Here is a 57671-nt window from a genome sequence, read left to right as displayed (position 1 = left end):
CTGGCATTATTTTGTCGTTAGTGCTTGTCTTGGGATTGATGACAGGCTGCGGCTCTAAAAAGACTACAAGCGACAAGAAGGAGGAGAAAAAACAGTTCAAGATTGCAAAGAAAGATCTGAAGATCGGGGTGATTCATATCTCTGATCCTTCAGAGGGGTCAGGGTATACATATACACATGATCAGGGCATCATAGCGATGCAGAAGAAACTTGGTCTGAAAGACAGCCAGATCGTGAGAAAGACCAATATCACAGACACAGACCCGACCAAGACAGAGACTGCGATCAAAGAGTGCATCGAAGACGGTTGCAATGTGATCTTTGGTACAAGCTGGGGCTATATGGACACGATGGAAGCTATGGCAAAAGAGTATCCTGATGTAGCATTCTCTCACGGAACCGGATATAAGAAGAATGATTCCAACTTTAACAACTATTTCGGAAGAATTTATCAGGCAAGATATTTAAGCGGTATCGCGGCAGGCCTTAAAACAAAGAGCAACAAGATCGGATATGTTGCCGCTATGGGCAAGGACAATGCCGAGGTTACCGGGGGCGTAGATGCATTTGCCATGGGTATTTACTCTGTTAATAAAAAGGCAAAGGTATATGTAAAAGTTACAAACAGCTGGTTTAACCCGAATGAAGAGACAAATGCGGCAAAAGCTCTGATCTCTCAGGGCTGTGACGTGATCGGACAGCACTGTGATACGCCGAACCCACAGCTGGAAGCGGAAAAAGCAGGTGTATGGGGTGTTGGATATAACTCTGATATGACAAAAGATGCTCCGAAAGCTACGCTGACTTCTACTATTTGGAACTGGGGTGCTTACTATACAGAAGCAGTTCAGGAGCTCATCGACGGAACATGGAAGCCGGAAGTTTACTACGGCGGCATGAAAGAGGGATTGGTTGACATTGCTCCGCTTAACAAGAAACTGATCGCTCCAGGTACAGAAAAGAAGATCGAGGAGGCAAAAGAAAAGATGCTTTCCGGCGATTTCAATGTATTTGACGGTGTCATCGAGACCAACGACGGCAAGAAGGTCGGCAAAAAGGGTGAGACTTTAAGCGACGAAGACATCAAAGGAAAAATCAACTGGTACTTCAAAAACATCGTTGTAAAATAAGCAGCACAGCAGAAATTTCCATGAGAGACATGGATGAATGAGAAGGGCATTGTATATTCTGAAACAGAAGGCAGTGCCCTTCTTTCTTGGAACTTAATGAAAGAAGAGAGGCAGAAAACACATGATACGAGGTGATGAAATGGCACAGGAGAAGAAGGATACATATGCCATAGAGTGCAAAGGCATCCGAAAGACTTTTGGGAGTGTTGTGGCAAACAATAACGTAGATCTGGATGTAAAATATGGTGAAATCCTTGCCCTTCTCGGAGAGAACGGTTCGGGAAAGACGACTCTGATGAATATGCTCTCCGGGATCTACCACCCGGATGCCGGAACCATCAGGATCGGAGGACAGGAAGTTTCCATCAATTCTCCGACGGATGCGATCGGCCTGGGGATCGGCATGATCCACCAGCATTTTAAGCTGGTGGATGTGCACAGTGCGATGGATAACATTGTGCTTGGGACAAAAGAAAAGAGAATCCGTCCGAAAGAACTGAAAGCGAAGATCGAAGAGATCAGTTCAAAATTTGGCCTGGAGGTGGATCCGGAAAAGAAGATCTATAATATGTCGGTCAGTGAAAAACAGACTGTGGAAATCCTGAAAGTCTTATACAGGGGAGCGAGCATCCTGATCCTGGATGAGCCGACGGCGGTGCTGACACCCCAGGAGACAGAAAAACTGTTTGCGATCCTTCGGAGAATGAAAGAGCAGGGCTGTGCCATCGTCATCATTACCCATAAATTAAATGAGGTGCTGGCTATCAGCGACCGTGTTGAGATCCTTCGAAAAGGGGAGAGCATCGGGACCGTGGACACAAAAGACAGTGATGAGAAAAAGCTGACAGAGCTGATGGTGGGACGTCCGGTGACACTGGAGATCGACCGTCCCGAAAGGAAGGCCGATGCAGTTCCTGAAATCGTCATTCGCAATCTGAACGTCGAACGTCCGGACGGCACACCGGGTCTTACCAATGTGAATTTTGAACTGATGGAAGGTGAGATCTTAGGAGTGGCGGGAATCGCCGGAAGCGGCCAAAAAGAGCTGTGTGAAGCGATCACGGGGCTCACGGAGATCAAAGAAGGAAGCATCGTTCACAGAGAAGAAGAACTGGTGGGTATGACGTTTAAGGATATCCGAAGCCGCGGCATTCGTATTTCTTTTGTACCGGAAGACCGGCTTGGCATGGGACTGGTGGCGTCTATGGGGATGGTGGACAACGTCCTCCTGAAACACTATCAGGATCAGCAAGGTATTTTTATAGATCGGAAAACTCCGAGAAAGATGGCGGAGAAAATGGTGAAGGAACTGGGCATCCTGACTCCGAGTGTGGATACGCCGGTGCGGATGCTGTCCGGAGGAAACGTACAGAAAGTACTTCTGGGAAGAGAGATTATTGCAGAGCCGAATGTACTCCTTACGGCATACCCGGTCCGCGGACTGGATATCAATTCTTCCTATACTGTATATGACCTGCTCAATGAGCAGAAGAAAAAGGGTGTGGCGGTGCTGCTGGTGGGAGAAGACCTGGATGTGCTCTTATCTATCAGCGACCGTATTTTGGTACTCTGTCACGGAGAAGTCTCCGGCATCGTAGATGCGAGAAAAACGACAAAAGAAGAAGTCGGCCTGCTTATGACAGGAGTAAAAGGAACGAAAGAGGAGAAGGAGGAGAGCACAGATGGAAGCAAGTAAGAAGACAGGAAGGAAACCGCTGCTGCGTACAGTGAAGCGGGCGGAGCTTTCCCGGGAAAAGACCATGATCCTGCGCGCTGCTTCCGTGCTGCTTGCCCTGCTGGCAGGAGGAATCTTCCTCCTGATCATCGGTTTTAACCCATTTACTGTGTATCAGACAATTATAAGCGGAGCCTTCCGGAGTGAGATGGCGGTCCAGGCTACGATCCGCATTATGATACCGCTGCTGATCTCTTCCCTGGGCGTTACCATGGCATTTAAGATGAGATTCTGGAATATCGGGGCAGAGGGGCAGATCATCATGGGAGCAATTTTTGCCACCTATTTTGCACTGTATCAAAATGCGATGCCTCATGTCCTTCTGCTGATCATTATGTTTATATTCAGTGTGATCGGAGGAGGGCTGTTCGGCTTGATACCGGCGTTTTTCAAGGCAAAGTTCAATACCAATGAAACATTGTTTACTCTGATGCTGAATTACATCGCTCTGAATGTGATCGTATATCTGAGGGACGGCCCGTGGAAAGATCCGGCCTCCTCCGGATTTCCCAAGATCGCAAGGTTTGATCTCAACGCACAGCTGGATTCAGTTCTGGGCGTCCAGGCCGGCTGGATCATTGCTTTGTTGCTCACCGCGATCGTCTATATTTATCTGAAATATACGAAGCAGGGGTATGAGATCTCCGTAGTGGGAGACAGTCATGCTACGGCCAAATATGCAGGGATTCCGGTAAAGCGTATGATGCTGCGGACCATGTTTCTCAGTGGTGCTATCTGCGGTATTGCGGGTATGGTGCAGGCAACGGGCTCCGACATGACATTGGCAACCTCTGTGGCAGGAGGAGTCGGATTTACGGCGATCATCGTAGCGTGGCTGGCCCGTCTGAATCCGGCTGCAATCGTGATCGTGTCTTTCCTGTTCAGTATTCTGGAAAAGGGAAGCAGCGTTATGCAGTCCACCTATGGGCTTTCCAGCTATTCGGCTGATGTTCTTCAGGGGATCATCCTGTTTTTTGTTCTCGGATGTGAGTTTTTTGTGCGTTATAAATTTGTCGGAAGAAAAGGAGGTGCCGGGAAATGAGTACGGTATTGAATCTGTTTGTGGCAGCAGTGCTGGCCGGCACGCCTCTGCTGTTTGGCACTGTCGGTGAGATCATGAACGAAAAGGTCGGACATCTGAATCTGGGTGTAGAAGGTATGATGTCGATAGGTGCATGTGCAGGATTTATGGTCGGGTATCAGACGGATAATGTTGTGCTTGCTCTTCTGGCTGCGTTCGCTGCCGGGGTGGCGGCGGCACTGATCTATGCGGTCCTGACGATTACGTTTATGGCGGATCAGAATGTAACGGGGCTTACATTGACTATTTTTGGCGTGGGACTTGCAAATTTTATCGGCGAATATATGCTGAATCATTCTGCCACTCAGTCATTAAAACTTCCGGAACACATTTCTGCACAGATTGCAAATCTGCATATCCCTGTGCTGAGTGATATCCCGGTGTTGGGGAAACTGCTGTTTTCCTACAATATCTTTGTATATATCGGTATTGTGACAGCTGTGATCTGCTGGTACTATCTGCAGAAAACAAAAACCGGGCTCAATGTCCGGGCAGTGGGAGAAAATCCTGGTGCTGCCGATGCAGCCGGAATCAGGGTTATCCGTGCAAAGTATATCAATGTACTGATCGGCGGAGGGATCTGCGGTATCGGAGGAGCCTATTCTGCCATGATCATCTGCGGAGGTGTATGGATCAGCAACTGTGTCAATGGATTGGGGTGGATCTCTGTTGCACTAGTTATCTTTGCATCGTGGAGTCCGGTAAAAGCGATCTATGGATCACTGGCTTTCGGCTGTTTCAGTGTTTTGAAATACTATGTGCCGAAGAGCATCATCAGTATACCGAATGCATTTTATGATATGCTCCCATTCGTGATCACGGCGCTTGTACTTGTAATTTCCTCTGTCAGGCAGTCAAAAGAAAATAATCAGCCGGCATCCTGCGGGACAAACTATTTCCGGGAAGAACGGTAAGTGAATTTCCCTAAAAGCATTGAAAAATGCGATTTCTATGCTACACGTACACTACGTATAAGCAAAAACAAGAATAAAAAGGTTTATAAATATTTTTGAAGAAAGGAAAGGTCAATTATGAAACGAGCAAAGCAAAGTGAGTTGCTGGCGCTTATGCTGGCGATCACAATTTTGCTGACTATGTTTCCTGCTACAGTTTTTGCGGAAGGGGATAAAGCAGCGGATATGATGACCAGGGCATCAAAGCTCTCGGATAACAGTTCATGGGAGGAGTGTGTCGATTGTTCGCAGGATAAACCACATTTAATTTCAACACCTGCTGATTTAGATAAAATCAGAACACATACTCACACTGAAAATGGAAAAACATCAATAACTGGCTACTTTAAACTTGCAAACGATATCGTTTTTAATGACTCCGATTTTGAAGAAAACGGCGCTTTTTATAATGATGGAGCCGGATGGATTGCAATAGGTAAGGAATCAGCCCAGGCTACTTCTTTAGCCCACTATTTTTCTGGCATTTTTGATGGAGATGGACATTCAATTTGCAATATTAGAACCGGAAATCAGACTACTTCCGTAGGGCTATTCGGGAAAATTGGAGCCAATAATACACAGAGAGATGGTGTGGCAAAAAATTTCACACTCAAAAATTGTATTTTTAATGAAAATTATACAGTTGTATCAGGCAAGATGGATGGAAGAACAACAGGAGGCGTTACTGGTGCACTCCATGGAACAATTTCTAATGTAACCATTGATGGCTGTCGGTTTTATGCAGTAAAAGGGCATGTGGGTTCTATTACTGCTTGGCTTAGTGGCGGAATAGTTGAGAACTGCGTGGTGAAAAATACTACTGTTAAAGCAATTAAAACTCCAGATGGCGGCAACAATAATGGTGATAAAGCTGGGTTAATTTGCGGCAACGCAGATACCGATGCACAGATCCTAAATTGCTCAGTTTCTGACAGTAAAATTACTGCTGAAAGCCGTGGGGCAGGTGGTGTTTGCGGAATGCAATATGGAAGTTCCATCAAGAATTGTACAGTGACTAATTGTGAAATTAATGGAACTGAAAATGTAGGCGGTATTAGTGGGGGTAACTATGCCGGTACTTGGGAAAGCTTCATCGAAAATTGCATTGTATCAGATTGTCAAATCAATGCTACATTAAATGCCGGTGGCATTGAGGGTACTGTCTACGGTGGCACTATATCTGTAAACCTCAAAAATAACGCAGTATTAAATACGAATATAGCACTGATTGGAAATACTGCAAACAATAAAACTGCTGGTGGTCTCTGGGCAGGCTCGGGTGCTAATGTTACAGGAAAGATTGAAAACTGCCTGGCATCCAATGTTAAAATAGATACTACAAAAATTGAAACCCCCCCGACCAGCTTAAAACTTGGCAGCGTTTGCGGATCGGGTGTAGCATCAACAGAAATTTCTAATACGTTTGCCGATGTGGAAATAATTTGCAATGAAACTCAAAACGCAACAGTAGGGGGAATTTGCTCAAATCAAAACATTAAAAGTTCAACAAATAGTTTTTATATTCAATACAATGGATTTCCTTCAACGGATTTTTCTGAAGTATCAGATAGCAAATATGCATTGCAAAAACACAATAAAGCAACCGTTGAATATGGAACAGACATTTCATTGTTGAAACTCTTTAATGCGAAAAAGCTTCCAAGTGGCGATATGGTAAAATATCGCAGCAGTAATGAAGATGTTTTATCTGTTAAAGATAATAATTTAGTCGTTAAAGGAACTGGCGATGCAACTATAACTTGCTATATTGTTATCAATAATACTGAAAAAGCCTTTATTAGCGCTAAGGCTACAGTCACACCGTTATCAATCATCTACGGGACACCGAACGAAACTAACAAGGATGGCCTCCCGTACATTGAATATGCCTTGAATGCAGACGGCACAGCGCCAAAAATCAGCGAGCTGCTAGGGTTTTATCCGACAAAAAAAGGTCCAAACGGCACTTATGAAGCAGATACTTCTAGACGACCAATCTACCTAACCCCAGGTATGGGAAAAGATGGAGATGTGGAATATACCTATACAAACGATGTCAGTGGCAATATCATTATGACAGATACATTGCCGATACACCCGACGAAAGATGCAAACGGAAATCCGCACAGTATCCGAGTTGAAATGAAACTGAAAAATCCGAACTACCGGTTCTGCACCGTAGGTACAAATTGGAAGCCGAAAGATACAATAGTACTTTATGTTACCTGTCATGAAGAAGGACTGACCGAAGTAGATATGTATCTGAAAGGGGATAAAGAACCTCTGAAGAGCTTTGAAGACCGTCAAGAGTATGAGTACAGCGGAAAAGGTATCGTTCCGACAGAACGGAATCTGACCACATTATATACACAAGGTAAAAATAGCCAAGACAGCATTACGGAGTTTACCGTTCATTTCCATGCGGTAGATGAGGGAAGCTCCTTTACCGGAACACACTTGTATAATAAAAAGAGCAGTGAACTGACTGCGGAGGAGATCAGAAAAATTGCTCCGACAGAACCGGGGGTATATTCCTTCGTTGTGAACGGATACAACCCGGATACCAAGACATACTGCTACGTTTCCCGCCGATACAGCATCGTGAAAGGTAATCCCACCGGCAGTCCCACCGTTAACACCGTGAACAGCGGTGTGGCTCTGTCGGAAGTTACCCTGTCAGGCACGATGAAAAATGCACTAGGCGCTGAAGTTGAGGGTACGTTCGCTTGGGATAATGCAAGTCAGATTGTGGCATGCGGAACTGCGTACGGATGGACATTTACTCCGAAAGATATAGCTCATTATAACGCGGTAAAAGGTAAGTCAGTGGTATTATCGCACAACTGGGAAAATGAGTGGAAGAATGATAAAAATAGTCATTGGAAGGAATGCACAGGCTGTGGTGAAAAAAATACTGCAGCGGCTCACACATTCCAGTGGGCTATCGATAAGGAAGCTACGGCTACCGGCAAGGGCATCAAGCATGAGGAATGCTCTGTTTGCGGCTATGAGAAAGCGGCTGTTGAAATTCCGGCAACCGGCGGTACTGAAACCTCCGGAGATAACGACAAGCTGTCTAAAGCGGATACAGACTCTCCGCAGACAGGTGATACCAGCAATATCTTCTTATGGGTTGCTCTGCTGATTGTATCCGGCGGCGCAGTACTGGCGCTGAAGCTGAAAAGAAAACGTTAAAACATGTAAGCCGCATATGCGTTAAAACGCAATCCCGACTGAAAGGGCGGAGGCTTTGAAAGTATCAAAACGGAGCAAATAATTGATAGCAAAAATCCGATGAATACGAATTTCTTTCGATTCATCGGATTTTTTTCACGGTGCCTTTGCAATGCCAGATGATTCAGTACAGTTAATACTTCCTAAATTACTTCCTTATCAGGTGTTAGCAAAAAAAGAGCTTCCTTTTTTGTGCGCTTTAAAAAGCCCGGAGCTGTATGGAGTTCATTTTATTTTCCGGTAATGCATGATGACCACCAGAAGAGTGCTTGCCATCAGTCCCCAGAGATATCCGTTGATCCCCACCATTGGGACCACAAATACGATAAAAGAGATCCTGAGCAGGAGGGAGACCGAATTGTTAAACAGCGTGGTTTTGGTCTTCCCAAGACCGTTCAGGATACTGGACAGGGTTCCGGAAAGATAGAGCACCGGACACAAAAAGGAGAGCATCCTCAGGAACATGCCGGCCTCTTTGCTGTGGAATACGATCAGTCCGATAGATGGCCCCAGAGTAAAAAATAAAAAGAAACTTACGATCCCCAGCAGAAAGCAAAAGGAAAGGGAGTATTTGGTGGCCCTGTGTAATGTGCGGTAATCCTGTTCCGCTGTCGCAGCTGATACTTTCGGCAGAAGCATCACAGAGATGGAGTTGGTGATGCTGGACGGAAAGTTGATAAAGGGAATCGCCATTCCTGTCAGGATACCATATACTTCTACCGAATAGTGCTGATTGCAGTAAAACCTGGTCAGCATCATCGGAATTAAAATATTTTCCAGACTCTGCAGCAGTGTAATGGAGAGGGAGTTGCAGGTCAGCGGAAAGCTGAGGGAAAGCAGGCTGCCAAAAAGCTTTCTGGAGGAAGCCGCCGGCAGTCCGCTGCTTTGCTGCTTTGTCTTTAAAAGGTGATAAACGACAGTGTAAAGGCAGGAAGCCATTTCTCCGGCGACCATTCCGAGAACCGCGATCAGCGCAGGTGTCTCAAGCTTTAAAAAGAAGGTGACAGAAACCGCATAAATCCCCAGTATCCGGGACACTTGTTCGATACAAAGTGAGACAGACGGGAGGCCGGGTTTGCCGAGACCGATATGGTAACTGTGGATACATGCTTTTACGCCTACAAATGGCATGGCAAAAACAGCGGCTTTGAGGCAGGGGATGCAGTCTTTCTCGTGGAGAAATTTCATGCAGAGCTCGTCGGCAAAGAAATAAAAGAAACAGGCACAGATCAAAGAGAGCAGGATCGTGACGGCTAAAGTGATCTTTAAGATTTTTCTGCAGTTTTCCGGACGGCCTTTGGCCATCTGAGCGGCGACGATCTGAGACAGGGCAGTCTCGTATCCATGAAAGCAAAGGGCAAAACCCACCAGGTAAATAGGAAAAATTAATTGATAGACTCCCATCTGATGGGCACCAATTAATCCAGCCAGAAATATTCTATTATAGAATCCAATAAATCTGGAAAAAATATTAGCGGCTGTTAAAATTAATGTACCTTGTACAAAAGGGCTGGATTTTTTCATAAGAACTCCCCAATTGATATTGTTCTATTGTATGTCAAGAAATACGCGGTTATGATTGGGATTGTGTTGACATCGGAAGTCCCAGGTGATAACATAGCAGTGTGATATCCGACTATTTTGGTCGGGATTGGAGTGGTGAGATGAAATTATCAACAAAAGGAAGATACGGCCTTCGCGCAATCGTAGATATTGCAGTGTTCGGGGAGAATGAACCTGCGGCAGTCAGTGCGATATCAGAGCGGCAGGATATATCCATCCGATACCTGGAACAGCTTCTTTCCAAGTTAAAGAAGGCGGGGCTTGTAAAAAGCATCCGGGGAGCCCAGGGAGGATATGTTCTGGCGGGAAATGCAGAAGATATTTCAGTGGGAGACGTGCTGAGGGCACTGGAAGGCGATCTGACGCCGGTAGACTGTACAGAACTTACCGATACAGAGGAAACATGCAGCAGCTCTAAGTACTGCGTGACAAAAACTGTGTGGAAGAGGATCAATGACAGCATTGCTAAAACAGTGGATTCTATTTATTTAGATGAGCTGGCGGACGAGGCAAGAGCTGTTCAGCAGGGGAAACCGGCGGAACGAAATTGTGAAAGATAGGAGAAGTTATGGAAAAGATCATATATTTAGACCATGCGGCAACAACACCGGCGAGACCGGAAGTAGTAGAAGCGATGATGCCATATTATACGGAGAAGTTCTGGAATCCGTCCAGCGTCTATTCACCGGCTTCTGAGGCAAAAAAGGCAGTAAACGAAGTAAGGGACAGGGTTGCCGAATCCCTCGGCACACAGAGCCAGGATATTTACTTTACGGCCGGCGGATCTGAGGCGGACAACTGGGCCATTAAGGAGACTGCCGAAGCCTATGCTTCAAAGGGAAAACATATTATCACAAGCAAGATTGAGCACCACGCAGTTCTCCACACCTGTCAGTATCTGGAGAGAAACGGATACGATGTGACTTATCTGGATGTGGATGAGAACGGATATATTAAGCTGGACCAGTTAAAAGCGGCGATCCGCCCGGATACGATTCTGATCACCATCATGTTTGCCAACAATGAGATAGGAACGATCCAGCCGGTGAAGGAGATCGGAGAGATTGCAAAAGAACACGGAGTTCTGTTCCACACAGATGCGGTACAGGCATACGGACAGGTTCCGATCAATGTAGATGAGATGAATATTGATATGCTGAGTGCCAGCGGCCATAAGCTGAACGGACCTAAGGGCATTGGATTTATGTATATCCGCAAAGGACTGAAACTTCGCTCGTTTATCCACGGAGGAGCGCAGGAGCGCAAGCGCCGGGCCGGAACAGAGAATGTGACAGGTATCGTGGGACTCGGAAAGGCTGTCGAGATCGCTTTTGAGACGATGGAGGAGAGAACTGCCAAAGAGCAGGAGGTGAGGGATTACGCGGTCCGCAGGATTCTGGCAGAGATCCCGTATTGCCGGTTAAACGGAGGAAGAGACAAAAGGCTTCCCAACAATATCAACATCAGTTTTCAGTTCATTGAGGGCGAATCCCTTTTGATCATGCTTGATATGGCGGGGATCTGTGCTTCCAGCGGATCAGCCTGCACGTCCGGTTCACTGGACCCGTCACATGTACTGTTAGCCATCGGACTCCCTCACGAGATCGCACATGGATCTCTCAGGATGACTCTGGGGGAGGAAACAACCAAAGAGGATATGGATTTTGTTGTGGAGAAATTGAAAGAGATCGTAGATAAACTGCGAAAAATGTCTCCGCTGTATGAAGATTTTGTAAAGAAACATTAAACGGGTTTATTTGCTCGATTTATATTTAGAAGAAAAACAGGAGGTACTGTTATGTATAGTGAAAAAGTTATGGATCATTTTGAGCATCCGAGAAATGTAGGAGAGATTGAGGGTGCCAGCGGCGTAGGTACTGTCGGAAACGCCAAGTGCGGAGACATCATGCGCATCTATTTTGACATTGATGACGACCAGATTATCCGGGATGTGAAGTTTAAGACATTCGGCTGCGGAGCTGCGGTTGCCACCAGCAGCATGGCAACCGAACTGGTGAAAGGCAAATCCGTGCAGGAAGCACTGGAAGTCACAAACAAGGCGGTAATGGAAGCCCTCGATGGTCTTCCGCCGGTCAAAGTGCACTGTTCTCTTTTGGCAGAAGAAGCGATCCATGCGGCTCTCTGGGATTATGCACAGAAGAATGGCATTCAGATCGAAGGCCTTGAGAAACCAAAATCCGATATCGGAGAAGAGGAAGTGGAAGAAGAGTACTAGGAGGCATCCGTGAAAGAGAAAGTAGTCGTAGGCATGTCAGGAGGGGTGGATTCCTCCGTGGCAGCCTATTTATTGAAAGAACAGGGATATGAAGTGATCGGTGTCACCATGCAGATCTGGCAGGATGAGGAGCAGGCACTTTTAGAAGAAAACGGAGGGTGCTGCGGCCTGTCGGCTGTGGATGATGCCAGGAGAGTGGCCCAGGCGCTCGATATTCCTTATTATGTCATGAATTTTAAACAGGATTTCAAGGAACATGTCATTGATTATTTCGTAGACGAATATCTGGATGGAAGAACTCCGAATCCCTGTATTGCATGCAACCGCTATGTCAAATGGGAATCCCTGTTAAAAAGGTCTCTGGATATCGGCGCCGATTATATCGCAACCGGACATTATGCCAGGATTGAAAAGCTTTCCAACGGAAGATATACGCTGAAGCGCTCGGCGACTCCTGAGAAGGATCAGACCTATGCTCTTTATAATTTGACCCAGAACCAGCTGTCCAAGACGCTGATGCCCGTGGGTGAATATACAAAAGATGAGATCAGGGAAATCGCAGAAAAGATACATCTGCCGGTGGCCCACAAACCGGACAGCCAGGACATCTGTTTTGTAGACGGCAGCTATGGAGACTTTATCGAAGAAACCACGGGACAGAAGATCCGGCCGGGCAATTTTGTGGACATGAACGGGAACATCCTCGGAACCCACAAGGGCATTGTATGTTATACTGTGGGACAGAGGAGGGGATTGGGCCTTTCCCTGAAACAGCCGGGATACGTTGTGCGAATAAATAAAGAGAGAAATGAAGTGGTGATCGGGAGCAATGCGGACCTGATGACAGATACCCTCTATGGAGACCAGGTGAATTTAATGTCGGTATCTTCTGTCAAAGACGGGATGAGATTACAGGCTAAAGTCCGCTATAACCACAGGGGAGCTTCATGCACGGTGAGCATGGCAGGAAAGGACAGGATAAAAGTCCTGTTTGATGAACCTCAGAGGGCAGTGACCCCGGGACAGGCGGTAGTGTTTTATGACGGCGATTATGTGGCTTTAGGAGCTACGATCCTGTAATTCCGATGGGAGCTTAATTTAATATGAGTGTATATTATCTTTTGTCATATTTTTTTATTTACGGAATTCTCGGCTGGTGCAGCGAAGTAGCTTTTGCTGCATTTAAGCAGAGAAAATTTGTGAACCGGGGGTTTTTAAACGGACCAATTTGTCCGGTTTATGGATTCGGCGTTGGATTTGTGGTGTCTTTGCTGATGCCGTATAAGTCCAATGTTTTTTTCATGTACATTGCTTCTGTCGCAGCCGTATCTTCCATTGAGTGGGTCACGGGCTTTGCGCTGGAGAAGATTTTCCACAGCAGATGGTGGGATTATTCGGACCAGCCGTTTAATTTAAACGGATATATCTGTCTTCCGTTTTCACTGATCTGGGGTGCCGCCTGCATGCTCATCGTCTATGTGGTTCATCCTCTGATTACCAAATTTGTGGGATTGATACCCAGTCTCTTCGGCAGCGTCCTGCTCATTGTGCTTTTGGCCGGCATGATAGCCGATCTTTGGGTAACGGCGGCGGGCATCTTCAGGATGAACCAGAGACTCCGCAAAATGAGTGAGATCGCAGAAGAACTGCATAATATCTCAGAGCAGCTGGGTGAAAACATTTATCTTGGTGTCATGTCTGCCGTAGAAAAACAGGAAGAGACGAAAAAGAAGCTGGATGAGGCGGGCCAGGAACTGGTGGAAAAAAGAAATGCCGTATCGGAAGGTCTGAAAGAACGGAAAGATACGATCAGCGGAGAACTGGAGCAGAGAATCGAAGAGCTGAAAAGCCGGTATCAGGAGATTGCGGAGAAGAAAAGTCAGACCAGCAGGAGACTTTTGAATGCGTTTCCTTCATTTAATTCCGGCAGATATAAAGAGGCACTGGATGAACTGAAAAAGCGGATGAAGATAAAATAAAAGAAGATCTGTAACCTCTCAGTGGGATTACAGATCTTCTTTTATAAAACGGTATTTTATGTCAGTTTAAAATTATCGCGGTCTGCGAGAATGCAGCGGATGATATAGGCAATGCCGTCCTTCGTATTGGCACGGGTCTGATAGACACAGATATTTTTGATGGCCTCCGTGGCATTTGCCATGGCAACGGAATGAATCCCCGGAATGGAGAGCATGGAATAGTCATTTTCGCTGTCTCCGATGGCAACGATCTCATCCGGAACCAGTCCCTTTCGCTTGGCATAGTCCATCAGGCCGATCCCTTTCTGGGCTTCTGAGGAGGTGATCTCAATATCCGTAGGTACGGTGGACACTACGGCAAGTCCCGGGATTTTTTCTAATTCTGCCCTGAGCCTTAACAGCGCATCAGGCTCTGTTGACTGGGAAATGAACTTTAAAACCCTGTGTTCGCTGTCGAACAGTCCGGCCTCGCCGTCTACATAGGTAACCTGGCTGATTAAATCTTCAAATTCTTCATCTGTATACACAAAGTCGGGATGATTGATCTGCATGGATGGAATCATGACTTCTTTCGTATATTTTTTTAATTCCTCTCTGGAAAGCAGGGAAATACGGCCCATCTGGGAAAATGGCGTCGGAACCAGGGTGGATTCGTGAAATACCCCGAGGATCTGTTTTACCGTCTCTGTCGGAATGGAGTGTTCAAACAGCAGGTTTCCTTCTTTATCATAACCGCAGGAGCCGTTGCTGCAGATCATGTCGCATTCAAGGCCTGCTTTTCCTAAAATATCTATCACATTCTGGTATTCGCGTCCTGTATTGATCATAAATTCGACGCCGCTTTCCTGGAGTGTGCGGATCGCATCGATATTGACCTGAGTGATCTGGCGGTAGCTGTCCAGCAGTGTTCCGTCCATGTCGGATGAAATTAATTTTATCATATAGAACCTCCTTCATATTCGTAATATTATACTATCATAAAAGCCAAAAGAAGGACATAGTTTCATAAATCTTTAAGATTTTCTTGCTTTTTATTTTACATAACGTGTGCTATAATACTAAAAGTTGTGTTGGAACAGATTCCAGCATTTGTATGTGTTCTTATAACAAAGGAGTCAGTATGCTAAATTTTATTCGGGGATTTTGTATGGCATTAGCCGACAGCGTGCCGGGGGTATCCGGCGGGACTGTGGCTTTTCTGCTCGGTTTCTATGACCATTTTATCTCATCCCTAGACGATTTAATTACAGGAAATAAACAAAAAAAGATAGAGGCTGTGAAGTTCTTGCTGCGCATCGGGATTGGCTGGGTCGTTGGCTTTGGGGCAGCGGTTTCTGTGCTGGCCGGTATTTTCAGTGACAGGATTTATGAGATCAGTTCCCTGTTTTTAGGACTGATTATTTTTGCTATACCGATCATCTGGTCTGAAGAAAAGGACTGTCTGAAAGATAAATACGGCAACGCTGTGTTTGCTCTGCTCGGAGTTGTCATGGTGGCAGCGATCACCTATTTTAATCCGGCATCCGGCAAGGGCATGAATGTGAGTGTGGAGCATTTAAAGCTGGGACTGGGAATCTATATTTTCCTCGTGGCCATGATTGCCATTTCGGCCATGGTCCTGCCGGGAATCTCAGGCTCTACCATGCTTTTGATCTTCGGCCTGTATGTGCCGATTATCTCGGCAGTGAAAGAAGCCATGAATTTTAACACGGCTTATTTTCCGGTGATTCTGATTTTTGGCTGCGGCATCCTGTGCGGGATTGCGTCAGTCGTAAAGCTGATCCGTACCTGCCTTGAAAAGTTCCGGTCGCAGATGGTATATTTCATCATCGGAATGATGATCGGATCTCTTTATGCTATTGTCATGGGACCGACCACACTGGAAGTTCCAAAACCTGCACTGACATCAGGAAGTTTCAGTATCCTGTTTTTCATCATCGGCGGGGTAATTATCTTTGGACTGCAGAAACTGAAGGCTATGTCTGACAGACAGGAAGCAGCGGCTGGAGTATCTGAGGCAGAATAGAAAAATCATGTAAGAGAAAGAGATATCAGTATTTTCAGTGCTGATGTCTTTTTTTCACAATTTTATCATAATCCTGTGGTAAACTATACATAGTGAATTGGAATATAACCGCAGGAGGAACCTTGATGAATGATCTTAAAATATTAGTAGTTGACGATGAGAGCAGGATGCGCAAACTGGTAAAGGATTTCTTAAACCGGGCAGGATATCAGGTGCTGGAGGCAGGAGACGGGGAAGAGGCAGTGGATGTGTTTTTTTCCACTAAAGGGATCGATCTGCTCGTTTTAGACGTGATGATGCCCCGGATGGACGGATGGGAAGTTGTAAGGGAGATACGGAAAGTTTCCGAAGTACCGATCATCATGCTGACGGCCAAAGATCAGGAAAACGATGAGCTTCAGGGCTTTGACTTGGGAGTGGATGAGTATATATCGAAGCCGTTCAGTCCGAAGATTTTAGTCGCCAGGATTGAAGCTATTTTAAGGAGGACCAGACAGCAGGACGGAGAAGTGCTGAAAGCCGGCGGGATTGTTCTGGATGAAGCGGCCCATATGGTTACCATCAATGATAAGAGCATTGATCTGAGTTTTAAAGAATTTGAACTTCTATCCTACTTTATGAAAAATGAAGGACGGGCACTCACAAGGGAAAACATATTGAATCAGGTGTGGAATTATGATTATTTCGGAGATGCCAGGACCATTGATACCCATGTAAAAAAACTCAGAAATAAAATGGGAAGCAAAGGAGCATATATCCGCACGATATGGGGTATGGGCTACAAGTTCGAGGTGCAGGAGTAAGTGAAAGAAAAGATACTGAAGAATCAATCCATCAAAGTAAAAATGACGCTGGTGCTGATCGTGATTATGGCATCCACCATTCTTCTGTCTATCTGTATTAACATCCTGATGATCGAACCATACTATGTGTTTAAGGAAAAAAAGAATATCACACAGGTTTATGACTCTATCAACCAGCTGCTCAATACAAAAGGCGCCGATAATAATTCCTATAAGATATCAAAGATCGTCAGAGAGTCTAATTACCGGATGCTGATTGTTAACAACGAAAACGGACAGGTTATATATTCGTCTGAGGGGAAACAGGGGCTCATGTACAATGACATGATCAGCACGCTGGAGGATATGAGAAAGATCAAAAGGCAGATCAGTGAAAAAGGTTATGCCGTAGTGAGCGGGTCCGACAAGGAATCCACCGGGACCAGCATCAATCTTCTCGGATATTTTGACAACGGCTATGCCGTGGTGATCAACACTCCGATGGAAAGCATACAGACCAGTGCGGTGCTGTCCGGGAGATTTACTGCCTACGTGGGAGCTGTTTTGATCGTGGCCGGGGGAATCGCCATGTATATTTACAGCAAGCAGTTTACAAAGCCCATTGAAGAAATGGCTGCGGCTGCAAACCGGATGAGCAATCTGGATTTTGACGTGAAGGTCATAGACTGCGGTGAAGATGAACTGGGGCATCTTGGTGAGAGTTTAAATGAACTCTCCTCAAAGCTTGAGTACACGATCTCGGAGCTCAAAACAGCCAATAATGAGCTGCGCCAGGACATCGAGCAAAAGGTTCAGATTGACGAGATGAGAACGGAGTTTTTATCTCATGTCTCCCATGAGCTGAAAACACCGATTGCCCTGATCCAGGGATATGCGGAAGGTCTGAAAGACAATGTCTCAGCGGATGAGGAGAGCCGTGAATTTTACTGTGATGTGATCGCGGACGAAGCTAAGAAGATGAACCGGATGGTACAGAAACTTCTGACGTTAAACCAGATCGAGTTTGGCAATCACCAGGTCAGCATGGAGCGGTTCAATATTCAGGAGCTGATCCAGAACATGCTCTCTGCAAACACAATCTTTTTCCAGAAAGAAAATATTACGGTTGAATTTCATGAACCGCCCACCTATGTATGGGCCGATGAGTTTATGATGGAGGAAGTATTTGGAAACTATCTGAGCAATGCCAGAAACCATGTTTTAAAAAACGGCAGGATTGCTATTTCCTTTAAACGGATAGAGAATGATCTCAGGGTGACCGTGTTTAACTCCGGAAGCCATATACCGGAAGAAGATCTGGATAAGCTCTGGGTGAAATTTTATAAAGTGGATAAGGCAAGAACGAGAGAATATGGAGGCAGCGGCATCGGACTGTCCATTGTAGCCGCAACCATGAAAGCCCACGGCAAACAATATGGAGTGGCTAACGTGGAGGGAGGCGTTGAATTTTACTTCGATGTGGATTGTGCAAATGCCTGAAAATGTGATAAAATAGTGGATATTTCACATGGAAGCAAAGGAGCGGCATATGTTAAAGGATTATGTTAGCAGGATACAGGATGCGGATCTGGTTTTGGTGGGCATTGGACCGGAACTTAGCGCATATGAGTTAATGGATTTTGAAACAGAGATACAAAATGAGCATTACCAGAAGCTTTTAAGGATGGATGAAGAAGACAGGGATGCCGCATGGATGAGCCAGGTGTATGAAAGGCACCATTTGCTGAATCTCTCCCAGGTTCCTTATTTTAAGAATTTGGAGGAGGTATTAGATCAAAAGGATTATTTTGTAATCACGAGCAATAATGACGGCCTCATTTTCCATTCTGCTCTGGATAAAAACCGTCTGGTTGCCCCGTGCGGAAACGGAGACTTTTTTCAGTGTAAAGAGCCGTGCAGTGAACAGCTGTATCCGGCTAAACCGGGCCTTGAAGATTTGATCCGCCACTATGAGACTACTGGAGAGATTGAGCACCTGGAGTGTCCAAAATGCGGTGAGCCATTGATCTATAATATACGTACCGAGGATACGAAGAGTACGTATATTGAGGGAGCTTATCTGAACAGCTGGGCAGCGTATACAAAATGGCTTCAGACTACACTGAACAAGAAGCTTTTCATTCTGGAACTGGGAGAAGGCTTTGGAGTGCCGAGCCTGTTTCGGTGGCCGTTTGAGAAGATGGCTTTTTATAATGAGAAAGCCTATATGGTAAGGGTCAACCGCACTTTATATCAGGTAGGTGAGGAACTGAAGGGAAAAGCAGATGCAGTAAAGATGGACAGCAAAGATTTTCTTGAAATTGAGAGGTAGGATATGGTAGCGATTATTGACTATGATGCAGGAAATATTAGAAGCGTTGAAAAAGCAATCCAGTTTCTGGGTGAAGATGCGGTGATCACGAGAGATAAGAAACAGATCTTAGGAAGCACCCACGTCATCCTTCCGGGAGTCGGTGCTTTCGGAGATGCCATGGAAAAGCTTCATCAGTATGGACTGGCGGACACGATCCATCAGGTTGCAGAGCAAGGAATTCCTTTTCTGGGGATCTGTCTGGGTCAGCAGATCATGTTTGAAAAGAGTGAAGAAGCGCCGGGTGTTGAGGGCTTGGGCCTTTTAAAAGGTGAGATCGTAAAGATCCCCAAAAAGGATGGGTTAAAAATTCCTCATATGGGATGGAATAACCTGAAGATAAAAGCGGGAGCAAGGCTGTTTGAAGGTGTGCCGGAAGATCCTTATGTATACTTTGTTCATTCGTATTATCTGAAAGCTTCGGAACCGGATATTGTTGCGGCGACCACAGAGTATTCGGAGGTGATCCATGCTTCTGTGGAAAAAGGCAACCTATTTGCGTGTCAGTTCCATCCGGAGAAAAGCAGCACGGTAGGTCTTCAGATTTTAAAGAATTTTATTTCACTGTAGGAGGAAAGGGACATGCATACAAAACGAATCATTCCATGTTTGGACGTACATAACGGCCGTGTAGTAAAAGGGGTCAATTTTGTAAATCTGATCGATGCGGGAGATCCGGTTGCCATTGGTGCGGCCTATGACAAGGCTGGAGCTGATGAGCTGGTATTTCTGGATATTACGGCGTCCTCCGATGCGAGAAATATTATGATCGATATGGTGAGAAAAGTAGCAGAGACAGTTTTTATTCCGTTTACAGTGGGCGGAGGAATCCGAACGGTAGATGATTTCAGGGCAATTCTCAGAGAAGGGGCCGATAAGATTTCCATCAATTCTTCTGCCATCAACACCCCGGACCTGATCAGCGACGCGGCTGATAAATTCGGCAGCCAGTGCGTGGTCGTGGCAATTGATGCAAAACGCCGGGAAGACGGCACCGGATGGAATGTTTATAAAAACGGAGGAAGGATTGATGTAGGACTGGATGCCGTTTCCTGGGCGGCTGAAGCAGAGCACCGCGGCGCCGGAGAAATCCTTCTGACCAGTATGGACTGTGACGGCACGAAGGCAGGATATGACAATGAGCTGACCAGTGCAATTGCAGAGACTGTAGATATTCCTGTGATCGCGTCGGGAGGTGCCGGAACAAAGGAACATTTCTACGACACCCTGACAGAAGGAAAAGCAGATGCGGCTCTGGCGGCATCCCTGTTTCATTTCAAAGAGCTGGAAATCATGGAGTTAAAAGATTATCTGGCTGACAGAGGTCTCAGCATGCGCAGGTGATTTTATTGACATGATGTGGGAGGAATAGATATGAAAAAGATATTTTGTTTGACAGCAGTTCTTATCCTGAGCATCGGTGTGTTCCAGGGATGTTCTGTCAGGAAGCAGAAAAGCCAGATCAAAGTGACAAGCAGGCAGGACGATATCAGCCAGGTCAGCAAAGCGCAGAAGATTGAAATCATATCCTGCAAGGACCGGAAAACGATTGCTGTGCTGAAGAATAAAGATGGTATCCAAAAATTGATCGATAAGCTTAGGATTGATGACTGGAAGACCGTAAAAACCATACCGGATGAAGAGAAGGCCGTATACCGGTGTGACCTGTATCAGGCAGGAACAAAGAAACTCAATGGGGATTCAGAGAGCAGCATGAAGAAGATGGTATCTCTGACCTTTTACAAAGACAGTACCTATGCATCCGCGGAAATCCTGAACCTTCGGCTGAATTTTAAGATACCGTCAGGTGCGGAGAGCATCCTGAAGAACTTTTAATGTGTAAAAAAGCCCGCGTTTGACAACTTTGTTCTATGGAAATTATGTGCGATCGGCATATATTTCAGCATTGATATACCATTCTCCTTCAACCGAACAGGACAGATTGTGGTCAGTATAATTGAGTTTCCAGCTGCCGACAAGTTTTCCAAAATAATTATATTCTTCAGGCAGTTCTGCACTCTTACTTTTGCTTGTCAATGCTTCAATAAATTTATTCATTTCTGATTCGCCTAATAACCGGCTGCGGCTGTGCTCCATGGCTTTTTTCAAGGTCTGCAGAAAGTTAATTCTGCAAATTGTTGTCCAATTACTACATATTATAGCATATAAACAGGGAGTAACCCAGCGGCTTTTGCGTGCTAATATTCTTTTCTGGTAAAGATGCTGCAGGAGATACAGTATGATACAAAGATAATAACCAGAATCAGAGGAATGAGCAGGTATTTGCCGCTTCCTGTGAAAAAGCTGGTGACGGACTGAAGTTGCAGATCCATGGTCATCAGTGCTTTACCTAATAAAACTATAAAAATAGAAATTCCTGCAAATATGCCGAATATTACAAACCGTCCCTTTTCCGTTCCGAATCGGTAGGCAATGGGATACATCAGAGACATCAAAACGGATGCTATGAAGATACCTCCTAAGGCTGTGAGAAAGACCTCTTTGCCGGGCACAGATATATCCTTTATGGCAATGACTACGAATGACAATACAGTTCCTAAAATTGTACCAAAGGCCAAAAGGCATGTGGAAACGATATATTTGCTCCGCACACTGTCTTTTGGACTCACGGGAAGCGTTAATGAATAGGCATCCCAGTGATAATAGTCATCGTAGCTTATGAGCGTAAAGCACAGGATGGAAAACATACATGGCAGAGACACGGCAAGGAAAGAGTAACTTTCGTTGATCAGCGAAAGGCCTGAAAACATTGCCGTGATCAGCAGCAGATTCTTCAAGTATGACTGCAGAAGCAGCACATCTTTTTTTATTAACCCTAACATAATTTTTCCCCCTTAATATATAAAAGCATTAAATCTTCGATTGTAATTTTCTCAATGACCGCATCGCGGTATGTCCTGCGGATACTGTGCCGGTCATTTACCAGCACCTCATAATTATAGCGGTTTCTGCGGTAGCGGATGACATCGGATGGTTCCAGGCGCTCAAACTTTTTCTGGTCACATTTTAAAATTCCGTAACTGTCAAGCACTTTGTCGCGTGTTTCAAAGAAAATCATTTGTCCGTTGTCGATAAAGGCCAGGTAGTCCGCGATATGTTCCAGATCACTTGTGATGTGGGTGGAAAGCAGAATACTGCACTCCTCATCTAAAATAAAATCCTGAAAAATATCTAAAATCTCATTTCTCACAACAGGGTCCAGGCCGCTGGTCGGCTCATCCAGGATCAGAAGTTTCGGATGGTGGGAGAGAGCTGTCAGTATCTCCAGTTTTTTCTGCATACCTTTTGACAGCTCCTTGATTTTTTTGGAGGGATCAATGCCGAACCGCTGCAGGTAATCGTAAAACAGAGCCGTATCCCAGTTGTCATAGATTCCTTTCATGACAGTGTCAATGGCCTGAACCTTTAAAAGTTCCATAAAGAAGCTGCCGTCCAGGACAACGCCGATGTTCATTTTGATCTCTTTCATAGAAGTTTTGGCATCTTTGCCGAAGATCAGGACTTCGCCTTCTTCCGGATGGACTAAGCCCAGCATTCCTTTGATCAGCGTTGTCTTTCCAGCTCCGTTTTCACCGATCAGCCCTACGATGGAGCCCTTTGGTACTGAAAGATCCACACGATCCAGCCGGAAGGCGGGATATGTTTTTGTCATTTGCCTGATTTCTATATTATTTTCCATGATCTATACCCTCCTCATAAAGGCAGGAAAGAATATCTTCCAATTCTTCCTGCTCAATTTCATAAGATACTGCCATATGTACGGCGTTTACAAGATGCTCCTCGATCTTTCTCAAAACTTCCTCCTTCAGAAGTTCTGTGCTCTTTGCTTTTACAAAACACCCCTTTCCGGGGATGGTTTCTATGAAACCTTCTTTTTCCAGTTCTTCATAAGCACGTTTTGTTGTGATGACACTGATCCTCAGATCCTTGGCAAGAGAACGGATGGATGGAAGAAGTTCACCCCCGGACAGCTCTCCGGAGAGGATCTTTTCTTTGAAGCTTTCCGCTATCTGTTCATAAATCGGAAGATCACTCTGGTTGCTGATAATAATATTCACATGAATTCCTCCTGACTGTATATATACAGTATATACGCCATATATACAGTTGTCAATGGTAAAACAAGGAAAATTTAGATGAGTTGTATTTAGGGATTGGATATGTTTTAATTAGTTAGAAGAAACAGACAGAGGAGGTATCAGAATGAGTAAGATAAAAGAAGCGGCCGCAAGACATGAGAGTGGTTATAACTGTGCACAGGCAGTTGCATGCTGTTATTGCGAGGAGATGGGCATTGACGAACAGACCGTGTTTGAACTGACAGAAGGCTTTGGACTCGGCATGGGAGGAATGGAAGGGACCTGCGGTGCGGTTTCGGGTGCAGTCGCTGTGCTGGGAAGGATGAACAGCACCGGGAACCTTGCGAAACCAGACTCAAAAGGATCTACATATCAGCTGACAAGAGAGCTCATCAGGCGTTTCCAGATGAAGAATCAAAGTACGGTATGCAGGGAGTTAAAAGGAATGACTACCGGCACGATGCTCAGAAGCTGCCGGGGATGTGTGGAGGACTCAGTCCGGATTCTCGACGATATTCTGGAGAAGCTGTAAGATATAGCAGGATGAAAAATGGCAGGGAAGGTGATTTTTTGTTGTTGAAACAATTAAAGTATTATACAGAGGTAATCACATGTCAAAGCTTTACTGATGCGGCGGAAAAATGCGGGATATCCCAGTCCGCCATGTCGCAGCAGATACGCGCTTTAGAAGAAAATCTTGACACAGAGCTGATTAGGAGAGGGAACCGGAAATTTTTTATGACACCTGCCGGGGAATATTTTTATCGGCGCGGCCTTGTGCTGCTGGATGAGGCGGGGCGTCTGAAAAAAGAGACCGCCCAAATCGGAAGACAAATCAATCAGTGTCTCCGGGTCGGATATTTAAAATATCTGCATGCAACGGAACTCTGCCGGGCAGCAGCCATATTATCTGAGAAGTATCCCGCGATGGAGCTGGAGACCGCCGCAGGGTATACAGAAGAGCTGATTGACATGCTATGTTTCGGAGGAACTGATGTCATTCTTTGCAGCCAAAGGCCGGGTGATTTACAAGACGTTGAATATATTCCTCTGACCAAAGGCAGATTTTTTATTGAGATATCGGAGAGAAGTCCTCTGTGTGCCCTGGATTATGTGAATGTTGAAGAGTTACGCAGAATCCCCTGTATTATTGCCGCACCTGATGACCAGAGAGAACGGCAGAGAGATGACTGTGTAAATATGCTGGGATTACAGGATAACATTATATTTGCCGATACTCCGGAAGAAGCCAGGTTTTTAGCAGCCTGGGATAAAGGATTTCTGCTCACGGAAGAAACAGGGGAAAGGCCTGGACAGGATGATATCCCACTCCGAAGCATTCCGCTTTGCGCAAATGGAAAGCAATTAAAAAGAAATTACATTGCCTGCTGGAGGAAAGACCGGGAAGACGAATATATCAGGGAGTTTGCAGAAATACTTCAGAAAGAATATGAAAAACAGAATATATAAAATAGAAACAGCAGCCTGCAAATCACAGACTGCTGTTTTTTCTCTTTTGTATAAAATTATAATATCATAATATGTCGAAAGATTCAAGGAAAATGTCACATATTTTTAATCGCTGCCGACAGCATCAGTTTTATCCTGTTGATCTGGTTGACTTCGCTGGCACCGGGATCGTAGTCGATGGCAACGATGTTGGATTCAGGGAAAGCCTGGCGCAGCTCCTTGATCACGCCTTTTCCTACCACATGATTCGGCAGGCATGCAAACGGCTGTGTGCAGACGATGTTCGGCGCACCGCTGTGGATCAGTTCTACCATCTCTCCGGTGAGGAACCAGCCCTCGCCGGTCTGATTGCCGATGGAGACGAACGGTTTGGCGTAGGCAGCCAGATCCTTAATGTATGCCGGTTCATCAAATCGTTTGCTCTTTGCCAGTTCTTTTCTTAACGTTTTCCGGTACTGTTCCACGATCCAGATTCCGGAATTACATATGAGCGCCGTCTTCTTTGATTTTCCAAGGTAACGGTATTTAAAATTGCTGTTGTAAAATCCGTACATGAAGAAGTCCAAAAGGTCAGGGACAACAGCCTCTGCGCCTTCACGCTCCAGGAGTTCTACCAGATGATTGTTGGCATCCGGCAGGAATTTTACGAGGATTTCACCTACAATACCGACTCTCGGCTTCTTTTCATTCGTCAGAGGAATCTTATCAAAGTCGCGAATGATACCTTTGATGTTCTTCTTGAAGGTAGAAAGATTTCCTTTCATGACATCTCGCTTGCACTTGGCTTCCCAGCGTTTGTGCAGACGGTTTACAGAGCCTTTTTCCTTTTCATACGGGCGGGTGCGGTAGACCACTCTCATGAACAGGTCACCGTAGACTATGGCCTGGACCGCACGGTTTAAAAGACCCGGAGTAAGCTTAAATCCACTGTTTTTTTCGATGCCCTGGGTACTGATTCCGATGACAGGAATGTGTCCGTAGCCTGCTTTCTCAAGAGCCCTGCGGATAAAGCTGATGTAGCTCGTTGCACGGCAGCCTCCTCCGGTCTGGCTGATCGCAAGGGCGATCTTGTCTGTATCATATTTGCCTGACAGCAGTGCATTCATCAGCTGTCCGATGACAATAAGAGAAGGATAGCAGGCATCGTTGTTGACATATTTAAGTCCTGTGTTGACATCCTTCATTCCCTGCTGTCTGAGTACTTTGACTTTGTAGCCGCAGGATTTTAAGGCAGGCTCCACCATGGAAAAATGGATCGGAGACATCTGCGGGATCAGAATCGTGTATTCCTTTGCCATCTCTTTCGTAAACTCAATTCTCTTCATGGCAGCAGATACCGGTTTCGGCTCAATATTATGTTTTTTTCTGACACGGACGGCACTGATCAGAGAACGAATCCTGATCCGGGCTGCCCCCAGGTTATTGACCTCGTCAATCTTTAATACTGTGTAGATCCTTCCGGAACGGGTGAGGATATCGTTGACTGTATCTGTTGTGACCGCATCCAGGCCGCATCCGAAGGAATTCAGCTGAATCACTTCCAGCTGCTTGTTGGATTTGGCGTAGTTGGCAGCTGCATACAGTCTGGAATGGTACATCCACTGGTCCGATACGTTCAGCGGCCGGTCCACCTTGGAGAGGTGGGAGATGGAATCCTCTGTCAGCACGGCAATTCCGTAAGAATTGATCAGTTCCGGAATTCCATGGTTGATCTCGGGGTCGATGTGGTACGGACGTCCGCAGAGTACAATTCCGGTACGTCCTGTCTCTGCCAGATAAGCGAGGACTTCCTCACCCTGGTTCTGAATGTCTTTTCTCACGCTGTCGAGTTCCTCAAAGGCCGCACGCACAGCGTCGTTGATCTCCGGCGCGTCAATATCGTATTTTTCACCCAGCTCTTCAAAAAGCCTTGGCTTTAAGGCTTCTTCATTGTCCAGGGCCAGGAATGGATTCATAAAGCTGATATTTTCTGTCCGCAGTTCTTCCATGTTATTTTTAATATTTTCCGCATAGGAAGTGACGATCGGACAGTTATAGTGGTTATTGGCCTCTTCGGTCTCATTCCGTTCATAAGGGATGCACGGGTAGAAAATATCCTTAATGCCCTGCTTAATGAGCCACATCACGTGCCCGTGGGCAAGCTTTGCCGGATAGCACTCGGATTCACTCGGAATGGATTCGATGCCCAGCTCATAAATCTCCCTGGAAGACTCAGGGGACAGAACCACAGAAAATCCAAGCTTTGTGAAGAAAGTGTGCCAGAACGGATAGTTTTCATAAATATTTAAAACCCTGGGGATGCCGATGACACCGCGTTTTGCTTCTCCGGCAGGAATGGATTCGTAGCCGAAGGTGCGTTTTAATTTATACTCATACAAGTTCGGAATATTGTCCTTATTAGCCTTGCCGCCTATGCCGCGCTCACAGCGGTTTCCAGTGATATAGCGGCCGCCGTTGGAGAACTTGTTGATGGTTAAAAGACAGTTGTTGGTACAGCCTTTGCACCGTGTCATAGAAGTATCCACAGAAAGAGCGAAGATCTCTTCCATCGGCAGCATCTGTGTCTTCGTGTGTTCTGTCTTAAAGCGTTCTTTCGCGATCAGAGCGGCTCCGAAGGCACCCATGATGCCGGCGATATCCGGACGGATGGCACTGCAGCCGGAGATCCGTTCAAAACTTCTTAATACAGCGTCGTTGTAAAAGGTTCCGCCCTGAACAACGATGTGTTTTCCGAGTGACTTTGGATCTGTCAGTTTAATAACCTTTAAAAGAGCATTTTTGATGACAGAGTAAGCAAGACCCGCAGAAATATCACCAACGCTGGCCCCTTCCTTCTGGGCCTGCTTTACCTTGGAATTCATAAACACGGTGCATCTGGAACCTAAGTCGATCGGTGTCCTGGCTGTCAGAGCGACTTTTGCAAAGTCCTGTACAGAATAGTTTAACGACTTGGCAAAGGTTTCAATAAAAGAACCGCAGCCGGAAGAACAGGCTTCATTCAGAAGAACGTTGTCCACGACTCCGTTCTTGATTTTGATGCATTTCATATCCTGTCCGCCGATATCCAGAATACAGTCCACGCTCGGATCAAAGAATGCAGCCGCGTAATAATGTGCGATGGTCTCCACCTCTCCGTAATCCAGATTGAGGGCAGCTTTGATCAGGTGTTCCCCGTAGCCCGTGGAGCATGAAGATACGATGTGTGCCGTGTCCGGCATCTGTGCATGAATTTCCTTCAGCGCATCGATAGTCGCATTCAGGGGATTTCCGTTATTATTTGTATAATAGCTGTACAGCAGGTCGCCTTTGTCGCTGACCAGAGCTACTTTGGTAGTAGTAGAACCGGCATCGATCCCAAGATAGCAGCTGCCTTCATATGTAGAAAGATCTCCGCGCTTTACGACGTGGCGGTTGTGCTCCTTAAGGAACATCTGGTATTCCTGGTCATCCTTGAACAAAGGTTCCAGGCGGTCTACCTCATGGCCCAGCTCGATTTTTCTTTTAAAATGATCCAGCAGATCCGTGAAATTGGTTGTCACTTCTTCCCTGGCATTCAGAGCGGCACCCACAGCGGCAAACAGATGGGAATGATTCGGGGCGATGATCGCCTCTCCTTCAAGGCCGAGTGTGCGGATAAAGGCTTCTTTTAATTCGGAGAGGAAGTGGAGCGGACCTCCCAGAAATGCAACGTTGCCGCGGATAGGTTTTCCGCAGGCCAGGCCGCTGATGGTCTGGTTTACCACTGCCTGAAAGATAGAAGCCGCAAGATTTTCTTTTGTTGCCCCCTCATTGATCAGAGGCTGAATATCTGATTTCGCGAATACACCGCACCGGGCTGCGATGGGGTAGATCGTATCGTAGTTCTTTGCATATTCATTGAGGCCTGACGCATCTGTCTGAAGCAGTGAGGCCATCTGGTCAATAAAAGAGCCGGTGCCTCCCGCACAGACGCCGTTCATCCTCTGGTCAATGCCGTTGGTAAAATAAATGATCTTAGCATCTTCGCCGCCGAGCTCAATGGCGACATCGGTCCTTGGGGCATAGTCCTGGAGAGCTGTGGAGACGCAGACAACTTCCTGGCAGAACGGGATTTCCAGATAAGAGGAAATAGAAAGCCCGCCGGAGCCTGTGACTGTTGGGGCAAAAGTGACGTCTCCGATCTGATCCTTTGCCTTTCTTAAAAGTGATGCCAGTGTTTCCTGTATATTTGCATAATGTCTCTCATAGTCTGAGAACAATATATTGTGCTGCTCATCGATCACCGCTACTTTGACGGTGGTAGAGCCGATATCAATTCCTAATCGTTTCATCTAACTGTAACCTACTTTCCTTTTCGATAGTAGTCTTATTATAAAATAAAGATTTTGAAATAACAAGATTCAAGTGTAGTCTTCTTACCTATTAAATAGGCGAAGAAAATGGAAATGAGAAAAAAATTCACTAAAATTAATCGGAAACAAATAAAAAACAAGGCATAGTCTATAATAAAAAGGCAAAGGAAAGTATAAGATATGGCAGAACGGGGAAACTGTAATGGAACAGTTTATGTAATTAAGGAAAAAGATACCTTATATCAAATCGCAAAACAATATAATGTGAGTGTAAGGGAGATCATGAGGAAAAACCCCTATGTGAACATTTATAATCTGCAGATTGGTGATGAATTATGTATTCCGTCAGCGGGACCGGTGATTTCGGGTGCTTTTGAGCCATATGTAGTGAAAAAAGGAGACACTCTTATGAATATTATGAAAAATAAGAATGTTTCCTTTGAAAAATTAGCAAAATCAAACAAAAGCGTCAGAGAGCTGACCCTTCCTGTCGGGACAGTGCTCTTAATTGACAAAGGGAAATAATATCTCTATAATGAAACGTGAACTCGTGGAAAACAGGCGGATGATCTCATCTGCCTGTGACCGCAGCGGAGTGGAAGGAGACTCAAATGATACAGATTTTTCGGACAATGGACGGCCGGATCAATGAAATATCTGAGCCCATAGAGGGCTGCTGGATTTCCGTGGTAGACCCAACGGCCACTGAGCTGGTGGAACTCTCCCAGAAGTACCAGATCGATCTGGATCATTTAAAAGCACCGCTGGATGAAGAAGAGCGCTCACGTATCGAAGTTGAGGACAACTATACGCTGATCATCGTGGACGTGCCGATCACAGAGGAGAGAAAAGAGAAGAACTATTTCGTGACGATTCCATGCGGGATCATATTGACGGAACTGTGCCTGATCACCATCTGTCTGATGGACACGCCGGTGCTCTCTAATTTTAAAGAGGGAAGGGTACGGAATTTCTGGACATATAAGAAGACCAGATTTATCCTGCAGATCCTGTTTCGGAATGCATCCCTTTATCTTCAGTACCTGCGGATCATCGATAAAAAAAGTGACGAAGTCGAAAAACAGCTCCATATATCTACGAAGAACCAGGAGCTCATCGAGCTTTTGGAACTGGAAAAGTCACTGGTTTATTTCTCAACATCACTGAGGGGAAATGAACTGGTATTAGAGCGCCTGTTAAAGATTGAAAAGATCAAACAGTATCCGGAAGATGAGGAACTGCTTGATGACGTTATCATTGAGAACAAGCAGGCGATCGAGATGTCGGATATTTACAGTAATATTTTAAGCGGTACGATGGACGCCTATGCGTCTGTTATCTCCAATAACCTGAACATCGTTATGAAGGTTCTGGCGGTTATCACGATCGTCATGTCCATACCGACCATGATCGCAAGCTTTTGGGGAATGAACGTGCCTGTGCCGTTTGCGGACAGCCCATTCGGATTTTTCGGACTGGTAGGGGTGTCTTTGGTGCTGACAGTGATCGGAAGTATTGTATTAGGAAAGAAAAAAACATTTTAGGAAAGGTTTCTTATGAATTGGTTAAATAAGCTGGAGAGGAAGTTTGGACGGTTTTCTATTCCGGGACTTCCAAAGTATATTATTCTTTTATATGTCGTAGGGATCATGGTACAGTTTGCCGCGCCGGAGCTGTACAGTCAGTTTACACTGAATCCATACCTTATACTGCACGGACAAGTCTGGAGGATTTTTACGTTCCTTCTGATCGCACCGTCTACCAATTTGTTCTTTATGATTTTTGTACTGCTGTTTTATTATTCTATCGCTTCATTGCTGGAACAGGTCTGGGGGAGTTTCCGATTTACCATGTACTATATGATCGGTGTGCTTGGGACCATTTCAGGAGCGTTTCTTACATACCTGATCCTTGTCTTATCAGGGGGAGAGTTTAATGCCATGTTTGTGCAGATGGACACCTTCTATCTGAATTTATCTCTGTTTTTGGCCTATGCCATGATGTTCCCGGACATGCAGGTATTGTTTTACATGATCATTCCAATGAAGGTAAAGTGGCTGGCATATCTTGACGCCGCATACCTGTTTTATACATTTTTTATTGCAACAGACTTTACAGTTACGGGAATTTCGATTAAAGTATCAATAGTAGTCGCTTTGCTGAATTTTGTTCTGTTCTTTTTCTCAACGAAAAAGATGAAGGCAAAGGGTGCCATGTTTGGCCAGAAGGTGCGGCAGAGAAAGCGGAAAGCGAGTTTCGGGGAATCTGCCGGACACGCGGAGCCGAAAAAGAACGGCGCCAGGCATGAATGCGCTGTCTGCCACCGGACAGAATTGGATGATCCCACATTGGAATTCCGCTACTGCTCTAAGTGTGAAGGCAATTATGAATACTGCCAGGATCATTTGTTTACACACGTCCATGTGAAAAAAGACAAATAAGGAAATAATTAATTTTTATAGATTAATTTATTATACATTGTTATGAAAAGGAGATTAACTATGCTGACGAAAAAAACAAAAATTGTTTGCACAATGGGTCCTGCGACGGATGACGACGCGGTGCTCAAACAGCTGATGCTGGAAGGAATGGATATTGCGAGACTAAATTTCTCACATGGTGACCATGAAGAACAGCTTGGAAGGATTAAGAGGATTAAAAGATTCCGTGAAGAACTGAATATTCCGATTGCGATTTTATTGGATACAAAGGGACCGGAAATCCGTACCGGACTTTTGGATACAGACGGAGACGTAGAATTAAAAGAGGGACAGGAGTTTGTCCTGACCACAAGAGATATCAAAGGAAATGATTCTATCGTAGGGATTACATACGAAGAACTTCCTCAGGACGTAGCAGAAGGCAACACGATCCTGATCGACGACGGTCTGATCGAACTGAGAGTCAAAGAGATCAAAGACGGGACAGATATCGTATGTGATATTATCAACGGCGGATTCTTAGGAAGCCGCAAAGGTGTCAACGTGCCGAATGTGCGTGTAAATCTTCCTTCTATCACAGAAAAAGATAAGAGCGACATTGAATTCGGACTGGAAAACGGCATTGATTTTATCGCTGCCTCTTTCATCCGCAACGCTGACGCAGTCAATGAAATCAAAGAAATTGTAAAAGCTCACAACCTGGAAGTGGGTGTCATCTCCAAGATCGAAAATGTAGAAGGTGTAGAAAATATCGAGTCCATTATCCAGGCTTCCGACGGGATCATGGTAGCCCGAGGTGATTTAGGTGTGGAGATTCCTGCAGAGGAAGTTCCTTTCATGCAGAAAGCCATCATCAAAAAATGCAACAACGCATTTAAACCGGTTATCACGGCTACACAGATGCTGGATTCCATGATCCGCAACCCGCGTCCTACGAGAGCAGAAGTAACAGACGTTGCCAATGCTATCTATGACGGCACTGATGCGATCATGCTTTCCGGAGAGACCGCAAAAGGGAAATACCCTGTGGAAGCAGTCAGGATGATGAATCAGATCGCTATTTCTACGGAGCTTCATCTGGATACGAAGATCAAGGATTTCCGCTCTATCTATGTGAACCGGGGAATCTCAGCGGCAGTTGCCTATTCTGCAGTACAGACTGCGCATAACATCAATGCAAAATGTATTCTGGCTTCCAGCATGTCCGGATTTACGGCAAGGATCGTATCCAAGTTCAAACCGGATGCACAGATCATCGGATTATCTCCGGATGAGGCGGTTGTGCGTAAAATGCAGCTTTACTGGGGTGTGCGTCCATTCAAATCTCACAAAGCATCATCAACGAGGGAACTTTTGGATGAGGCTACGGAAATCGTAACGAGTGCAGATCTGGCACAGGAGAATGATATTCTCGTTCTGACCGGAGGCGGTCCGGCAGACCACCGCGGAAAAGGTGTGACCAACATGCTGAAAGTTGTAAAGATCGGCGAATAAAAAGGATCAGGGGGTGTGAAAACATCCCCTTTTTGGTAAGGTGAATATATGAAGGCTGCTGAAAAGTTTTACATATCGGAAATTTTAACGATAACGAAAGAAAAGTTAATAAAGCGGATTGTAAAAGGAAAGAGCATTCCTTCGCTGTATTGTATTACGCTTCCGCTTGGAAACGTAGGAGTGCTGGAGATTTACGAATACCGGGAACTGCTGAAAGATTATTATCGGCAAAGGGATGTCACGGTTGTGGGATGTGCCGTGTCAAAACAGGATGCCTTCGTGGTACTCAGAAGGATTGTGGAAGACATCAGACAGCAGGATTCTATGTTTCGGATACCGGAATTTTTTGAAGAGGAGTGAGACGATGGCAGTTTTATGGATTATTATAAAAATCATAGGAATCCTTCTGCTCTGTATCCTCGTGTTCCTGTTTCTGATCTTGTTCGCACCGGCAGGCTATCGCGCCCGGGGAGTTTACAATGACTGCGGGAAATGGGCCAAAGGCCGGGTATCATGGCTTTTCTTCTTTCTCCGCATGAAGGTGTCATGGAAAGAGGGAGAAGAACCGGCAGTTTCTTTTAGAATTCTGGGATTTCCCGTCTATCACTCGAATGAAGAAAGATGGTCGCTGCTCAACAGGAAGGCGGCTGAAGATGTGGTAGAAATCAGGGAATCTGGGAAGGATATAAGAGACCGGACAGAAGTGCCCCGGGAAGAAACCGGACAATCGGCTGATCCTGATCCGGAGACAGGTTTTTCAGGAGATATTCTGGATTATACCGGAGACGGCGAAGAGTTTGAATCTGTCACAGAGGAACCGCCCGGAAAGCAGCCGTTCAGAAAAAGGGTGAAAAGTTTCTTCCAAAGATGCTATAATACAGGTAAGCGTCTGTATCGGAGATTAAGAGGCGCCTTAAAACAGGCAGAATCTTTCAAAGAACTGCTGGGAGATGAGGAATTGATCCACGTCGTCAAACGCTTATTTGGATATGGGAAAAAAGGGATCAGGCATTTTCTGCCGAAGAAATTTTCGGGAGACGTGGCCTTCGGCTTTGATGATCCCTCTATGACAGGACAGACACTTGCTGCTGTCAGTGTTTTTATGCCGCTGTTTAACGACAGACTGTCTGTGGAGCCGGACTTTACGGAAGCCAGATTTGAGGCTGCACTGACAGTTTCAGGCCGGATATACGCGTTTCATTTTCTGAAGATCTTATGGGATGTTTACCGGGATAAGGAGCTTTGGAGACAGAAGGAACGTATTATGAGAACAATAGGAGGTTAGTTTTATGAACAAAGAAAAGTTTAATGAGACCGTGGACTCGTTATTTCAGGGAATCGAAGGATTTATGACTTCAAAGACAGTGGTCGGAGATCCTATTTATGTGAAGGACACGATCATTCTGCCTCTGGTAGACGTATCTTTTGGCATGGGAGCCGGGGATTACCGCGGAGACAGGAAAGCCAGGGGATACGGAGGTATCGGGGGCAAGATGACGCCAAGCGCGGTTCTCGTGATCAGAGACGGGCAGACGAAGCTTGTAAACGTCAAGAATCAGGAGACCATCACGAAGCTTTTGGATATGGTGCCGGATGTGATCGATAAATTTGCGAAAAAAGAAGAGACACTGGAAGATATAGTGGAAGACTTGGAAAACGAACGATAACCTCCCTGCTTTAAAATACCTTGTATGAACAGAAATCTGTAATACAGGGTATTTTTTATTCAATACTTTGTGTTGTTCTGCATATACTAGCTAATAAGCTTAAATTAGGTGTGTATGTATGAAACGTGTTTGCGGAGTTGCTTTTTTCTTTTTCGGCCTCGGGCTGTTTATCGGAATGTTCATCCAAAGAGATTTTACACAGTTTGCCATGACAGGAGTCAGCATCACGCTGTCCTATTTTCTGTTTTTTCAGTAAATTTTTCGGCAAAGAGAGCCGGGGAGAAGATAATGAAAAAAAGAGCCGGATATTCCAGCTCCCTAGGTTTATAATAATCGGGAAAGATTACGCTCTTTCGACTTTACCTGATCTCAGACAAGAAGTACAAACGTACATTTTTTTAGCTGCACCGTTTACCTTCACTCTTACAGATTTGATATTTGATTTCCACATCTTATTTGATCTTCTATGTGAATGACTGACTGCATTACCAAAATGAGCGCCTTTTCCGCAGATAGCACATTTTGCCATGTTAGCACCTCCTTAACTCGATCTTATCCCTCTCTGGGACTGACAACTATTTTATTCTACCAGATTGATTTCTAAAAATCAAGAAGAAATTCTCTTTTCTTTTTCATAGGTAAATAGTATAATCTAAGTAGCGTTCCGGGTAAAATGAGCTGTGTGGGCGCACAAGAATACGAAGTATGGAGGTAAAGCGATGAAAGGACATATGAACACGAAGAACGGCGAAATTTCTATCGAAAATCAAGTGATTGCCAAGTATGCCGGGATTTGTGCCCTTGGTTGTTTTGGTATTGTCGGCATGGCAATGGTCAATATGAAAGACGGAATCGTAAAGCTGCTGACTAGAGATAATATAAGAAAAGGTGTTTTTGTTTCTGTGAAGAACAACAAAATTTCCATAGATTTTCACATTATTGTTTCTTATGGTGTATCCATTTCTGCGGTGGCGGACAACCTGATGTCTTCTGTGAAGTACCAGGTAGAAGAGTTCACCAGTCTGGAAGTAGAACGGATCAATGTATACGTTGAGGGTGTGAAAGATATAGGATAATTACGGAGGCAGGATAAATGAAGCAGATTGACGCGGCTTTGCTCAAAAAGATGTTTATCGGCGGAGCGAAGAGACTGGAAGCTCAAAAAGAGCATATTAACGAATTGAATGTATTCCCGGTGCCGGACGGCGATACGGGAACCAATATGACGATGACGATCATGTCGGCGGCAAAAGAAGTCGGTGCGATTGAAGATCCTACTATCGAGGAGCTGGCAAAGGCTATCTCGGGTGGATCATTAAGAGGAGCCAGAGGAAACTCAGGGGTGATTCTGTCCCAGCTGTTTCGGGGCTTTACAAAACAGATCAAATATTTGGACAGACTGACAACCAGAGATGTGGCGGCGGGATTTAAGAAGGCTGTGGATACTGCCTACAAGGCGGTTATGAAGCCGAAAGAGGGAACGATCCTCACCGTTGCCAAGGCGGCTGCAGACAGCGCATTGAGATCGGCAAAGAAGACAGACGATTTTGAAGAGTTTGCCCGGAATGTCATGCAGGAAGCCAATACAGCACTTCAGATGACACCGGAGATGCTGCCTGTTTTAAAAGAAGCCGGGGTCGTGGATTCCGGCGGACAGGGACTCTTGGAAGTTCTTCAGGGAGCCTATGATGTTCTGCTCGGAAAGGAAGTAGATCTGAAAGTTGAAGCAGTTTCCAAACCGGTGCAAAAACCGATGGGAGCCGTATCCGGAGAGACAGCGGATATTACGTTCGGATATTGTACAGAGTTTATTGTCATGCTGGAAAGAGAATTTGGTTCGGCGCAGGAACAGGAGTTTAAAGATTATCTGACCGGTATGGGAGACTCCATTGTAGTTGTGGCGGATGAAGACATCGTGAAAGTGCATGTCCACACGAATCATCCGGGCAAGGCTATTGAAAAGGGACTTTCTTACGGTGCACTGACCAGCATGAAGATCGACAACATGCGGGAAGAGCATGAGGAGCGTCTGAATCTAACCCGTCAGGCAGAGGAAAAGAAAACGGCTCCTAGAAAGGATATGGGATTCGTTGCGGTTTCGATCGGACGCGGCCTCAACGACATTTTCAGGGAATTGGGTGCAGATTATCTGATAGAAGGCGGACAGACCATGAATCCGAGCACGGAAGATATGCTCAATGCAATCGGACAGGTCAATGCGGATCATGTGTTCATCCTGCCGAATAATAAAAATATTATATTGGCTGCCCAGCAGGCGAAAGCCCTGGTGGAAGATAAAGAGATCATTATCATTCCAACCAAGACTGTACCGCAGGGTATTTCTGCTTTGATTGCATTTGAGGCGGAGAGCAGTGTGGAAGAGAATGAGGCTGCCATGACCGAGATGATGAACGGCGTAAAAACCGGAGAAGTCACCTATGCAGTCCGTGATACGACCATTGACGGCAAGACGATCAAAGTCGATGACATTATGGGAATTGACGACAACGGCATTCAGGAAGTTGGGAATGATGTAGAGGTGGTGACGCTGGGACTCCTTCGCAGTATGGTGGACAAGGAAAGCGAACTGATCTGTATATATTACGGGAATGAGACGCCGGAGGAGAAGGCTGTGCAGCTTTCTAAAAAGGCAGAGGAACTGTATCCGGACTGTGAAGTCCAGATGGAATATGGAGGACAGCCAATTTATTATTTCCTGCTGTCTGTAGAATAAGAAAAGAATGGACAATCAAAAGGGAGCAGATGCTGTTCCCTTTTCCTTTTTCATAGGGAGGTCCACATTTATAAAGGAGTAGTTGATTTATGAACGGGGATACAAATATCCAATGCCTGAAGGGGATCGGTGAAAAAACATATAACGGATTTAAAAAGCTGGGAGTCGAGAATGTGGACAGCCTGATCACCATGTATCCCAGATATTATCTGACTTATGAAGATCCTGTCCTGCTCTCTGAACTGACGGCAGGGGAGAGAGCCGCGGTTCAGGTGAGGATTACATCAGATGTGAATATCCGATACGTAAGAGGATTAAAGATTGTCTCCTGTCTCGGAAGGGACAGTTCAGGCACTATGACATTTACCTGGTTTAATATGCCATACTTAAAAAAACAGATCCACCGGGGAGAGGATTATATCTTCGTGGGTACACCGGTATTTAAAAACGGACGCCTGATGATGGAGCACCCGGAGATTTTTAAAGAGGAGGATTACAGCGCAAAACAGCAGACCTTACAGCCGGTCTATCCGCTGACTTCGGGAATTACGAATAAAACAGTCAGCAAGGCTGTCATGCAGACCGAGGAGTATATAAAGGAGATCCGGGAGTATCTGCCGGAGCAGATCCTTCAAAAATACCGTCCAATGGATTACAGCGAGGCCATCTGGAATGTTCATTTTCCAAAAGATAAGCAGACACTGGTAGAAGCAAAAAAAAGACTGATCTTTGATGAGTTTTTTATCTTTATGGCAGGGATGAACCTGATGAAACAGGAGCACCGGGAGGAAAAAAACCGTTATCTGATCCCGGTATGCGGCGAGGCGGACAGGCTTATCAAGTCACTTCCTTATGAACTGACCGGAGCACAGAAAAGGGCTCTTTTGGAGATGCAGAAGGATTTAATGGGAGAGAAGGTCATGAACCGCCTCGTGCAGGGGGACGTGGGATCAGGGAAGACGATCCTTGCGGTGATCCTTCTTTTGATGTGCGCGAAGGCCGGGTATCAGGGCGTTCTGATGGCTCCTACGGAAGTACTTGCAAGCCAGCACTACGAGACTTTCCAGGAACTTCTTGGACCGTTCGGCGTGTCTGCGGCACTGCTCACAGGCTCTGCAAAGGCAAAAGAAAAGAGAGAAATCTATCAGGGGATTAAAAACCATGAGTATGATATTGTCATCGGGACCCATGCCCTGATTCAGGATGCTGTGGAGTATGACCGGCTGGCCCTGGTCATCACGGATGAACAGCACAGGTTCGGGGTCCGGCAGAGAGAGATCCTCTCGAAGAAGGGGAAGGAGCCCCATGTCCTTGTCATGAGTGCCACGCCTATCCCGAGGACCCTGGCGATCATCATGTACGGCGATCTGGATGTGTCCATCATCGATGAGCTGCCGAAAAATCGTCTCCCTATTAAAAATTGTGTAGTCAATCAGAGTTACCGTCCGAACGCATATCGGTTTATGGAAAAGCAGGTGGCAGAGGGGCGGCAGGTCTATATCATCTGTCCGATGGTGGAGGAGAGCGAGGCCATGGAGGGTGAAAATGTGATCCAGTATGCCAATATGCTGAGAGAACAGTTTCCTCCCGGTGTACAGATCGGGGTGCTTCATGGTAAAATGAAACCAAAGGAAAAGCAGAAGATCATGGATGAATTTTCGGAGCAGAAAATCCACATCCTGGTGTCCACCACGGTCGTCGAGGTCGGTGTCAATGTGCCCAATGCCACGATCATGATGGTGGAAAACGCCGAACGATTCGGCCTCGCCCAGCTGCATCAGCTGAGAGGCAGGGTGGGGAGGGGAGAACACCAGTCCTATTGTATTTTCATGAGTGGAGCAAAAAAGAAAGAGACTATGGAGCGGTTGGAAGTGTTAAATAAGTCCAATGACGGATTTTACATTGCCAATCAGGATTTGAAACTCAGAGGTCCGGGAGACTTTTTCGGGGTCCGGCAGAGCGGGATGATGGATTTTGTCCTGGCCGATATTTATACCAACGCAGATCTTTTAAAACAGGCAAGCGATGCGGTACATCAGCTGTGTGAGGAAGGATTTGATTTCTCCACATTAAAAAACAGCCGACTGGAAAAACAGATTTCGCTTGCCAACAGGATATAAAGGAGGTTCGCTATGATTCGTGTACGTTTGCGGTTTACAGGAAGAGTCCAGGGAGTAGGATTCCGGTATTTTGCACAGATGAATGCTGCACAGTTTCATGTGACAGGCTGGGTGAAAAATATGTATGACGGTTCTGTCACCGCAGAAGCCCAGGGGACAAAAAAACAGATTGAAGATTTTATGGAAGCCATGAAACACGGACACAGATTTATGCGGATCGACCATGTAACAGTTGAAGAATGTCCGCTCAGTGAGGGAGAAAAGGACTTCAAAGTAAAGTATTAAACTTCCAAAGAAAAAAATGTTATTCCATGTAAAAACTCTCAGTGTATCTTTTGTATTATTAAACATACTATCTTCGTAACAAAAAACAACAAAAGAAACGGAGGTCTTTCAAAATGGAAGAACGTACTTCAGCAAACAGCAAAGGAAACAACAGAGTGGAAGTTCCAGAGGCTAGGGAAGCACTGGACAGATTCAAATTCGAGGTTGCTAATGAAATCGGTGTAGACTTAAAAGAAGGATACAACGGACATTTAACAACTGCTCAGGCAGGTTCTGTTGGAGGAGAAATGGTTCGTAAAATGATCCGCAGACAGGAAGAGGAAATGTCTGGCCGTTAGTTAACGGATTCAAACGAATCAGTTTTTACTCGTAATTTTGATGAGAGAACGAAAGAAAAAAGAGGAGCAATCAGAGCGTCAGTTCTGACTGCTCCTTTTGCATGGTGCAGGAATTTCTTTGTTATTTAGTTGACAAATTATCTGAATATAATACAATAGTAGGGAGAAAAAACGAAGGAAGATAAAAAAATGCGAGTGATTTCAGGAAAAGCCAGAAGTTTAAGGCTTAAAACAGTGGAAGGCATGGATACGAGACCGACACAGGACCGCATTAAGGAAACATTGTTTAATATGATCCAGCATGAACTTGCAGGAAAAGATTTTCTGGACTTGTTTGCGGGCAGCGGAGCCATTGGGATAGAGGCTCTGAGCAGGGGCTGTAAGCATGCTGTTTTTGTGGAAAACAATAAAAAGGCGGCTTCCTGCATTCAGGACAACCTGGTACATACGAAGCTTGCAGATGAAGCGCAGATCCTCGTGACAGATGTCATAAGTGCATTGAGGAAGCTTGGATCAGAGGGCCGGAAATTTGACTATATTTTTATGGACCCTCCTTATGACAGAGGAATGGAGAATGCAGTGCTTAACGAACTGGAGCATTCGGATCTCTTGAAGGAGAACGCCCTGGTCATTGCCGAATCCAGCTTACAGACAGAGATTCAAGATGAGATGTTTGAGTATCTCAAGGTTCTAAAGATAAAGGAATATAAAACTAATAAGCATACTTTTTTGCAAAAAGTGCAGGAGGGCTGAGAAATGAGCATCGCAGTGTATCCGGGAAGCTTTGACCCGGTAACTTATGGGCATTTGGATATTATTAAACGTTCTATCAGAGTTTTTGATAAACTGGTCATAGGGATTTTGCTGAACAGTGAAAAAAATCCGTTATTTTCGATGGAAGAAAGAGTGGAATTTCTCATGGAAGCCACAAAGGATATGGAGAATGTTGAGGTGAAATCTTTTTCCGGTCTGCTGGTGGACTTTGCAAGGGAAAACAACGCGGATATTACGGTCCGCGGGCTCCGCGCCGTCACAGATTTCGAGTATGAACTGCAGATCGCCCAGATCAATAATAAGCTGGACTCTAATCTGGATACGATGTTTTTTACTACAAGTACGGAATATGCATACTTGAGCTCTACAATCGTGAGGGAGATCGCATCCTATCATGGAGATGTCAGTGAACTGGTGCCTCCGTATGTGGAACAGAAGCTGAAGCAAAAATTTAGAGAAAGAATAGAGGGAGAAGCATGAGTGAGAAATATTTGCATGAAATGATCGATGATATTGAAATTTTGATCGATGAGGCCAAGCCGGCAAGGTTTAATCCGGGCAAAGTTGTCATTGACAGGGATGTGCTGATCACGGTCATCGAGGAGCTGAGAAAACAGATTCCGGGTGAGGTGGAGCGCAGCCGCAAGGTCATGATGAACAAAGATGCCATCTTGGAAGATGCCAGGATCAAGGCCCAGAATATCGTAGACCAGGCGGCCAGAGAAGCCGGAGAGCTGATTGATGAAAATGAGATCGTAGAGATGGCAAAAATGCGTGCGAAAGAGATTGAAGAGGCTGCTTTAAACCACGCAAATGATGTCATTCATAATGCCAATGAAGAGGCTGATCAGGTGAGATACGGCGCATTGCAGTACACGTGCGATATTATGGAAGATGTCCAGGACTACATAACAAAAGTAAAAGAGGGTCAGCAGAGCCTTTTTGAACAGCTTTTATCTACCTTAGACAGCGATATAGAGTCGATCAGCACCAACTATGAGGAAATCCGGCAGCAGCTTGACGGGGCTTCCCGGACGAAGGCGAGAACCGCCGAAGATTTCGTGTCACAGGAAGAGGAGTAGCATTCCGCTGCTTATGCAGGCAAAGAGCATCTTAAAAATTAGATAGCTTTTCATAGACAGCTGTGATTTTTGGCAGACGCTCTTGACCTGTGCCAGGCTGCACAGGCCGCCGAAAGAGCTGACGGCAAGGATTGCGGCTGCTTTTTGTCTGAAGCCCAGGGTCAGAAAACTTATATGAGAGATCCCTGTTGTGATCTCGAGCATTCCGATTACCGGTGCCGTGACATAGGAGGGGAGCATGCCGCTTTGGAGAAGAGAAGATACGATGGAGAATACCATGATAAAAATACCGATGGTAAAAATCGTCTTCAAACTGTCAAAAATAATCTCGTCAAAGGATTTGATCGCCGCAGTCCTCGGGTGTTTCTGATGCACGTGTAAAAATCCTGTACCTCTGAATTTCCAGAGGATGAAGATAAAGTACAGGAGATTGGGCGTATAAAGGCAGAAAAAATAAAGGGGTACATTAAGGGTCCCTTTTAAGATCAGGGTCAGCGTAAAGCCGATCGAAAACATCGGGCTTACATTGTTGCAGAGCACAAGAAGGGATTCCCCTTCTTTTTTTGTGTAGGAACCAGAAAGCACCAGATCGTTGATGATCTTGCCGCCCAGAGGATAGCCGCACAAGAAGCCAATCAGAATCGTATAGGCCAGGTCTTTGTTCAGCCATGGAAATATTTTAAACAGAGGATAAAACAAATAGGAAATATAGTGGACTGTCTGGTATTTCATCATAAGGTTTGTCAGAAGAAAAAATGGCAGGAGCGTGGGTACGATGGTTCCGGACCAGAGCAGCAGGCCGTTTTTGGCACCTGCTACGCACTGTTCCGGAAATAAAAATAGAAGGAACGCAGTTAAAATCAAACAAAACTGATAAAAGTATTTACCCATAGAAAAACCCCCTGTCCTCTTAAGCCTATGAGACGGACGGTTATATTATGATTTGTTCTTCTTTTACCTGAGTCTTAAATTTTGCCCGAAGCATCATCTGGTAGAGGGCATCCGCTTTTCTCTCTGTTTGAAGCATCTGTTCCTGGACCTTCGTAAGCGGATCGTCAAGCGGTCTTAAATGCCGGACCATCGGCCAGGTTTTTTTCTTTTTGATTTCCCGGATCAGAGAGGAAGCCTCTTTTTTAAAGCCAAGGATCTGAAAATACAGGGGCTGTTCTGAGCGGGTATAGCTGTCCTTTATTTCCTGCTTCATGCCGAGGAGGATGTGCAGGAGACCTCTGCTTATACGGCTCCAGGTCAGGCTTTTGTTTTTGACGGCTTCGATCTGGCAGGAAAAGGGCTGGCCCGGAACGGTCATACTGATCAGACGGTCACTCAGATCCTTTGAGACGTCCCAATAGTCCTCAAAGGAATCTTCCATGCAGAGTTTATAGGACAGCAGATCGGAAAAATCATCGAGCAGGATGGGAAACCGGCGCCGGTAATCCTCACAGAGGATCGGGTGCAGATTTTCCGGCATGCTTTCCAGACACTTGTTAAGGCCGTCAAAAACAGCCAGCTGTGACCGGATGGCGGAGGCAGAGCTGATGCTGCCAGTCAGGTCAAGACTCCGGTGGCTGCTCTGTTTCCTTGGGATACAGAATGGACGGATGCTGCTGTTTCTGCGTTTCAGCGCCATGATATATTCGAGCCCCAGAAGGTTGTTTGGCTCTCTGAGGATATCGGCGTCACTCTTGGAACAGCCAAGTGAGAGAATCGCTTTTTCCCTCGCTTTGGGATAGGAAATGCCGGTCTTTAAAAATTTTTTGATCTGCTCCGTGAGATCCTCCTCTCTGTCTGCAAGAAGGCTTCCGAGGGAGATCAGAAGGCTCAGAGATCCGCATTCACTCCCGAAAGAGAGAATGTCTACCACACCAAGGCCTTCCAGGAGGGCGACACTGCCGTCTGCAAAATACGGGGCGCTGCCGGAGGAAAACCAGAGCGGCAGCTCCAGCGCCAGGTCGGCTCCGTTCATGAGTGCCATTCTGGCCCTTGTTTTTTTTTCGATGACGGCCGGGGCGCCGCGCTGTACATAATTTCCGCTCATCAGTGCAATGATATAATCAGCGCCTAAGATGCGCTTTGTCTCTTCGATATGATAAAGATGTCCGTTATGAAACGGGTTATACTCACAGATAATTGCCGCAGTTTTCATTGCTGCTCTCCTTTCTTTTGTGAAATCATTATAACAAAGAACTCAAAAAAGGTAAAATTGCACAAAAAAGAGGAAATAAAAGGCTGAAACTTGCTATTAAAAATAAAAGATAGTAAAATGAAAACATTATGAGATGAGATGTACTAGGAAAAGTACAACAAGGCATATTGTATACAACAAACGAATATTGTATAATTTCCATGAGAAGAATTCATCTTTGTAGAAAGTTGGAAGGAGCAACGTAATGAGTTTTATTGATGTGATTAAAGAACGAGCTAAGAGTGAGAAAAAAAAGATTGTTTTGCCTGAGACCGGAGATCCCCGTACTCTCGAGGCGGCAGACACAGTGCTGAGAGAAGGGATAGCTGACATTATTCTTGTGGGAAACGAGGAGGAGATTTTAAGCCGCGCAGAGGGATTAGATCTATCCAAGGCCTATTTTGTAGATCCAAATAACTGCGAAAGACTCAATACATACATCGAATCTTTGTGCGAAGCCAGAAAGAGCAAGGGACTGCTTCCGGAAGACGCAAAAGAAATCCTGCTTTCCAACCCGCTGTTTTTCGGAGCTACGATGGTGCGTGCCGGAGATGCGGACGGTATGGTTGCGGGGGCGGTAAACTCATCCGCCAACGTTCTGCGGTCTGCCCTTCAGGTTGTCAAGACGGCTCCGGGGACAAGGATCGTTTCTGCCTTCTTCCTGATGGTAGTGCCGGACTGTGAACTCGGCGCCAACGGCACTTTCGTATTCGCAGACTGTGGATTGAATCAGAATCCGAATTCAGAACAGCTGGCAGCCATTGCCGGAAGCTCTGCGCAGACGTTTAAACAGCTGGTTGGAGAAGAACCGAGGGTTGCCATGCTTTCCCATTCCACAGTGGGAAGTGCAAAGCACGACGATGTGACAAAGGTTGTGGAAGCAACAGCGATCGCAAAGAGAGATTATCCGGATACACTGATCTGCGGAGAACTGCAGCTGGATGCGGCGATTGTTCCTGAGGTGGCTGCATCAAAGGCTCCGAGAAGCGAAGTGGCAGGAAAAGCCAATGTGCTCGTCTTCCCGGACCTGGATGCAGGAAATATCGGATACAAATTAGTCCAGAGGCTGGCAAAAGCGGAAGCCTACGGCCCGGTTACCCAGGGGATTGCAAAGCCTGTCAATGACTTGTCCCGTGGATGCAAGGCGGAGGATATCGTCGGAGTTGTGGCGATTACAGCAGTGCAGGCGCAGCTTACGGAGAACAATTAGAGATTAAAAGATTAGAATATATAGGAGAATGAAGATGAAAGTTTTAGTTATTAATTGCGGAAGTTCCTCCCTCAAATACCAGTTGATCGATTCAGACACAGAAGACGTACTGGCAAAAGGTCTCTGTGAGAGGATCGGGATTGACGGAGCCCTGACGCATGAGCCTGCCGGAAAAGACAAGATCAAGACTACTCCGGCTATGCCGGACCACAAGACGGCCATCGGCATTGTGCTTGAGCAGCTTACAGACAAAGAAAACGGTGTGATCGCATCTTTGGACGAGATCAGTGCCGTGGGACACAGAGTCGTACACGGCGGAGAAAAGTTTACGAAATCCTGCATTATCACAGAGGATGTGTTAAAAGAGATCGAGGAGTGCAACGTATTTGCACCGCTCCATAACCCTGCGGCTCTGATCGGAATTGAGGCCTGCCGGGAACTCATGAAGAATAAGCCGATGGTGGCAGTTTTTGATACCGCATTCCATCAGACGATGCCGGAAAAAGCATTTCTCTATGGAATCCCGAGAAAGTACTATGATGAAGACGGAATCCGCCGCTATGGATTCCACGGGACTTCTCATCAGTTTGTTTCCCGTGAGGCTGCCAAAATGCTCGGAAAAGACATCAAGGATATCAATATCATCGTATGCCATTTAGGAAACGGTGCCAGTGTCACAGCAGTCAAAGGCGGAGAATCTGTAGATACTTCTATGGGGCTGACACCGCTTGAAGGGCTGATCATGGGTACACGTTCCGGAGACCTGGACCCGGCGATCCTTGAGTTTATCGCTAACAAAGAAAATAAAACCGTGTCCGAAGTAGTCAGTATCTTAAACAAAGAATCCGGAGTGCTCGGAATGTCCAGCGGTATTTCTTCTGATTTCAGAGATGTCAAAGCCGCAAAGGCAGAGGGCAACAAAGCGGCAGAGGCTGCGATGGCTGCTTATGTTTACCGTGTGGCAAAATATATCGGAGCTTACACTGTGGCTATGAACGGGGTGGACGCCATCGCCTTCACAGCGGGACTGGGAGAAAATGACGACGCCACGAGAGCGGCCATCGGAGAATATCTGGATTGCATCGGTGCAAAGATCGATGCTCAGAAGAACGATGTGCATGGAAAAGCGGCGGTCATTTCAACGGATGATTCCAGGGTCAAAGTGCTCTGTATTCCGACCAACGAGGAAGTGATGATCGCAAGGGATACGGTAGCCCTTGTAAAATAAAATTACTTGACAAACAAATATTGCGTTTGTATAATAGACAAGTATGAAATTTTAGGAGATAGTATGCTGATTCAGTTATCAAAATTGTTATCAATGCCGGATCATGAAGAGACGGTGGAATGTTCCATGGATATGGAGGAGCTTATTCTCAAAAGAGAAAGCTATCCGATCCTCGAAAAGCCTTCTTTTCCGGTTATTTTAAAAAATGAAGGGAAGAGGACGGTTTCCGTCTCATTTCAGACAAGCATCACAGTCGGGATGCCCTGTGACCGGTGTCTCACCGAGGTTCCGGAAAAGATCAGGCTCAATGTCTCAAAGACATTGGATTTTGATGACATAGAAGAAACTTGTAAGGATCAAGTGTCTTTCGTAGATGGAAGCAGTCTTAATGTGGATAAACTTATTCTTGAAGAAGTGATTCCCCTGCTGCCAACAAAGGTGTTATGCGGTGAAGACTGCAGAGGGCTTTGTCCAGTGTGCGGAACGAATCTGAACAAGGAAGAGTGTGGCTGTGACCGGGCGGTTAAAGATCCGCGGATGGCAGCTATCCAGGATATTTTTAAGAATTTTAAGGAGGTGTAATACCAATGTCAATCTGTCCGAAGAATAAATCTTCAAAAGCGAGAAGAGATAAACGTAGAGCTAACTGGAAAATGACTGCACCAGCTTTAGTAAAATGCAGCAAGTGCGGTGAATTAATGATGCCTCACAGAGTGTGCAAAGCCTGCGGATCTTACAATAAAAGAGAAATCGTAAATGCTCAGTAAGAGTTGACAGCAGCATATGTTGTCATGAATTGCCATGCGTTTAGACTTTATGAGTTTAAGCGGATGGCATTTCTTTTCATCTGGTAATTTTGTATCAAGGAGGTTGCAAATGGAAAAGATAGTTAAAGTAGCGCTGGATGCCATGGGAGGGGACAATGCCCCCGGAGAGATCGTAAAAGGCGCGGTGGATGCGGTGAACGAAAACAGCAATATTAAAGTTTACCTTGTCGGAAAATCCCCGAGAATCCACGAGGAATTAAAGAAATACCGCTATAAGAGCGAGCAGATCGAAGTGATCAATGCAGAAGAAGAAATTTCTTGTGATGAATCACCGGTAGAGGCGATTCGTAAGAAGAAAGATTCTTCCATGGTAGTCGGGATGAAGATGGTAAAAGACCAGACTGCAGATGCATTCGTATCAGCGGGAAGTTCAGGAGCGATTCTCGTGGGAGGACAGTTCGTGGTGGGCAGGATCAAAGGGGTGAAACGCGCCCCTCTGGCCGCTCTGATGCCGACTACAAAAGGGGTTTCCCTGATCATCGACAGCGGCGCCAACATGGACGCAAAACCGGAATACCTTCTGGGATTTGCAAAGATGGGTTCTATTTATATGGAAGACGTGGTAGGTGTTAAAAATCCGAAAGTTGCCATCGTAAATGTCGGCGTGGAAGAGGCAAAGGGAAACGCACTTGTAAAAGAAACATTTCCTCTTTTGAAGGAATGTGAGGAGATCAACTTTACCGGAAGCATCGAGGCCAGAGAAATCCATTCCGGTCAGGCAGATGTAGTAGTCTGTGATGCTTTTGTGGGAAATGTGATCCTGAAATTGTCAGAAGGCCTGTCCTCAACACTGATGTCAATTGTAAAAGACGGAATGATGCAGAGTCTCCGCGGAAAGATCGGAGGGCTTCTCGTAAAACCGTCACTGAAAAAGACCCTGAAACGCTTTGACGCATCGGAACACGGCGGAGCTCCTCTTCTCGGTTTAAACGGCCTGGTCGTGAAGATGCACGGAAGTTCCAAGGCAAAAGAGACGAAGAATGCGATCATACAGTGTATTGCTTTTTCAGAGGCAAAAATCAATGAAAAGATCAAAGAACAGATTGTAAAGGAAAAATAAAAGGTATGAATCAATCAAATCAGGAAGATTTCCAGAAAAAAATCAAGATTCGTTTTCATGACAAGAAATTGCTGACGACTGCACTGACCCACAGTTCCTATGCAAATGAGCGGAAACTTCCCCGGGGGAAAGACAATGAACGGCTGGAGTTTTTGGGAGATGCGGTGCTGGAACTGATCATGAGCGACTATCTGTTTAAGACTTACAAAGACGAACCGGAGGGAAAACTGACAAAAATGAGAGCCAGCCTTGTCTGCGAGCCTACTCTGGCATTTTGCGCCAAGGATCTCGCTCTGGGCGATTATCTGCTGCTGAGCAAAGGGGAAGACCTGACCGGAGGAAGGGAGAGGGATTCCATCTTATCGGATGCGTTTGAGGCCGTGATCGGAGCCGTATATCTGGATCAGGGCTTCGATGAGGCCAGAAAGTTCGTGGAAACGTATCTGCTTCAGGACGTGGATGAAAAGGTGTTGTTTTATGACGCCAAAACTTCGCTCCAGGAACTTGTGCAGAGCTTCTCCAAGCAGCCCCTTACTTATGAACTGATAAAGGAAGAGGGACCTGACCACCAGAAGACTTTCACGGTGGAGGCCAGGCTCGGGGAAAAAGTCATTGGAACCGGAACGGGAAGAAGCAAGAAAAGTGCGGAGCAGACGGCAGCCTATGAGGCAATGAAACATAAGGACGGGATATTGAGGTAGCTATGTATCTGAAAAGCATTGAAGTGAATGGATTTAAATCCTTCGCCAACAAAATGATTTTTAAATTTGACAGCGGCATCACGGGAATTGTTGGTCCCAACGGAAGCGGAAAAAGCAATGTGGCGGATGCGGTCCGGTGGGTGCTCGGAGAACAGAGCGCAAAACAGCTCCGGGGCGCCAAGATGGAAGACGTGATTTTTTCCGGCACGGAGATGAGAAAGCCGATGGGTTCTGCTTACGTTGCCATCACTATGGACAACAGCGACCACAGTCTGCCGATCGGGTTTGAAGAGGTCACGGTGGCCAGGAGAGTTTACCGCTCCGGTGAAAGCGAATATCTGATGAATGGCAGTCCGTGCAGGCGGAAAGATATCGTGGAATTGTTTTTTGATACCGGAATAGGCAAAGAGGGCTATTCTATTATCGGTCAGGGACAGATCGACCAGATTTTGAGCGGTAAGCCGGAGGATCGGAGAGAACTGTTCGATGAGGCTGCCGGCATCGTAAAATATAAAAAGAATAAACTTGAGACAGAAAAATCTCTGGAGGCAGAACGGGAAAACTTAAACCGGGTAACGGATATCCTTTCGGAACTGGAACGGCAGGTTGGCCCTCTGAAGTCTCAGTCTGAAAAGGCAAGAGAATATCTCTCATACAGAGACAGGCTGAAGGAATATGACACATCAATGTTCCTCGTGGAAAACGGCCGGCTGTCCGATGAGATCGAGAGTCTGGATGGGAAGATCCGGATCGCCCAGGGAGAAGTGGATGACGCGGACAGGCGCCTGGAACAGACGAAAGCCGAGTATGAGAGACAGGACCGGTATTTAAATGAGCTGAAACACAAGATCGAGGCCGGGACAGAAGAACTTTCTATGGCCAAAGTCGACAAAGAGAAACAGGAAGGCCAGATCAAGGTCTTAAGAGAACAGATGAACACGGAGCGGATGAGGGAGACTCATCTGACATCTGACATCCGCCGGCTTACCGGAGAAAAAGAGGACAAGTGCTCACAGCTTTCTGAACTTCGAAAAGAGCGCAGGGAAATCGAAGAGGCGGTTTTGAAAGCCCAGGAAGATACTGTGGAAAGAGAGAGCAGAGTCGCATTTCTCCAGAAGGATATTCAGGATACGGAGAAAGAACTTGAGAAGCTTCGCAGAAATCAGCAGAGTTTTGCCAACAATCAGATGAATCTTTCCAACAGGCTGCAGCATGTGGAGACTGTGAGGGAGCAGCTGGATGTGCGGATTCGCCATCTGATCTCGCAGGCAGAAAACTCCGGACATCACAGGGCAGAGCAGGAGAAGAGAAAAGAACAGGAAGAATATAAGAGGCTCGGACTGGCGGAAGAAAAAAGGCGGATCCTCAAGGAACTGGAGACAGAGCAGGAGATCTGCGGCGGACTGGGAGATGAGAGAAGATCCGTCCAGGAGGAGCTCACCCTGAAAAAGGAGGGTTTCCACAGGAGCCAGTCCAGCTATGAGACGTTAAGAAACATGGCGGAACGCTATGAGGGATATGGATTCGGCATCAAGAGGGTGATGGAGCAGAAGGAGAGATATCCGGGTATCATCGGTGCTGTAGCCGATATCATGAAAGTCAGGAAAAAATATGAACTTGCCGTGGAGACTGCTCTCGGAGGAGCGATTCAAAATGTAGTCACGGATACCCAGCAGACAGCCAAGGAAATGATCGAATTTCTGAAAAAAAACCGGTACGGCAGGGTGACATTCCTTCCGCTCAACGCAGTAAAGCAGAGGGGCGGATTTCCAAGGCCTGAGGCAGTGCATGAGAAGGGAGTGATCGGCACCTGTGACCGTCTCGCCAGCTATGAAGACAGGTTTTCAGACTTGTTCCAGTCACTTCTCAGCCGTGTACTCGTAGTGGAATCCATCGACGACGGGATTCGGATCGCGGCAAAGTACAAACACTCTTTCCGCATCGTAACGCTGGAAGGGGATGCACTGAACCCCGGAGGTTCTATGTCCGGAGGTGCCTATAAGAATAAGAGCAATCTTCTCGGAAGAAACCGTGAATTAAAAGAACTTGAGCAAAAGCTCCTAAAGGACAGAGATGAAATTCTGCGTCTCTCCAAAGTGCTTGAAGAAAAGACAGAGCAGTACGGGCAGGCGGAAAAGAAGATCAGCCGTTTAAAAGGCAGGATTCAGGAAAATACGCTTCGGGAAAACACTGTGGTGATGACGATGAAATCCATTGACAAACAGATTCATGAGGAAGCAGAGAGGGAGCAGGAATATTTAGATCAGGCTCAGGCTCTGCGCCAAGAATACCGGTCCATGGATGGCGATGTGACATCTTTATCTGATAAAAAACAGGTGCTGGAGGAAGCAAACCAGACCGAAGAACAGAAGATCCACAGCCTTTCCAAACATTTGGAGGAAGCCAGACGCATGGCAGAAGAAAAGGCCAGGGAAGTTTCCGAGGCACATATGAAAGCCGGCCAGCTGAAGCAGCGCCAGGATTTTATCATGAGCGGCGGAGAACGGCTTCGTCTGGAACTTTTAAAAATTGAAGAGGATCTGGAGGCACTTGGCAGGCAGACCGGTTCTGTCGATTCATCCATCGGAGACATTGAGAGGCAGATAGAAGCATGCAGACAGGGGGTCCAATCAAAAAGTCTCTGGATTGAAAAAGAAGAGAAGAATCTTTCTCAAAAGCAGAGGCTGCTTTCAGAGACTGAGGAGAAGTATAAGGAGAGTCTGAAAGTCAGAGAAGAACTTATGCAGAGAGTCAACGGTTTTGACAAAGAAGTGCTGAGGCTTACGTCTGCAAGGGAAAAGCTTGAGGAAAAACAGCAGGAGCTCCTGGAATACATGTGGGAGAATTATGAGCTTACATATCATCAGGCAAAGTCGCTGTCAGGGGAAGAACCTCAGGAAAGCCTTACAGAATTGAAGAAGAAAATTGCTGAGATCAAGACACAGATCAGGGAACTGGGGCCGGTGAATGTCAATGCAATAGAGGACTACAAAGATGTTTTGGAGAGATATGAATTTCTGAAAAAACAGCACGAAGATATCGTAAAGGCGGAGGCACATCTGGCAGGGCTGATTAATGAACTGGAAGCTGCCATGAGGAATCAGTTCAGAGAGAAATTTAAGGATATTCAGGAGATGTTCCAGACGGTGTTTCAGGAACTTTTCGGGGGAGGATATGCAAGGCTTGAACTCACCGACGACGATGTGCTGGAGTCCGGTATCCGGATTATTGCACAGCCGCCGGGGAAAAAACTGCAGAATATGATGCAGCTTTCCGGAGGAGAAAAGGCCCTGACAGCTATTTCCCTTCTGTTTGCTATTCAAAATCTGAAACCTTCGCCGTTTTGCCTGCTGGATGAAATCGAGGCTGCGCTGGATGATTCCAATGTGGCAAGATTTGCACAATACCTGCATAAGCTTACAAAAGAAACACAATTTATTGTAATTACCCACAGACGTGGTACAATGACAGCAGCGGATATTTTATATGGGATCACCATGCAGGAGAAAGGTATCTCCACACTGGTGTCCGTGAGTCTGATCGAAAACGATCTGGACGAATAAAGCTTTGATGGGAAGGAGATTTGAAATGGCAGAAAAGAAAGGATTCTTCAGCAGACTGGCTGCAGGACTTACAAAGACCAGAGATAACATTGCCTCAGGTTTTGACTCTATTTTTAAAGGGTTTTCCAGCATTGACGATGATTTTTATGAAGAACTGGAAGAGATAATGATCATGAGCGACATGGGGATTGATACTACCATGAGCATCATTGAAAATCTGAAAAAGAAAGTAAAAGAAGATAAGATCAAAGAGCCGGAAGAGTGCAGGCAGGTTCTCATTGACTCCATTAAGGAGCAGATGAAGCTGGACGAAGAGGCATATGATTTTAAAGATAAAAAGAGCGTTGTGCTGGTCATCGGCGTCAATGGCGTGGGCAAGACCACATCAGTGGGCAAAATGGCATCCCTGCTGAAAGGCGAGGGGAAGAAGGTCATGATGGCGGCGGCGGACACATTCCGTGCGGGTGCTATTGAACAGCTGAAAGAGTGGGCAGGCCGCGCCGGTGTAGATATTATCAGCCAGGCTGAAGGGGCGGACCCGGCAGCCGTGGTGTACGATGCGGTTTCCGCTGCGAAAGCCAGGAATGTAGATGTGCTTCTGTGTGACACGGCCGGAAGGCTTCACAACAAAAAGAACCTGATGGATGAACTGAAGAAGATCAACCGCATTGTTGAGCGGGAATACCCGGAAGCGTACAAGGAGACACTCATCGTACTGGACGGCACGACGGGTCAGAATGCCCTTGCACAGGCAAAACAGTTTAAAGAGGCCACAGACATCTCCGGTATTATCCTGACAAAGCTGGATGGTACGGCAAAGGGAGGCATCGCCATAGCAATCCAGGCAGAACTGGGAATTCCGGTGAAATATATCGGAATCGGCGAACAGGTGGATGACCTGCAGCCGTTTGATCCGGATATGTTTGTAAACGCACTGTTTGATAGAGGAGATGAGTAGATGTTAACATTAAACAAATTCGAGAAAGCATATGACAAAGTACAGGAGATCGTTCTGCCCACAAAACTGATCAAAAGCGATTATTTTTCTGAGCAGACAGGAAACCTCGTTTATTTGAAGCCGGAAAACATGCAGCTGACCGGTGCCTATAAAATACGGGGAGCGTATTATAAGATCAGCACACTGAACGAAGAAGAAAAAGTAAAAGGACTGATCACCGCATCTGCCGGAAATCACGCGCAGGGAGTGGCGCTGGCCGCAAAGAGACAGGGTGTGAAGGCTACCATTGTTATGCCGACTACGACTCCGCTTTTGAAAGTCAACCGGACGAAAGATTTAGGCGCAAAAGTGGTCCTTTACGGAGATGTCTATGATGAAGCGTGTGAACATGCGCTGAAGCTTGCACAGGAGAAAGGATTTACATTTGTGCATCCCTTTGATGATCTGGCTGTTGCAACAGGGCAGGGGACCATTGCGATGGATATCTTCAAGGAACTGCCCACCGTGGATTATATTTTAGTACCGATCGGCGGGGGAGGACTTGCGACAGGAGTTTCTACCCTGGCCAAGCTTTTAAATCCAAAGATCAAAGTCATCGGTGTTGAGCCTGCGGGAGCGGCCTGCATGAAGGCTTCACTGGAGGCCGGAAAAGTTGTATCCTGCGAACATGTAAATACCATCGCCGACGGTACGGCTGTTCAGACGCCGGGGAAAAAGATATTCCCTTACATACAAAACAATATCGACGATATCATTACGGTAGAAGATGAAGAACTGATCCCGTGCTTTCTGGATCTTTTGGAAAACCATAAGATGCTTGCAGAGAACTCAGGCCTCCTTACCATTGCGGCACTGAAGCATCTAAAAGCAGAGGGGAAAAAAGTGGTCCCGATCATCAGCGGCGGAAATATGGATGTTATTACGATTGCATCTTTGGTACAGCACGGTCTGATTATCAGGGACAGGATTTTTACGGTTTCCGTATTTCTGCCGGACAAGCCGGGGGAACTCACGAGAGTTTCAAGGGTTATCTCCCAGGCTCAGGGCAATATCGTGAAGTTAGAGCATAACCAGTTTGTAAGTATCAACAGAAACAGCGCAGTGGAACTTACGATCACGATGGAAGCTTTCGGAACAGAGCATAAAAACAAGATCATCAAGGCGCTTCAGGACACCGGCTATAAACCGGAAATCAGAAGCTCAAAAAGTGTGTTTTAGCAATTTTTACAAAGGATAAATAAAAGTCATCAAAAAACAGTTTCCGCAGAAGACAGAAACTGTTTTTTTGCACTTTTTAGTGCATCACAGTGTTACAATAAGTGCAAAAATTAGGTTTTCAAAATTAACAAAAAAAGGACGGAAAAAATGTATTAAATTTTGTACAATTTGTTGTATAAAGTCCCCTTTTTATGTTATAATAGGTTTATGAAACAGATGTCAGCAATTTGATCTTGTAAAGGACAGCATCGGTTACGTTCTTAGCTATACAGAATTTGATTATACGTAGATTAGGAAGTGTGATTTTGACCATTTGCAAGGACAAAATGGTGAAATTTGCACTTTTTTTATTAGCTTATACATATAATACTTAGTATGTATTTGAAGGAGGAGGATTTATCCCATGGAAACAAACATTAGCAAAGAGGACTTATATTTATTTCAGACGGGAAAAGCGCAGAAAGCATATTTAATGTTTGGATGCCATTACTTGAAAGAAGCGGACTCCCACGAGTTTGTGGTATGGGCGCCAAATGCCAAGTCTGTCAGTCTGGTCGGAGATTTTAATCAGTGGAATCCGCTTTCACATCCGATGAAGCAGACAGAACCGGGGATTTACTCGATCCAGGTAGAAGGACTGGAAAAAGGGGATTTATATAAATACTACGTGGAAGGCATGGACGGCAAATGCAGATATAAGAGTGATCCGTTCGCATTTTATTCAGAGATGAGACCGGATACGGCATCTGTTGTGTGGGATGAGCTCGACGGTTTTTCGTGGAGGGACAAGCGCTATTTAAGCCGCAGAAAGAAAAAACAGGATGTAAGCCAGCCGATGTCTGTTTACGAGATGCACCTGGGCACATGGAAGATGCCGAAAGAGGAAGAGCGGGAGTTTTATAATTACCGTGAGATTGCAGACATGCTCGTTCCATATCTGCAGAAGATGGGATATACCCATGTAGAACTGATGCCGGTGACAGAATACCCGTATGATCTTTCATGGGGCTATCAGGTGACCGGATACTATTCTGTGACTTCCCGCTACGGCACACCGGAAGATTTTATGTATTTTATAGATAAGCTTCACCGGGCAGATATCGGCGTGATCTTAGACTGGGTGCCTGCACATTTTCCGAGGGATGAACACGGACTTGCCCTGTTTGACGGGTCCCACATTTATGACCACGCAGACCCGAGAAAAGGAAGCCAGCCGGACTGGGGCACACTGCTGTTTAACTATGGAAAGCCGGAAGTGCAGAGTTTTCTGATCTCCAGCGCCGTATTTTTTGCCGAGAAATATCACATCGACGGTATCCGAATTGATGCGGTCAGCGCCATGCTGTATCTGGATTTCGGCAAAAAGCCGGGAGAGTTTGTGCCCAATGAAGACGGTACCAATATCAATTACGAAGCCGTAGAGTTTCTTCAGAAGCTGAATCATACGATGCGCTCTAATTTTGACGGGTTCATCACAGTGGCTGAGGAATCTACCGCGTATCCTAAAGTGACCAGCAGTATAGATGATGAAGAAGGACTTGGATTTACATATAAGTGGAACATGGGATATATGCACGACTCCCTCTATTACATGGAACTGGATTCCCTGTTCCGGAAAGAAAACCATGGAGCCATTGTATTCTCTATGGACTATGCGTACAGTGAAAACTATATCCTGCCATACTCACACGATGAAGTTGTGCACGGAAAAGGTTCCATGATTAACAAAATGTTCGGAGAATACGAGCAGAAGTTTGGGTCACTGAAAACGCTGTACGGATTTATGTTTGCTCATCCGGGAAAGAAACTGCTGTTCATGGGCGACGACTTTGCACAGTTTGTAGAGTGGAGAGACAAGGAAGAATTAGACTGGTTCCTGATCGATGAATACGAGACACATAAAACCATGAACGATTATGTGGCGAAGTTAAACGAACTTTACTGCAGCGAACCGGCTCTGTACGAACTGGACAACAAACCGGAAGGATTTGAATGGCTGCTTCAGAGAGATGCAGATCACAGTGTTGTGGCATTCATCAGAAAATCTAAAAAGCGCAGAGGAAAACCGCAGGAGCAGATCGTGTGTATCTTTAACTTTACGCCGGTAGAGTGGGATAAGTACCATATCCCGATGCCGAAAGGCGGAAAGCTTACAAAGATCCTGGATACCGGGGATAAGGTATACGGAGGAACCGGAGAAGTCAGCCAGAAGTCGGCGAAAGTCCGGAAAAAGAAGATCAAAGGCAAGAGGAACGCCTGTGAGCATTATGCGGTCATCACATTAAAACCGCTCAGTGCTGTTATGTATAAATATACGCTGGAAGACACTCCGGCCAAGAAGAAGGCGGAACCAAAGAAGGCAGCAGCAAAGAAGCCGTCACCGAAAGTAGCGGAGACTGTAAAAACTGAGGCTGTAAAGACACCGGTGAAAAAGGAAGCTTCTAAAATTACAGAACCGGCAGCGGCAAAAAAGGAGACCCCAAAAACTGCGGAACCGGTAGCAGTGAAGAAAGCCGAGAAGCCGGAAGCAAAAAAAGAACAGACAACAAAAGATATACAAAAACCTAAAAAGAAGGAGGCCGAAAAAGAAGTAAAGCAGCAGACTGAAGTTTCCACTAAAAAGAAAACAGCAGCGAAGAGTGCAGATAAAAAAGAAGAAACAAAATAGGTATTATAACTTCTCGGAATCTTCAGCCCTGATTTTATAAGGCTTTCAGACCCTATCTCAAAAAAATCACCCACTTTTTTTAAAAACACTTGACAAATCGCTCAAAATTTGCGGCGAAGCCGATTGA

Annotated in this window: 54 protein-coding genes and 1 pseudogene (1 of these 55 running past the window's edge); 45 read left to right on the top strand and 10 right to left on the bottom strand. The window is 45.8% G+C overall.

Annotation, left to right across the window (positions count from 1 at the left end):
• The 5 genes from QGT46_RS01885 to QGT46_RS01865 form a co-directional block, all read left to right on the top strand.
• On the top strand, positions 1 to 1130 hold the 3' portion of the coding sequence (locus QGT46_RS01885) for a BMP family ABC transporter substrate-binding protein (RefSeq protein ID WP_148459027.1). The gene continues 25 nt to the left of window position 1, outside the view; the window shows 1130 of its 1155 coding nt (coding positions 26-1155); its start codon lies beyond the left edge, outside the window; its stop codon occupies positions 1128 to 1130.
• A gap of 139 nt (positions 1131 to 1269) precedes the next feature.
• A complete protein-coding gene (locus tag QGT46_RS01880) occupies positions 1270 to 2826 on the top strand; it encodes an ABC transporter ATP-binding protein (RefSeq protein ID WP_024727005.1) in 1557 nt (518 codons plus the stop codon).
• Positions 2813 to 3907 carry an ABC transporter permease gene (locus QGT46_RS01875; protein WP_148459028.1) on the top strand — a complete coding sequence of 365 codons (1095 nt, stop codon included), beginning with the start codon at positions 2813 to 2815 and terminating at the stop codon, positions 3905 to 3907. Before QGT46_RS01880 ends, QGT46_RS01875 begins: the two co-directional genes overlap by 14 nt.
• Entirely contained in the window at positions 3904 to 4860 is a 957-nt protein-coding gene (locus QGT46_RS01870) for an ABC transporter permease (protein ID WP_024727007.1), read from the top strand. The genes QGT46_RS01875 and QGT46_RS01870 overlap by 4 nt, the downstream gene beginning before the upstream one ends.
• A 117-nt stretch (positions 4861 to 4977) precedes the next feature.
• Entirely contained in the window at positions 4978 to 8094 is a 3117-nt protein-coding gene (locus QGT46_RS01865) for an LPXTG cell wall anchor domain-containing protein (RefSeq protein WP_148459029.1), read from the top strand.
• Positions 8095 to 8358: 264 nt separating this feature from the next.
• On the opposite strand, the gene QGT46_RS01860 is transcribed toward QGT46_RS01865, so the two are convergent.
• Positions 8359 to 9657, bottom strand: a complete 1299-nt coding sequence (locus QGT46_RS01860) for a polysaccharide biosynthesis protein (RefSeq protein WP_148459030.1) — start codon at positions 9655 to 9657, stop codon at positions 8359 to 8361.
• A gap of 140 nt (positions 9658 to 9797) precedes the next feature.
• Here QGT46_RS01860 and QGT46_RS01855 point away from each other — a divergent pair, with 140 nt between their 5' ends.
• The 5 genes from QGT46_RS01855 to QGT46_RS01835 are packed head-to-tail and all read left to right on the top strand — an operon-like array spanning position 9798 to position 13911.
• The gene (locus QGT46_RS01855) at positions 9798 to 10256 is read left to right on the top strand and encodes an RrF2 family transcriptional regulator (RefSeq protein WP_287517893.1); all 459 of its coding nucleotides are present in this window, start codon (positions 9798 to 9800) and stop codon (positions 10254 to 10256) included.
• A gap of 8 nt (positions 10257 to 10264) precedes the next feature.
• Positions 10265 to 11443: a cysteine desulfurase NifS gene (nifS, locus tag QGT46_RS01850; protein ID WP_148459032.1), complete on the top strand. Its 1179-nt coding sequence runs from the start codon at positions 10265 to 10267 to the stop codon at positions 11441 to 11443.
• 51 nt (positions 11444 to 11494) lie between these two features.
• Complete coding sequence (gene nifU, locus QGT46_RS01845; RefSeq protein ID WP_148459033.1) at positions 11495 to 11932, top strand: Fe-S cluster assembly scaffold protein NifU; 438 nt, start codon at positions 11495 to 11497, stop codon at positions 11930 to 11932.
• 9 nt (positions 11933 to 11941) lie between these two features.
• Positions 11942 to 13012, top strand: a complete 1071-nt coding sequence (gene mnmA / locus QGT46_RS01840; protein WP_024727013.1) for a tRNA 2-thiouridine(34) synthase MnmA — start codon at positions 11942 to 11944, stop codon at positions 13010 to 13012.
• Between the two features lie 23 nt (positions 13013 to 13035).
• A complete protein-coding gene (locus QGT46_RS01835; RefSeq protein WP_148459034.1) occupies positions 13036 to 13911 on the top strand; it encodes a putative ABC transporter permease in 876 nt (291 codons plus the stop codon).
• Positions 13912 to 13967: 56 nt separating this feature from the next.
• On the opposite strand, the gene QGT46_RS01830 is transcribed toward QGT46_RS01835, so the two are convergent.
• Entirely contained in the window at positions 13968 to 14852 is an 885-nt protein-coding gene (locus QGT46_RS01830) for a Cof-type HAD-IIB family hydrolase (protein WP_148459035.1), read from the bottom strand.
• A 179-nt stretch (positions 14853 to 15031) separates the two neighbouring features.
• Here QGT46_RS01830 and QGT46_RS01825 point away from each other — a divergent pair, with 179 nt between their 5' ends.
• The 7 genes from QGT46_RS01825 (at position 15032) to QGT46_RS01795 (ending at position 20926) form a co-directional block, all read left to right on the top strand.
• The gene (locus QGT46_RS01825) at positions 15032 to 15937 is read left to right on the top strand and encodes a DUF368 domain-containing protein (protein ID WP_287517888.1); all 906 of its coding nucleotides are present in this window, start codon (positions 15032 to 15034) and stop codon (positions 15935 to 15937) included.
• Positions 15938 to 16062: 125 nt separating this feature from the next.
• Complete coding sequence (locus QGT46_RS01820; protein WP_024727017.1) at positions 16063 to 16740, top strand: response regulator transcription factor; 678 nt, start codon at positions 16063 to 16065, stop codon at positions 16738 to 16740.
• Positions 16741 to 18219 carry a sensor histidine kinase gene (locus QGT46_RS01815; RefSeq protein ID WP_024727018.1) on the top strand — a complete coding sequence of 493 codons (1479 nt, stop codon included), beginning with the start codon at positions 16741 to 16743 and terminating at the stop codon, positions 18217 to 18219.
• A gap of 49 nt (positions 18220 to 18268) precedes the next feature.
• Positions 18269 to 19051, top strand: a complete 783-nt coding sequence (locus QGT46_RS01810; RefSeq protein WP_024727019.1) for a hypothetical protein — start codon at positions 18269 to 18271, stop codon at positions 19049 to 19051.
• 3 nt (positions 19052 to 19054) lie between these two features.
• Positions 19055 to 19660 carry an imidazole glycerol phosphate synthase subunit HisH gene (gene hisH / locus QGT46_RS01805; RefSeq protein ID WP_148459036.1) on the top strand — a complete coding sequence of 202 codons (606 nt, stop codon included), beginning with the start codon at positions 19055 to 19057 and terminating at the stop codon, positions 19658 to 19660.
• 12 nt (positions 19661 to 19672) lie between these two features.
• On the top strand, positions 19673 to 20434 hold the full coding sequence (hisF, locus tag QGT46_RS01800; protein ID WP_024727021.1) for an imidazole glycerol phosphate synthase subunit HisF: 762 nt from the start codon (positions 19673 to 19675) through the stop codon (positions 20432 to 20434).
• 30 nt (positions 20435 to 20464) lie between these two features.
• Entirely contained in the window at positions 20465 to 20926 is a 462-nt protein-coding gene (locus QGT46_RS01795) for a hypothetical protein (protein WP_148459037.1), read from the top strand.
• 42 nt (positions 20927 to 20968) lie between these two features.
• Here QGT46_RS01795 and QGT46_RS01790 read toward each other — a convergent pair whose 3' ends face one another.
• The 4 genes from QGT46_RS01790 to QGT46_RS01775 all read right to left on the bottom strand — a co-directional run bounded on the left by QGT46_RS01790 (position 20969) and on the right by QGT46_RS01775 (position 23169).
• Positions 20969 to 21148, bottom strand: a complete 180-nt coding sequence (locus tag QGT46_RS01790; protein ID WP_148459038.1) for a hypothetical protein — start codon at positions 21146 to 21148, stop codon at positions 20969 to 20971.
• A 140-nt stretch (positions 21149 to 21288) separates the two neighbouring features.
• A complete protein-coding gene (locus tag QGT46_RS01785) occupies positions 21289 to 21933 on the bottom strand; it encodes an ABC-2 transporter permease (RefSeq protein WP_148459039.1) in 645 nt (214 codons plus the stop codon).
• Positions 21927 to 22790: an ABC transporter ATP-binding protein gene (locus tag QGT46_RS01780; protein WP_148459040.1), complete on the bottom strand. Its 864-nt coding sequence runs from the start codon at positions 22788 to 22790 to the stop codon at positions 21927 to 21929. Before QGT46_RS01780 ends, QGT46_RS01785 begins: the two co-directional genes overlap by 7 nt.
• Entirely contained in the window at positions 22780 to 23169 is a 390-nt protein-coding gene (locus QGT46_RS01775; RefSeq protein WP_148459041.1) for a GntR family transcriptional regulator, read from the bottom strand. Before QGT46_RS01775 ends, QGT46_RS01780 begins: the two co-directional genes overlap by 11 nt.
• Before the next feature lie 145 nt (positions 23170 to 23314).
• Between QGT46_RS01775 and QGT46_RS01770 the strand changes: the two genes are divergently transcribed.
• Together QGT46_RS01770 and QGT46_RS01765 are read left to right on the top strand one after the other, a co-directional pair.
• On the top strand, positions 23315 to 23722 hold the full coding sequence (locus QGT46_RS01770) for a C-GCAxxG-C-C family protein (protein ID WP_148459042.1): 408 nt from the start codon (positions 23315 to 23317) through the stop codon (positions 23720 to 23722).
• A gap of 44 nt (positions 23723 to 23766) precedes the next feature.
• Complete coding sequence (locus tag QGT46_RS01765) at positions 23767 to 24660, top strand: LysR family transcriptional regulator (RefSeq protein WP_301589319.1); 894 nt, start codon at positions 23767 to 23769, stop codon at positions 24658 to 24660.
• A 95-nt stretch (positions 24661 to 24755) separates the two neighbouring features.
• Here the strand turns inward: QGT46_RS01765 and QGT46_RS01760 are convergent, their stop codons facing one another.
• Positions 24756 to 28970, bottom strand: a complete 4215-nt coding sequence (locus QGT46_RS01760) for a 2-hydroxyacyl-CoA dehydratase (protein WP_148459044.1) — start codon at positions 28968 to 28970, stop codon at positions 24756 to 24758.
• 201 nt (positions 28971 to 29171) lie between these two features.
• Between QGT46_RS01760 and QGT46_RS01755 the strand changes: the two genes are divergently transcribed.
• The 8 genes from QGT46_RS01755 to QGT46_RS01720 all read left to right on the top strand — a co-directional run bounded on the left by QGT46_RS01755 (position 29172) and on the right by QGT46_RS01720 (position 34849).
• Positions 29172 to 29516: a lytic transglycosylase gene (locus QGT46_RS01755; protein WP_024727030.1), complete on the top strand. Its 345-nt coding sequence runs from the start codon at positions 29172 to 29174 to the stop codon at positions 29514 to 29516.
• An 86-nt stretch (positions 29517 to 29602) separates the two neighbouring features.
• Positions 29603 to 30535, top strand: a complete 933-nt coding sequence (locus tag QGT46_RS01750) for a magnesium transporter CorA family protein (RefSeq protein WP_022260798.1) — start codon at positions 29603 to 29605, stop codon at positions 30533 to 30535.
• Positions 30536 to 30547: 12 nt separating this feature from the next.
• Positions 30548 to 31432: a rhomboid family intramembrane serine protease gene (locus QGT46_RS01745; protein WP_148459045.1), complete on the top strand. Its 885-nt coding sequence runs from the start codon at positions 30548 to 30550 to the stop codon at positions 31430 to 31432.
• A gap of 60 nt (positions 31433 to 31492) precedes the next feature.
• A complete protein-coding gene (gene pyk / locus QGT46_RS01740; protein ID WP_301589312.1) occupies positions 31493 to 32926 on the top strand; it encodes a pyruvate kinase in 1434 nt (477 codons plus the stop codon).
• Between the two features lie 48 nt (positions 32927 to 32974).
• Positions 32975 to 33286, top strand: coding sequence for a hypothetical protein (locus tag QGT46_RS01735; RefSeq protein ID WP_024727033.1), 312 nt, complete (start codon positions 32975 to 32977; stop codon positions 33284 to 33286).
• A 4-nt stretch (positions 33287 to 33290) separates the two neighbouring features.
• The gene (locus QGT46_RS01730; RefSeq protein WP_148459047.1) at positions 33291 to 34211 is read left to right on the top strand and encodes a DUF2953 domain-containing protein; all 921 of its coding nucleotides are present in this window, start codon (positions 33291 to 33293) and stop codon (positions 34209 to 34211) included.
• Between the two features lie 4 nt (positions 34212 to 34215).
• Positions 34216 to 34593 carry a GerW family sporulation protein gene (locus tag QGT46_RS01725; RefSeq protein WP_024727035.1) on the top strand — a complete coding sequence of 126 codons (378 nt, stop codon included), beginning with the start codon at positions 34216 to 34218 and terminating at the stop codon, positions 34591 to 34593.
• A gap of 118 nt (positions 34594 to 34711) precedes the next feature.
• Positions 34712 to 34849 (top strand): hypothetical protein, encoded by a 138-nt coding sequence (locus QGT46_RS01720; RefSeq protein ID WP_006565877.1) that lies wholly within the window; start codon positions 34712 to 34714, stop codon positions 34847 to 34849.
• Between the two features lie 87 nt (positions 34850 to 34936).
• On the opposite strand, the gene rpmB is transcribed toward QGT46_RS01720, so the two are convergent.
• Complete coding sequence (gene rpmB, locus QGT46_RS01715) at positions 34937 to 35122, bottom strand: 50S ribosomal protein L28 (protein ID WP_006565876.1); 186 nt, start codon at positions 35120 to 35122, stop codon at positions 34937 to 34939.
• 190 nt (positions 35123 to 35312) lie between these two features.
• Between rpmB and QGT46_RS01710 the strand changes: the two genes are divergently transcribed.
• The 8 genes and pseudogenes from QGT46_RS01710 to QGT46_RS01675 all read left to right on the top strand — a co-directional run bounded on the left by QGT46_RS01710 (position 35313) and on the right by QGT46_RS01675 (position 41926).
• On the top strand, positions 35313 to 35669 hold the full coding sequence (locus QGT46_RS01710; protein WP_148459048.1) for an Asp23/Gls24 family envelope stress response protein: 357 nt from the start codon (positions 35313 to 35315) through the stop codon (positions 35667 to 35669).
• A 17-nt stretch (positions 35670 to 35686) separates the two neighbouring features.
• Complete coding sequence (locus QGT46_RS01705) at positions 35687 to 37327, top strand: DAK2 domain-containing protein (protein WP_148459049.1); 1641 nt, start codon at positions 35687 to 35689, stop codon at positions 37325 to 37327.
• 89 nt (positions 37328 to 37416) lie between these two features.
• Positions 37417 to 39447 carry an ATP-dependent DNA helicase RecG gene (recG, locus tag QGT46_RS01700; protein WP_148459050.1) on the top strand — a complete coding sequence of 677 codons (2031 nt, stop codon included), beginning with the start codon at positions 37417 to 37419 and terminating at the stop codon, positions 39445 to 39447.
• 12 nt (positions 39448 to 39459) lie between these two features.
• A complete protein-coding gene (locus tag QGT46_RS01695) occupies positions 39460 to 39732 on the top strand; it encodes an acylphosphatase (RefSeq protein WP_024727039.1) in 273 nt (90 codons plus the stop codon).
• Between the two features lie 113 nt (positions 39733 to 39845).
• Positions 39846 to 40070 carry an alpha/beta-type small acid-soluble spore protein gene (locus QGT46_RS01690; RefSeq protein ID WP_006565871.1) on the top strand — a complete coding sequence of 75 codons (225 nt, stop codon included), beginning with the start codon at positions 39846 to 39848 and terminating at the stop codon, positions 40068 to 40070.
• 180 nt (positions 40071 to 40250) lie between these two features.
• Positions 40251 to 40823, top strand: a pseudogene (gene rsmD, locus QGT46_RS01685) (16S rRNA (guanine(966)-N(2))-methyltransferase RsmD); the annotation flags it as partial.
• A 3-nt stretch (positions 40824 to 40826) separates the two neighbouring features.
• Positions 40827 to 41324: a pantetheine-phosphate adenylyltransferase gene (gene coaD, locus QGT46_RS01680; RefSeq protein ID WP_024727041.1), complete on the top strand. Its 498-nt coding sequence runs from the start codon at positions 40827 to 40829 to the stop codon at positions 41322 to 41324.
• The gene (locus QGT46_RS01675; protein ID WP_024727042.1) at positions 41321 to 41926 is read left to right on the top strand and encodes a hypothetical protein; all 606 of its coding nucleotides are present in this window, start codon (positions 41321 to 41323) and stop codon (positions 41924 to 41926) included. The genes coaD and QGT46_RS01675 overlap by 4 nt, the downstream gene beginning before the upstream one ends.
• On the opposite strand, the gene QGT46_RS01670 is transcribed toward QGT46_RS01675, so the two are convergent.
• Positions 41909 to 42817, bottom strand: a complete 909-nt coding sequence (locus QGT46_RS01670; RefSeq protein ID WP_024727043.1) for a sporulation protein — start codon at positions 42815 to 42817, stop codon at positions 41909 to 41911. The two genes, QGT46_RS01675 and QGT46_RS01670, sit on opposite strands and share 18 nt — an antisense overlap.
• Positions 42818 to 42857: 40 nt before the next feature.
• Positions 42858 to 44072, bottom strand: a complete 1215-nt coding sequence (locus tag QGT46_RS01665) for a nucleotidyltransferase family protein (protein ID WP_148459052.1) — start codon at positions 44070 to 44072, stop codon at positions 42858 to 42860.
• Between the two features lie 244 nt (positions 44073 to 44316).
• Here QGT46_RS01665 and pta point away from each other — a divergent pair, with 244 nt between their 5' ends.
• From pta to glgB, 10 genes are all read left to right on the top strand, one after another.
• Positions 44317 to 45321 carry a phosphate acetyltransferase gene (pta, locus tag QGT46_RS01660; protein WP_148459053.1) on the top strand — a complete coding sequence of 335 codons (1005 nt, stop codon included), beginning with the start codon at positions 44317 to 44319 and terminating at the stop codon, positions 45319 to 45321.
• A gap of 34 nt (positions 45322 to 45355) precedes the next feature.
• On the top strand, positions 45356 to 46549 hold the full coding sequence (locus QGT46_RS01655) for an acetate/propionate family kinase (protein WP_024727046.1): 1194 nt from the start codon (positions 45356 to 45358) through the stop codon (positions 46547 to 46549).
• A 63-nt stretch (positions 46550 to 46612) separates the two neighbouring features.
• Entirely contained in the window at positions 46613 to 47131 is a 519-nt protein-coding gene (locus QGT46_RS01650) for a YceD family protein (protein WP_024727047.1), read from the top strand.
• Between the two features lie 5 nt (positions 47132 to 47136).
• On the top strand, positions 47137 to 47316 hold the full coding sequence (rpmF, locus tag QGT46_RS01645) for a 50S ribosomal protein L32 (protein ID WP_006565851.1): 180 nt from the start codon (positions 47137 to 47139) through the stop codon (positions 47314 to 47316).
• 109 nt (positions 47317 to 47425) lie between these two features.
• Entirely contained in the window at positions 47426 to 48436 is a 1011-nt protein-coding gene (gene plsX / locus QGT46_RS01640; RefSeq protein ID WP_148459054.1) for a phosphate acyltransferase PlsX, read from the top strand.
• A gap of 5 nt (positions 48437 to 48441) precedes the next feature.
• Positions 48442 to 49137: a ribonuclease III gene (gene rnc, locus QGT46_RS01635; protein ID WP_024727049.1), complete on the top strand. Its 696-nt coding sequence runs from the start codon at positions 48442 to 48444 to the stop codon at positions 49135 to 49137.
• 2 nt (positions 49138 to 49139) lie between these two features.
• Positions 49140 to 52700 (top strand): chromosome segregation protein SMC, encoded by a 3561-nt coding sequence (gene smc / locus QGT46_RS01630; protein ID WP_148459055.1) that lies wholly within the window; start codon positions 49140 to 49142, stop codon positions 52698 to 52700.
• Between the two features lie 25 nt (positions 52701 to 52725).
• Positions 52726 to 53658 carry a signal recognition particle-docking protein FtsY gene (gene ftsY, locus QGT46_RS01625; RefSeq protein WP_024727051.1) on the top strand — a complete coding sequence of 311 codons (933 nt, stop codon included), beginning with the start codon at positions 52726 to 52728 and terminating at the stop codon, positions 53656 to 53658.
• The gene (gene ilvA, locus QGT46_RS01620; protein ID WP_024727052.1) at positions 53659 to 54876 is read left to right on the top strand and encodes a threonine ammonia-lyase; all 1218 of its coding nucleotides are present in this window, start codon (positions 53659 to 53661) and stop codon (positions 54874 to 54876) included. It begins immediately after the preceding gene.
• 403 nt (positions 54877 to 55279) lie between these two features.
• A complete protein-coding gene (glgB, locus tag QGT46_RS01615; protein WP_148459056.1) occupies positions 55280 to 57544 on the top strand; it encodes a 1,4-alpha-glucan branching protein GlgB in 2265 nt (754 codons plus the stop codon).
• The last annotated feature ends 127 nt before the right edge of the window (positions 57545 to 57671 follow it).

The sequence above is a fragment of the Anaerostipes faecis genome (genome assembly GCF_910574135.1).
Lineage (GTDB): Bacteria > Bacillota > Clostridia > Lachnospirales > Lachnospiraceae > Anaerostipes > Anaerostipes hominis.
Note: the sequence above shows the minus strand (reverse complement) of the source record. Positions and strands in the feature narration are given on the sequence as shown.

Excerpts from the sequence above, each read along its gene's own strand:
- QGT46_RS01880 (WP_024727005.1), top strand. The coding sequence starts at position 1,270 with ATGGCACAGGAGAAGAAGGATACATATGCCATAGAGTGCAAAGGCATC.
- QGT46_RS01875 (WP_148459028.1), top strand. The coding sequence starts at position 2,813 with ATGGAAGCAAGTAAGAAGACAGGAAGGAAACCGCTGCTGCGTACAGTG.
- QGT46_RS01870 (WP_024727007.1), top strand. The coding sequence starts at position 3,904 with ATGAGTACGGTATTGAATCTGTTTGTGGCAGCAGTGCTGGCCGGCACG.
- QGT46_RS01865 (WP_148459029.1), top strand. The coding sequence starts at position 4,978 with ATGAAACGAGCAAAGCAAAGTGAGTTGCTGGCGCTTATGCTGGCGATC.
- QGT46_RS01860 (WP_148459030.1), bottom strand. The coding sequence starts at position 9,657 with ATGAAAAAATCCAGCCCTTTTGTACAAGGTACATTAATTTTAACAGCC.
- QGT46_RS01855 (WP_287517893.1), top strand. The coding sequence starts at position 9,798 with ATGAAATTATCAACAAAAGGAAGATACGGCCTTCGCGCAATCGTAGAT.
- nifS (WP_148459032.1), top strand. The coding sequence starts at position 10,265 with ATGGAAAAGATCATATATTTAGACCATGCGGCAACAACACCGGCGAGA.
- nifU (WP_148459033.1), top strand. The coding sequence starts at position 11,495 with ATGTATAGTGAAAAAGTTATGGATCATTTTGAGCATCCGAGAAATGTA.
- QGT46_RS01835 (WP_148459034.1), top strand. The coding sequence starts at position 13,036 with ATGAGTGTATATTATCTTTTGTCATATTTTTTTATTTACGGAATTCTC.
- QGT46_RS01830 (WP_148459035.1), bottom strand. The coding sequence starts at position 14,852 with ATGATAAAATTAATTTCATCCGACATGGACGGAACACTGCTGGACAGC.
- QGT46_RS01825 (WP_287517888.1), top strand. The coding sequence starts at position 15,032 with ATGCTAAATTTTATTCGGGGATTTTGTATGGCATTAGCCGACAGCGTG.
- QGT46_RS01820 (WP_024727017.1), top strand. The coding sequence starts at position 16,063 with ATGAATGATCTTAAAATATTAGTAGTTGACGATGAGAGCAGGATGCGC.
- QGT46_RS01810 (WP_024727019.1), top strand. The coding sequence starts at position 18,269 with ATGTTAAAGGATTATGTTAGCAGGATACAGGATGCGGATCTGGTTTTG.
- hisH (WP_148459036.1), top strand. The coding sequence starts at position 19,055 with ATGGTAGCGATTATTGACTATGATGCAGGAAATATTAGAAGCGTTGAA.
- hisF (WP_024727021.1), top strand. The coding sequence starts at position 19,673 with ATGCATACAAAACGAATCATTCCATGTTTGGACGTACATAACGGCCGT.
- QGT46_RS01795 (WP_148459037.1), top strand. The coding sequence starts at position 20,465 with ATGAAAAAGATATTTTGTTTGACAGCAGTTCTTATCCTGAGCATCGGT.
- QGT46_RS01790 (WP_148459038.1), bottom strand. The coding sequence starts at position 21,148 with ATGAATAAATTTATTGAAGCATTGACAAGCAAAAGTAAGAGTGCAGAA.
- QGT46_RS01785 (WP_148459039.1), bottom strand. The coding sequence starts at position 21,933 with ATGTTAGGGTTAATAAAAAAAGATGTGCTGCTTCTGCAGTCATACTTG.
- QGT46_RS01780 (WP_148459040.1), bottom strand. The coding sequence starts at position 22,790 with ATGGAAAATAATATAGAAATCAGGCAAATGACAAAAACATATCCCGCC.
- QGT46_RS01770 (WP_148459042.1), top strand. The coding sequence starts at position 23,315 with ATGAGTAAGATAAAAGAAGCGGCCGCAAGACATGAGAGTGGTTATAAC.
- QGT46_RS01760 (WP_148459044.1), bottom strand. The coding sequence starts at position 28,970 with ATGAAACGATTAGGAATTGATATCGGCTCTACCACCGTCAAAGTAGCG.
- QGT46_RS01755 (WP_024727030.1), top strand. The coding sequence starts at position 29,172 with ATGGCAGAACGGGGAAACTGTAATGGAACAGTTTATGTAATTAAGGAA.
- QGT46_RS01750 (WP_022260798.1), top strand. The coding sequence starts at position 29,603 with ATGATACAGATTTTTCGGACAATGGACGGCCGGATCAATGAAATATCT.
- QGT46_RS01745 (WP_148459045.1), top strand. The coding sequence starts at position 30,548 with ATGAATTGGTTAAATAAGCTGGAGAGGAAGTTTGGACGGTTTTCTATT.
- pyk (WP_301589312.1), top strand. The coding sequence starts at position 31,493 with ATGCTGACGAAAAAAACAAAAATTGTTTGCACAATGGGTCCTGCGACG.
- QGT46_RS01735 (WP_024727033.1), top strand. The coding sequence starts at position 32,975 with ATGAAGGCTGCTGAAAAGTTTTACATATCGGAAATTTTAACGATAACG.
- QGT46_RS01730 (WP_148459047.1), top strand. The coding sequence starts at position 33,291 with ATGGCAGTTTTATGGATTATTATAAAAATCATAGGAATCCTTCTGCTC.
- QGT46_RS01725 (WP_024727035.1), top strand. The coding sequence starts at position 34,216 with ATGAACAAAGAAAAGTTTAATGAGACCGTGGACTCGTTATTTCAGGGA.
- QGT46_RS01720 (WP_006565877.1), top strand. The coding sequence starts at position 34,712 with ATGAAACGTGTTTGCGGAGTTGCTTTTTTCTTTTTCGGCCTCGGGCTG.
- rpmB (WP_006565876.1), bottom strand. The coding sequence starts at position 35,122 with ATGGCAAAATGTGCTATCTGCGGAAAAGGCGCTCATTTTGGTAATGCA.
- QGT46_RS01710 (WP_148459048.1), top strand. The coding sequence starts at position 35,313 with ATGAAAGGACATATGAACACGAAGAACGGCGAAATTTCTATCGAAAAT.
- QGT46_RS01705 (WP_148459049.1), top strand. The coding sequence starts at position 35,687 with ATGAAGCAGATTGACGCGGCTTTGCTCAAAAAGATGTTTATCGGCGGA.
- recG (WP_148459050.1), top strand. The coding sequence starts at position 37,417 with ATGAACGGGGATACAAATATCCAATGCCTGAAGGGGATCGGTGAAAAA.
- QGT46_RS01695 (WP_024727039.1), top strand. The coding sequence starts at position 39,460 with ATGATTCGTGTACGTTTGCGGTTTACAGGAAGAGTCCAGGGAGTAGGA.
- QGT46_RS01690 (WP_006565871.1), top strand. The coding sequence starts at position 39,846 with ATGGAAGAACGTACTTCAGCAAACAGCAAAGGAAACAACAGAGTGGAA.
- coaD (WP_024727041.1), top strand. The coding sequence starts at position 40,827 with ATGAGCATCGCAGTGTATCCGGGAAGCTTTGACCCGGTAACTTATGGG.
- QGT46_RS01675 (WP_024727042.1), top strand. The coding sequence starts at position 41,321 with ATGAGTGAGAAATATTTGCATGAAATGATCGATGATATTGAAATTTTG.
- QGT46_RS01670 (WP_024727043.1), bottom strand. The coding sequence starts at position 42,817 with ATGGGTAAATACTTTTATCAGTTTTGTTTGATTTTAACTGCGTTCCTT.
- QGT46_RS01665 (WP_148459052.1), bottom strand. The coding sequence starts at position 44,072 with ATGAAAACTGCGGCAATTATCTGTGAGTATAACCCGTTTCATAACGGA.
- pta (WP_148459053.1), top strand. The coding sequence starts at position 44,317 with ATGAGTTTTATTGATGTGATTAAAGAACGAGCTAAGAGTGAGAAAAAA.
- QGT46_RS01655 (WP_024727046.1), top strand. The coding sequence starts at position 45,356 with ATGAAAGTTTTAGTTATTAATTGCGGAAGTTCCTCCCTCAAATACCAG.
- QGT46_RS01650 (WP_024727047.1), top strand. The coding sequence starts at position 46,613 with ATGCTGATTCAGTTATCAAAATTGTTATCAATGCCGGATCATGAAGAG.
- rpmF (WP_006565851.1), top strand. The coding sequence starts at position 47,137 with ATGTCAATCTGTCCGAAGAATAAATCTTCAAAAGCGAGAAGAGATAAA.
- plsX (WP_148459054.1), top strand. The coding sequence starts at position 47,426 with ATGGAAAAGATAGTTAAAGTAGCGCTGGATGCCATGGGAGGGGACAAT.
- rnc (WP_024727049.1), top strand. The coding sequence starts at position 48,442 with ATGAATCAATCAAATCAGGAAGATTTCCAGAAAAAAATCAAGATTCGT.
- smc (WP_148459055.1), top strand. The coding sequence starts at position 49,140 with ATGTATCTGAAAAGCATTGAAGTGAATGGATTTAAATCCTTCGCCAAC.
- ftsY (WP_024727051.1), top strand. The coding sequence starts at position 52,726 with ATGGCAGAAAAGAAAGGATTCTTCAGCAGACTGGCTGCAGGACTTACA.
- ilvA (WP_024727052.1), top strand. The coding sequence starts at position 53,659 with ATGTTAACATTAAACAAATTCGAGAAAGCATATGACAAAGTACAGGAG.
- glgB (WP_148459056.1), top strand. The coding sequence starts at position 55,280 with ATGGAAACAAACATTAGCAAAGAGGACTTATATTTATTTCAGACGGGA.